The 56,181-nt window shown below is 41.9% G+C and carries 52 protein-coding genes; 29 read left to right on the forward strand and 23 right to left on the reverse strand.

The genetic code is table 11. The annotated features are described in order from the left end of the window. A partial coding sequence (locus JR005_RS05940) for an alpha/beta hydrolase (protein WP_228731760.1) occupies positions 1-754 on the forward strand: 754 nt, incomplete at its 5' end. Here the strand turns inward: JR005_RS05940 and JR005_RS05945 are convergent. Continuing rightward, entirely contained in the window at positions 751-1,620 is an 870-nt protein-coding gene (locus JR005_RS05945) for an IS982 family transposase (protein WP_151831476.1), read from the reverse strand. The two genes, JR005_RS05940 and JR005_RS05945, sit on opposite strands and share 4 nt — an antisense overlap. Before the next feature lie 281 nt (positions 1,621-1,901). Between JR005_RS05945 and JR005_RS05950 the strand changes: the two genes are divergently transcribed. Next, positions 1,902-4,295, forward strand: a complete 2,394-nt coding sequence (locus JR005_RS05950; protein WP_218665714.1) for a YgiQ family radical SAM protein — start codon at positions 1,902-1,904, stop codon at positions 4,293-4,295. Between the two features lie 463 nt (positions 4,296-4,758). Continuing rightward, on the forward strand, positions 4,759-5,289 hold the full coding sequence (locus JR005_RS05955; RefSeq protein ID WP_218665715.1) for a DUF2726 domain-containing protein: 531 nt from the start codon (positions 4,759-4,761) through the stop codon (positions 5,287-5,289). On the opposite strand, the gene JR005_RS05960 is transcribed toward JR005_RS05955, so the two are convergent. From JR005_RS05960 to JR005_RS05985, 6 genes are all read right to left on the reverse strand, one after another. Beyond that, positions 5,279-5,632: a RidA family protein gene (locus JR005_RS05960; protein WP_010588827.1), complete on the reverse strand. Its 354-nt coding sequence runs from the start codon at positions 5,630-5,632 to the stop codon at positions 5,279-5,281. The two genes, JR005_RS05955 and JR005_RS05960, sit on opposite strands and share 11 nt — an antisense overlap. Then, the gene (gene shiA, locus JR005_RS05965) at positions 5,633-6,961 is read right to left on the reverse strand and encodes a shikimate transporter (protein WP_218665716.1); all 1,329 of its coding nucleotides are present in this window, start codon (positions 6,959-6,961) and stop codon (positions 5,633-5,635) included. A 221-nt stretch (positions 6,962-7,182) separates the two neighbouring features. Beyond that, on the reverse strand, positions 7,183-8,238 hold the full coding sequence (dinB, locus tag JR005_RS05970) for a DNA polymerase IV (RefSeq protein ID WP_035271762.1): 1,056 nt from the start codon (positions 8,236-8,238) through the stop codon (positions 7,183-7,185). 2 nt (positions 8,239-8,240) lie between these two features. After that, a complete protein-coding gene (locus tag JR005_RS05975; RefSeq protein ID WP_026039947.1) occupies positions 8,241-8,999 on the reverse strand; it encodes a GH25 family lysozyme in 759 nt (252 codons plus the stop codon). A 75-nt stretch (positions 9,000-9,074) separates the two neighbouring features. Beyond that, positions 9,075-10,466, reverse strand: a complete 1,392-nt coding sequence (gene mdtD / locus JR005_RS05980; protein ID WP_218665717.1) for a multidrug transporter subunit MdtD — start codon at positions 10,464-10,466, stop codon at positions 9,075-9,077. 167 nt (positions 10,467-10,633) lie between these two features. Beyond that, positions 10,634-11,251: a TIGR00730 family Rossman fold protein gene (locus tag JR005_RS05985; protein ID WP_005001740.1), complete on the reverse strand. Its 618-nt coding sequence runs from the start codon at positions 11,249-11,251 to the stop codon at positions 10,634-10,636. Between the two features lie 334 nt (positions 11,252-11,585). Between JR005_RS05985 and JR005_RS05990 the strand changes: the two genes are divergently transcribed. The 7 genes from JR005_RS05990 to JR005_RS06020 all read left to right on the forward strand — a co-directional run bounded on the left by JR005_RS05990 (position 11,586) and on the right by JR005_RS06020 (position 20,673). Then, positions 11,586-13,181, forward strand: a complete 1,596-nt coding sequence (locus JR005_RS05990) for a TerC family protein (RefSeq protein ID WP_005001741.1) — start codon at positions 11,586-11,588, stop codon at positions 13,179-13,181. 91 nt (positions 13,182-13,272) lie between these two features. After that, positions 13,273-13,743, forward strand: coding sequence for a YchJ family protein (locus JR005_RS05995; RefSeq protein ID WP_005001743.1), 471 nt, complete (start codon positions 13,273-13,275; stop codon positions 13,741-13,743). A gap of 49 nt (positions 13,744-13,792) precedes the next feature. Then, on the forward strand, positions 13,793-14,437 hold the full coding sequence (locus tag JR005_RS06000) for a trimeric intracellular cation channel family protein (RefSeq protein ID WP_004995394.1): 645 nt from the start codon (positions 13,793-13,795) through the stop codon (positions 14,435-14,437). A gap of 319 nt (positions 14,438-14,756) precedes the next feature. After that, positions 14,757-14,918, forward strand: coding sequence for a hypothetical protein (locus JR005_RS14625; protein ID WP_228128593.1), 162 nt, complete (start codon positions 14,757-14,759; stop codon positions 14,916-14,918). 235 nt (positions 14,919-15,153) lie between these two features. Then, positions 15,154-16,473: an MFS transporter gene (locus JR005_RS06010; protein ID WP_005001749.1), complete on the forward strand. Its 1,320-nt coding sequence runs from the start codon at positions 15,154-15,156 to the stop codon at positions 16,471-16,473. Positions 16,474-16,627: 154 nt separating this feature from the next. Then, complete coding sequence (gene parC / locus JR005_RS06015) at positions 16,628-18,847, forward strand: DNA topoisomerase IV subunit A (protein ID WP_218665718.1); 2,220 nt, start codon at positions 16,628-16,630, stop codon at positions 18,845-18,847. Positions 18,848-18,993: 146 nt separating this feature from the next. Beyond that, positions 18,994-20,673, forward strand: coding sequence for a long-chain-fatty-acid--CoA ligase (locus tag JR005_RS06020; RefSeq protein WP_005001752.1), 1,680 nt, complete (start codon positions 18,994-18,996; stop codon positions 20,671-20,673). A gap of 53 nt (positions 20,674-20,726) precedes the next feature. Here JR005_RS06020 and JR005_RS06025 read toward each other — a convergent pair whose 3' ends face one another. After that, the gene (locus tag JR005_RS06025) at positions 20,727-21,113 is read right to left on the reverse strand and encodes a hypothetical protein (RefSeq protein WP_005001754.1); all 387 of its coding nucleotides are present in this window, start codon (positions 21,111-21,113) and stop codon (positions 20,727-20,729) included. Between the two features lie 115 nt (positions 21,114-21,228). Here JR005_RS06025 and JR005_RS06030 point away from each other — a divergent pair, with 115 nt between their 5' ends. Both JR005_RS06030 and ppa read left to right on the forward strand, forming a co-directional pair. After that, positions 21,229-21,627: an MAPEG family protein gene (locus JR005_RS06030; RefSeq protein WP_005001756.1), complete on the forward strand. Its 399-nt coding sequence runs from the start codon at positions 21,229-21,231 to the stop codon at positions 21,625-21,627. A 155-nt stretch (positions 21,628-21,782) separates the two neighbouring features. Beyond that, a complete protein-coding gene (ppa, locus tag JR005_RS06035; RefSeq protein ID WP_004995387.1) occupies positions 21,783-22,310 on the forward strand; it encodes an inorganic diphosphatase in 528 nt (175 codons plus the stop codon). 76 nt (positions 22,311-22,386) lie between these two features. On the opposite strand, the gene JR005_RS06040 is transcribed toward ppa, so the two are convergent. After that, positions 22,387-23,682 (reverse strand): OprD family outer membrane porin, encoded by a 1,296-nt coding sequence (locus JR005_RS06040; RefSeq protein WP_005001763.1) that lies wholly within the window; start codon positions 23,680-23,682, stop codon positions 22,387-22,389. A gap of 608 nt (positions 23,683-24,290) precedes the next feature. On the opposite strand from JR005_RS06040, the gene JR005_RS06045 reads away from it, so the two are divergent. Then, complete coding sequence (locus JR005_RS06045; RefSeq protein ID WP_010588817.1) at positions 24,291-25,103, forward strand: TorF family putative porin; 813 nt, start codon at positions 24,291-24,293, stop codon at positions 25,101-25,103. Between the two features lie 51 nt (positions 25,104-25,154). Here JR005_RS06045 and JR005_RS06050 read toward each other — a convergent pair whose 3' ends face one another. Next, a complete protein-coding gene (locus JR005_RS06050; protein WP_005001768.1) occupies positions 25,155-26,639 on the reverse strand; it encodes a YifB family Mg chelatase-like AAA ATPase in 1,485 nt (494 codons plus the stop codon). A 68-nt stretch (positions 26,640-26,707) separates the two neighbouring features. Next, on the reverse strand, positions 26,708-26,935 hold the full coding sequence (locus JR005_RS06055; RefSeq protein WP_005001770.1) for an accessory factor UbiK family protein: 228 nt from the start codon (positions 26,933-26,935) through the stop codon (positions 26,708-26,710). A 275-nt stretch (positions 26,936-27,210) separates the two neighbouring features. Here JR005_RS06055 and glnK point away from each other — a divergent pair, with 275 nt between their 5' ends. The 6 genes from glnK (at position 27,211) to JR005_RS06085 (ending at position 32,683) form a co-directional block, all read left to right on the forward strand. Next, complete coding sequence (gene glnK, locus JR005_RS06060) at positions 27,211-27,549, forward strand: P-II family nitrogen regulator (protein WP_004656379.1); 339 nt, start codon at positions 27,211-27,213, stop codon at positions 27,547-27,549. A gap of 62 nt (positions 27,550-27,611) precedes the next feature. Continuing rightward, positions 27,612-29,015, forward strand: a complete 1,404-nt coding sequence (locus JR005_RS06065; RefSeq protein WP_005001773.1) for an ammonium transporter — start codon at positions 27,612-27,614, stop codon at positions 29,013-29,015. A 116-nt stretch (positions 29,016-29,131) separates the two neighbouring features. After that, positions 29,132-29,599: a transcriptional regulator NrdR gene (gene nrdR, locus JR005_RS06070; protein WP_005001774.1), complete on the forward strand. Its 468-nt coding sequence runs from the start codon at positions 29,132-29,134 to the stop codon at positions 29,597-29,599. After that, entirely contained in the window at positions 29,592-30,692 is a 1,101-nt protein-coding gene (gene ribD, locus JR005_RS06075; protein WP_010588816.1) for a bifunctional diaminohydroxyphosphoribosylaminopyrimidine deaminase/5-amino-6-(5-phosphoribosylamino)uracil reductase RibD, read from the forward strand. The genes nrdR and ribD overlap by 8 nt, the downstream gene beginning before the upstream one ends. Beyond that, positions 30,689-31,981, forward strand: coding sequence for a DNA adenine methylase (locus JR005_RS06080; protein WP_218665719.1), 1,293 nt, complete (start codon positions 30,689-30,691; stop codon positions 31,979-31,981). Before ribD ends, JR005_RS06080 begins: the two co-directional genes overlap by 4 nt. A gap of 39 nt (positions 31,982-32,020) precedes the next feature. Beyond that, the gene (locus JR005_RS06085) at positions 32,021-32,683 is read left to right on the forward strand and encodes a riboflavin synthase (protein WP_005001779.1); all 663 of its coding nucleotides are present in this window, start codon (positions 32,021-32,023) and stop codon (positions 32,681-32,683) included. 50 nt (positions 32,684-32,733) lie between these two features. On the opposite strand, the gene JR005_RS06090 is transcribed toward JR005_RS06085, so the two are convergent. From JR005_RS06090 to JR005_RS06105, 4 genes are all read right to left on the reverse strand, one after another. Further along, on the reverse strand, positions 32,734-32,952 hold the full coding sequence (locus tag JR005_RS06090) for a hypothetical protein (protein ID WP_218665720.1): 219 nt from the start codon (positions 32,950-32,952) through the stop codon (positions 32,734-32,736). Positions 32,953-33,089: 137 nt separating this feature from the next. Next, a complete protein-coding gene (locus tag JR005_RS06095) occupies positions 33,090-33,701 on the reverse strand; it encodes a hypothetical protein (protein ID WP_218665721.1) in 612 nt (203 codons plus the stop codon). A 29-nt stretch (positions 33,702-33,730) separates the two neighbouring features. Then, positions 33,731-34,138, reverse strand: a complete 408-nt coding sequence (locus JR005_RS06100) for a DNA polymerase III subunit chi (protein WP_218665722.1) — start codon at positions 34,136-34,138, stop codon at positions 33,731-33,733. Beyond that, the gene (locus JR005_RS06105; protein ID WP_218665723.1) at positions 34,131-35,579 is read right to left on the reverse strand and encodes a leucyl aminopeptidase; all 1,449 of its coding nucleotides are present in this window, start codon (positions 35,577-35,579) and stop codon (positions 34,131-34,133) included. Before JR005_RS06105 ends, JR005_RS06100 begins: the two co-directional genes overlap by 8 nt. Positions 35,580-35,738: 159 nt before the next feature. Between JR005_RS06105 and lptF the strand changes: the two genes are divergently transcribed. From lptF to JR005_RS06125, 4 genes are all read left to right on the forward strand, one after another. Further along, positions 35,739-36,842: an LPS export ABC transporter permease LptF gene (lptF, locus tag JR005_RS06110; RefSeq protein WP_218665724.1), complete on the forward strand. Its 1,104-nt coding sequence runs from the start codon at positions 35,739-35,741 to the stop codon at positions 36,840-36,842. Further along, positions 36,842-37,912, forward strand: coding sequence for an LPS export ABC transporter permease LptG (lptG, locus tag JR005_RS06115; RefSeq protein WP_218665725.1), 1,071 nt, complete (start codon positions 36,842-36,844; stop codon positions 37,910-37,912). The genes lptF and lptG overlap by 1 nt, the downstream gene beginning before the upstream one ends. A 131-nt stretch (positions 37,913-38,043) precedes the next feature. Further along, a complete protein-coding gene (gene gpmI, locus JR005_RS06120; RefSeq protein WP_010588812.1) occupies positions 38,044-39,594 on the forward strand; it encodes a 2,3-bisphosphoglycerate-independent phosphoglycerate mutase in 1,551 nt (516 codons plus the stop codon). An 11-nt stretch (positions 39,595-39,605) separates the two neighbouring features. After that, on the forward strand, positions 39,606-40,787 hold the full coding sequence (locus JR005_RS06125; RefSeq protein WP_218665726.1) for a S41 family peptidase: 1,182 nt from the start codon (positions 39,606-39,608) through the stop codon (positions 40,785-40,787). A 17-nt stretch (positions 40,788-40,804) separates the two neighbouring features. Here the strand turns inward: JR005_RS06125 and JR005_RS06130 are convergent, their stop codons facing one another. Genes JR005_RS06130 through JR005_RS06140 form a run of 3 tightly spaced genes read right to left on the reverse strand, consistent with a single transcriptional unit; the run spans position 40,805 to position 44,480 of the window. Further along, positions 40,805-42,235, reverse strand: a complete 1,431-nt coding sequence (locus JR005_RS06130) for a sigma-54-dependent transcriptional regulator (RefSeq protein WP_026039946.1) — start codon at positions 42,233-42,235, stop codon at positions 40,805-40,807. 19 nt (positions 42,236-42,254) lie between these two features. Beyond that, a complete protein-coding gene (locus JR005_RS06135; protein ID WP_010588809.1) occupies positions 42,255-43,823 on the reverse strand; it encodes an ATP-binding protein in 1,569 nt (522 codons plus the stop codon). Positions 43,824-43,844: 21 nt separating this feature from the next. Beyond that, complete coding sequence (locus tag JR005_RS06140; RefSeq protein WP_004995355.1) at positions 43,845-44,480, reverse strand: response regulator; 636 nt, start codon at positions 44,478-44,480, stop codon at positions 43,845-43,847. Between the two features lie 214 nt (positions 44,481-44,694). On the opposite strand from JR005_RS06140, the gene pbpG reads away from it, so the two are divergent. Continuing rightward, positions 44,695-45,756, forward strand: a complete 1,062-nt coding sequence (pbpG, locus tag JR005_RS06145) for a D-alanyl-D-alanine endopeptidase PBP7/8 (RefSeq protein WP_104794821.1) — start codon at positions 44,695-44,697, stop codon at positions 45,754-45,756. A 102-nt stretch (positions 45,757-45,858) separates the two neighbouring features. Here the strand turns inward: pbpG and thrC are convergent, their stop codons facing one another. From thrC to xerD, 4 genes are all read right to left on the reverse strand, one after another. Beyond that, on the reverse strand, positions 45,859-46,998 hold the full coding sequence (gene thrC, locus JR005_RS06150) for a threonine synthase (protein WP_005001803.1): 1,140 nt from the start codon (positions 46,996-46,998) through the stop codon (positions 45,859-45,861). A 60-nt stretch (positions 46,999-47,058) separates the two neighbouring features. After that, positions 47,059-48,360: a homoserine dehydrogenase gene (locus JR005_RS06155; RefSeq protein WP_010588808.1), complete on the reverse strand. Its 1,302-nt coding sequence runs from the start codon at positions 48,358-48,360 to the stop codon at positions 47,059-47,061. A 136-nt stretch (positions 48,361-48,496) separates the two neighbouring features. Further along, a complete protein-coding gene (locus JR005_RS06160) occupies positions 48,497-49,312 on the reverse strand; it encodes a DsbC family protein (protein WP_010588807.1) in 816 nt (271 codons plus the stop codon). Positions 49,313-49,467: 155 nt separating this feature from the next. Continuing rightward, positions 49,468-50,388, reverse strand: coding sequence for a site-specific tyrosine recombinase XerD (gene xerD / locus JR005_RS06165; RefSeq protein WP_218665727.1), 921 nt, complete (start codon positions 50,386-50,388; stop codon positions 49,468-49,470). Between the two features lie 147 nt (positions 50,389-50,535). Between xerD and JR005_RS06170 the strand changes: the two genes are divergently transcribed. From JR005_RS06170 to ftsW, 5 genes are all read left to right on the forward strand, one after another. Beyond that, positions 50,536-50,802, forward strand: coding sequence for a FeoA family protein (locus tag JR005_RS06170; RefSeq protein ID WP_005001807.1), 267 nt, complete (start codon positions 50,536-50,538; stop codon positions 50,800-50,802). After that, complete coding sequence (feoB, locus tag JR005_RS06175; RefSeq protein ID WP_044437052.1) at positions 50,799-52,655, forward strand: ferrous iron transporter B; 1,857 nt, start codon at positions 50,799-50,801, stop codon at positions 52,653-52,655. The genes JR005_RS06170 and feoB overlap by 4 nt, the downstream gene beginning before the upstream one ends. Positions 52,656-52,686: 31 nt before the next feature. After that, positions 52,687-52,938, forward strand: a complete 252-nt coding sequence (locus JR005_RS06180; RefSeq protein ID WP_218665728.1) for a DUF6587 family protein — start codon at positions 52,687-52,689, stop codon at positions 52,936-52,938. A 159-nt stretch (positions 52,939-53,097) separates the two neighbouring features. Further along, the gene (murD, locus tag JR005_RS06185) at positions 53,098-54,444 is read left to right on the forward strand and encodes a UDP-N-acetylmuramoyl-L-alanine--D-glutamate ligase (RefSeq protein ID WP_218665729.1); all 1,347 of its coding nucleotides are present in this window, start codon (positions 53,098-53,100) and stop codon (positions 54,442-54,444) included. Between the two features lie 26 nt (positions 54,445-54,470). Continuing rightward, entirely contained in the window at positions 54,471-55,667 is a 1,197-nt protein-coding gene (gene ftsW, locus JR005_RS06190) for a putative lipid II flippase FtsW (protein WP_218665730.1), read from the forward strand. A 53-nt stretch (positions 55,668-55,720) separates the two neighbouring features. Here the strand turns inward: ftsW and JR005_RS14630 are convergent. After that, positions 55,721-56,181: glutamate--tRNA ligase family protein (locus tag JR005_RS14630; protein ID WP_228731761.1), on the reverse strand; the 461-nt coding region annotated here is incomplete at its 5' end.

Here is a 56,181-nt window from a genome sequence, read left to right on the forward strand (position 1 = left end):
CACCAACTTGGCCTTATCGATGATTATCATTTTACTCAGTTCGGCCTGTCATTTAGGGCATAGTGAATCATCAGTAAATAGATTAAGTTATATTTTATTGCTCTGGTTGATTCAAAAAATGTCTAAACAAAATTTAAAGATTTTTTTATTTCATGGGTTTATGGCACGTGAACACATGCAACGTCATTGGTTGCATTATTTAGCTGAATTGGGTTATCCGAATGTAGAATTATATGGACATTTACCGTCAGCTAAAAAAATTACCAAACAAATTATTGACTTAAATCAGAGTAAAAAACAAAAAATAGTTTTAATTGGATATAGTCAAGGCGGTTTTCAGGCGGTCAAAGTGGCTCAGGCACTTAAACGTCTACAATATCCCGTGGATTTACTGGTTACCATTGCAGCAGGGGGTAAAGGACGATTATTACCCAAACAATGGGGGTATAATCCACGCCAAATTCCCGAGAATGTATTGAAAAGTCTAAATTTCTTTTCATTAAGTGATCCTTTGGGGGCTGATCGTTGCTATCGAGATAATTTAATTCAATCTTCAAGGGATCATCAGAGTATTGAAAATATTATTTTTGATCGAAGTATTCAGGTTGGACATATCGAATTAAGTCGTTGTTATCCAAAACAGCGTATTCATCATTTGGTTAAACAACATCTGATTTCCCGTATAGAAAAGGAGTTGTTTAGTCTTGAATCATCTAGCAACTTTAACTCTGTAAATAACCCGAATCCTGCTTAAGCTAATGATTCCATAACTTGAATTGTTGGCTTATTCCGATGAGTTAATTGATATGCACATAACGATGCATAAATTCCACTAAGAAATCCATGAATACTACGTGCTTTACTCGTCACTAAATTGTATTGTCCTTTCAATAAGCTGAATAACGTCTCTATCTTATTGCGTTGTTTTAAATGATATTTATCTGATAAACAGAGTTGAATAGCCTGCATGTTCTTTCTATGGTAAGTAATCAAATCAACACCTTGATTTTTTAACCTGCTTTTTAAATTTTGACTGATATAGCCACGATCTGCATAAAGCTTTGCGTCTAGGCCTTCAACCAATTGTTCAACCATTTTTATGTCAGCAACATGCCCATTAGATAAGCCTGAGCTAACGATCTCACCGAATTGATTCATCACGATATGTAACTTACAGCCATAAAACCATCCCATTGAACTTTTACCGCGAGATGCAATCTTGGCTAATGATTTATGACGCTGAATACGCTGATTTTTACAGACAGGCAGAGTCGTTGAATCAATCCATAAATATTGTTTGTATTCACCTTTCATCAAAGCGACATGTAAAGCATGTAAAGCTAATTGATGCATATTGATCAGGTGAATCATCCTTTGGTAACAGGGTAAGCGTTTAAATAAATGATTTTTATCCTGCTTCAACCATGAAAAGAAAGCTTTGAAATTGTTGAAATGAGAACACTTATACCAAATAGCGATAAAATGTATTTCTGAGAGACTCAGCTGGGCTGGTCGAATTCTTACAGAGCGACGACTTTGTTTGAGAAACTTCCAGTAAGTTGCTTCAAATTTAAGAAAGAAATCATCAATGATGCAGAATAATTCGGTACTATTAAACATCAGGGCTAGAGCTTTAGGTTTGGTGTGGTAACTTAACTGATGGCTCTAGTCCCCTTATTTTTCAAGTCAATTACTTATCCGCGATTCGGGTTAAATAGAATCGCTACTGATCGCGAGCTTATGTAAATTAGGTTTTAGTTTAAAAAATAAGCAAATTAATTGTTATCTCCTTGTTTATTCAATTTTTATAATTCTCTAAACTGAATGAAATTCATGTTAAAATGATCGGCTTTCATCTTTGATGTCACCCCTCCTTTTCAGCAAGCCGAGAATCGCAAGCTATGTCTACTGCCTATACTATGCAGACCGCGCCAAAAGCGCTGTTTGATTACGACAAATATTGGGCGTCGTGTTTTGAACCTGCGCCATTTTTGCCGATGTCACGTGAAGAAATGGATCAGCTGGGTTGGGATGCTTGCGATTTTATTTTAGTGTGTGGTGATGCTTATATTGATCATCCATCTTTTGTTTCTGGCATCATCGGTCGTGTATTGGAAGCGCAAGGTTATCGTGTTGGGATTATTGCACAGCCTGACTGGACCAATGTCGAGAGCTTTCGGGTGTTAGGAAAACCTACTATTGCTTGGGGGGTGACCGCAGGCAATATGGATTCGATGATTAATCGTTATACCGCAGATCGTAAAATTCGTTCGGATGATGCTTATTCTCCAAACAATGAAGCGAATAAGCGTCCCGACCGTGCGGCAACTGTTTATTGCCAGCGTTGCCGTGAAGCTTTTCCTGATGTGCCTGTTTTACTGGGGGGAATTGAAGGCAGCTTGCGTCGTATTGCGCATTATGATTATTGGTCAGACAAAGTCCGTCGTTCAATTTTGATGGATTCGAAGGCTGATTTATTGATGTATGGCAATGGTGAACGTGCCATTATCGAGGTGATGTATCGTTTGGCCAAAGGTGAAAAAGTTCACGAGATTACTGATGTCCGTGGTACGGCTTTTATTATCAATAAACACAATAAAGCATCCAAAGCGCAATTTGTCGAAATTGCCAGTAATGATGTGGATAGTATTGGTCGGGTTGATCCCATTATTAATCCTTATGTGATGACTGAGGATATTGATGGTTGCGAAGTTGAAAAAGAAAAAGGCAACTCTTTAGCGCAATATCAAAATTTCCAAAAGGAATTTGTGGCTAATCCAGTGGTAAGAGAAGGCGATCAACTGGATGAAAATACACAAATCGTGCAATTAAAACCTGCACCATCCAAAGCCATTAAGCATAAATTACCACAGCGTGAATTAGCGGTGATTCGTTTGCCGTCATTTGAAGAAGTTGCAAATGATCAAGTCCTCTATGCACATGCCAACCGTATTCTTCATCTTGAAACCAATCCAGGAAATGCGCGGGCTCTGGTACAGCGTCATGGTGAACGTGATGTTTGGATTAATCCACCTCCAATTCCTCTAACCACAGAGGAAATGGATTATGTGTTTGATCTACCGTATGCGCGATTGCCACATCCAGCTTATGGGGATGCGCGTTTCCCTGCCTTTGATATGATCAAGTTTTCAGTCAATATTATGCGCGGCTGTTTTGGCGGTTGTACCTTCTGTTCGATCACAGAGCATGAAGGGCGGATTATTCAAAATCGTTCAGAAGACTCGATTTTGCGTGAAATTGAAAAAATTCGAGATACTGCGCCGCAATTTACAGGCATTATTTCTGATTTAGGTGGTCCAACCGCCAACATGTATCGCTTGGCCTGTAAAGATCCAGAAATTGAGAAGAATTGCCGTAAACCTTCTTGTGTGTATCCGGGTGTCTGTCAAAATCTACATACTGACCACACACCTTTGGTACAGCTTTATCGTAAAGCGCGCGCTATTAAAGGGGTCAAAAAGATCCTGATTGGCTCTGGTTTACGTTATGACTTGGCTGTATTGAATCCAGAATATGTCAAAGAATTGGTGCAGCATCATGTCGGTGGTTATTTAAAAATTGCGCCTGAACATACTGAGCAAGGCCCGCTTTCAAAAATGATGAAACCGGGGATTGGAACCTATGATCGCTTTAAACAAATGTTTGAACGGTTTAGTAAGGAAGTCGGTAAAGAGCAATATTTGATCCCTTATTTCATCGCAGCGCATCCGGGTACGACCGATTATGACATGATGAATCTGGCTGTTTGGCTCAAGAAAAATGGTTTCCGTGCCGATCAGGTACAAACCTTTTATCCGTCACCGATGGCCACCGCGACAACTATGTATTATTCAGGAAAAAACCCGCTGTCCAAAGTGGCGCGTTATACTGAAAATGTAGATATTGTCAAAGGTGAGAAACGTCGTCGTTTGCATAAAGCTTTTTTACGTTATCATGATCCAAACAACTGGCCTTTATTACGTGAAGCTTTAAAGGAAATGGGACGTGCTGATTTAATTGGTAACTCCAAACAGCATTTGATTCCGACCTACCAACCGCAAGGCACGGCAGAAGGTGAATATAAATCTGCACGTAAGAAGAATTCAAGTAATGCGGGCGATTCGGTTAAACGTAGCGCTCAATCACAGCCACAATCACATCAGTCAGCGAAACGTCCACAAAAAGGTCAAATTTTGACACAGCACACAGGTTTACCTCCGCGTGAAACAGGTCAAAAAAAGCCTTTTGATGCATCCAAATCTAGATCAAAATCAAAAAATAAGACGCGCGCTTAAATTTATCCATTTTGAAAAAAGCACTTCATGATCTGAAGTGCTTTTTTTTTATTCATAGAGTTTTTAATGTTATATGAGATAGACTTTTATGATCCATATTATTTTATAAGGCCGCGTTTAATTCGGTTTAGATGATAATCCAAGCAGACATATACAAAACTTTACTCATCAGATTGATGTCGGGTCATTTAAGAAAAAATAAAATGAATACATCAGGATATCTAGGATATGACATCCTTTGATATAGAGAATATCCGATATACAACACTTGCATCTCGAGTTTAATTTATTATGATGATAGGAACCATGGAATGGTGTTCTAGGCTTTGGTCTAACTTGATTAAAAGAATATAAACTTTTAATTTAGAGGAAATGGAAACCTGTAAGATGAAAAACAAACAGGTGAAGTAGAACAAATCGGTCTTGAAACCGAACTATAAAAAATATTAAAGGATTGATTCTCATGTATTATTTTTTAGCAATTAGCATATTATTGCTGATTTCAGTGATGGCCTATAAAGGGCTTAAGCGTGAACAAATTTATGACAGTGCCTTAAAACGTCGCGCTGTGATGAGCAGTCATGAACAACTATTTTTTTCACGTTTAAAACAAATATTTCCAGAGTTCACGGTATTGGCGCGAGTTTCATTTGATGCCTTACTCACGACAAAGTTTTTAAGAACGCGGAGTAAGTATCAATCTATGGTGGCTGACTTTGTGTTATTAGATAAAAATTATCAGGTCTTTGCAATAGTGGCTTTTGCTGATTTAAGCCATGCCAGACGCATTCATGCTGATTATTATCAGGACCGATTATTGGAATTAGCAGGCTATCGGGTCATTCGTTATGACACTGTGCCAGAATTAAATGAGCTGCGTGAGCAATTTGAATGTGAACTGCTCACACGCTATTCACAACCTCATTCGCTGACTACATTGCCTGTTCAACAGCGCAATTTTAAGCTTGATACCGTCAGCAATCTTAAGGTTTAACGGCAACCACGGTCATTTCAACTAGAACATCTGGGCGATACATTTTTGCTTCGACACAGGTACGTGGAAGCGCTTGGATATCTGCGCACCATGCATCCCAGATCTCGTTCATGCCTGCGTAGTCATTTTCGATGTCTTTCAGAAAGATCATTACAGATAGGATATGACTTTTATCTGTGCCTGCATCTGCCAGAAATTGATCGATCAAGTCAAGTGTTTGTTGGGTTTGACCTCGAACATCCAAACTCAAATCTTCCGCAAGTTGACCCGCTAGATGCACAAGATTGCCTGAAATTGCAATTTCAGAAAAACGTTTGCTCACATGTAAACGTTGAACGCTCATTTATTTTGCCTGTATATATTCAGAAGATACGTCTGATTGTACGTGGGCTTTCATTCGGGCTGCAACCAAAGTCGTGAGTAAACAACCTACTGTTAAATAAACAGCAACATAGTGCCATTGTCCATGTGCCAGTGTTACCAGTGCTGCGGCAATAAAAGGCGTGAAACCTCCACCGACAATACTGGCCACCTGATAACCGACACCTGCACCGCTATAGCGATAAGCTGTACCAAATAATTCTGTAAAAATAGGCTGATGTACACTGACCACCATATCGTGAGAAAGGTTGGCCAACAAAATTGCAAAGAGTACAATCCAGAGTGTTGAGCCACTTTCCAAGGCAAAGAAAAATGGAAATGCACACGCTGCTCCGATTAACCCACCCATCACGCACATACGACGACGACCAAATCGATCAGAAATATGGGCAAAGAAGGGAATGGTAAAACAGCTAATCGCGCCGACCATCAGACCAATATTTAAAAATAAACTGGAGGACATGCCTAAATTTTTAGTGGAATAGTTTAAGGCAAAGGTGGTGACCAGATACATGGTCAGTAGTTCAGCCAAACGCAAAGCGATAATATAAAAAAAGCCTTTGGGGTTTTGACGCACCGCTTCAAACAATGGAATTTTCACAGGCTGTTGTTTCGCTTTGACGACATTTTCTACAAATTCTTGTGACTCTTCTTGCCCACCTCGTACCCATAACGCAAATAAAACCAGAATTATGCTGGCTAGAAAAGGAATACGCCATGCCCAGTCTGCAAAAGCATCTTGACCAAACAGATAGATGACCAATGAGACACTGCCTGTAGCTAGCATGAGCCCAACCCCATAACCGATCTGTACACCGCTGCTATATAAAGCCTTACGGCCTTTGGGCGCGCTTTCAACAGCCATGAGCGCAGCTCCACCCCATTCACCGCCAACAGCAAATCCTTGAATAGCACGAAGTAAAACCAGCAATACAGGCGCCCACCAGCCAATACTTGCAAAGTTAGGCAGTAAACCGATCAAAACGGTTGCAGTACCCATCAAAAACACTGTGAGAAACAGCATTTTTTTACGACCTAGACGGTCACCATAATGACCAAAAACGATTCCACCGAGTGGACGAAATAAGAAACCGACACCAAAAGTCGCAAATGCAGCCAATGTGCCAATTGCAGGACTGACGTTGGGAAAAAATTGATGATTAAAAACCAGTGCAGCAACAATACCGTAAAGAAGAAAATCGTACCAATCGACCACAGCACCAATGAAACTACTAAATGCGGCTTTACGAGCGCGTTGCGCTTGCGAGGGAGGAGAATAAGATGCGGGCATGCAAGAGGAATCCCATGTTTTTTAAAACCAGTTGCCCTGTAATATTCGGATTTTTTCGTCGCGCTCACTACAGGACAGCATGCTAAAAATAAAGGTAAGGTTTTAGCATAACCGCAGATACATGGGTAAATGCATTTGCGAGGCTAGATTACTCTAAAATAAAACAGAAGTGAAAGGGATAAAGGTTGATTTTTTGCACATTTGAATAAAAAAACGGCAGATCACCAAAGTGATAATTGATTTTCATCAGCTTGAGGGGCGAGTTGATAGACGCCCATACCGATCAGACGGTATTGAAATTCGGCAGGTAAATGCATTTCATAAAGCAGAACCTGTAAAATATCCAAAAGTTCTGCAAATGACTGAATGGGGCGTTTAAAGCTTTTACTGTGCTGATAGATTTGAAAGTTTTTGAGTTTAAGTTTAATACTGACACCACGTGCAGTCAGTTGTTTGTGTTGTAGATTATTCCAGACTTTTTCAGCCAGTGGAGGCCAATAGGCCAGACATTCATTCAGATATAAATCGCCATCAAAAGTGGTTTCTTTGGATATTTGCTGACGTTCCCGTTCAGCCTGCACTGTCCGATGATCAATGCCTTGCGCATAGAGAAACAATTGTTTTCCATATTTACCAAAATGGTGGATCAGTACATTTTCCTCAATTTGTTGCAAATCGCCCAATGTTTCAAGCTGAAGCTGTTGTAATTTTTCCTGTGTGACCCGACCAACTCCCGGAATTTTTTTTAAGGGTAAGTCCTGAATAAAAGCCTGCACCTGACTTGGTTTAATCACACATAAACCATCAGGTTTATTCCAGTCAGAGGCAATTTTGGCTAAAAACTTATTTGGGGCGACACCCGCCGAAGCCGTAAGTCCTGTGACTTTCAAAATATCTTGACGAATTTGAATCGCAACATCGGTGGCGCTGGGTAGATTTTTAAAATTTTCAGTGACATCCAGATAAGCTTCATCTAAAGATAACGGTTCAATGATTGCTGTATATTGCTGAAAGATCTGATGAATTTGTGCTGAAACAGCGCGATATTTTTCAAAATTAGGCTCAATCACGATGACATCAGGACAAAGTTTACGGGCTTGTCCCATTGACATAGCCGAACGTAAACCAAATTCACGTGCAGGATATGAGGCTGCTGCAATCACCGCTCGTGGATGGTGTGATGAAATCACCACAGGCAAATGCTTTAGCTCTGGGCGTTCCCGTAACTCGACTGAGGCATAGAACGCATCCATATCGATATGAATGATTTTACGCATACTCATGGTTTTGGCGCTTGTTTATTTTGCTCGATAAAATATTGCCATTGGCGCTGCGAGCCTGAGAACACATTTAAATCTACTGGTTTGGTAATGCCTTGAATCTTCCCCTGATTGGTGTGTTGCCAAAACATCCAGTCGCGTTGATCTTTCAGTTGCGGTTTTTCCTGATAATCACGAATCCAGAGCGGTGTATCTTTAAAACTTCCAAGCAATACAATGTGATAGAAGCTTTTTGAAACATAAAAAATCGGTTGTTTAGCATAATGCTTTTTTAAAAGATCATGCATCACTTTGATTTCTTCGAGTAACTGCTCTTTGGTATAGGTATTAATACAGTTACTGTCATATTCCAGATCAATGACAGGAGGAAGTGCATCGAGTTTTTTTGGCACAGTTTCAATAAAATTTTGCGCCTGAATTTGTCCATCCCGACAGAGGCGATAAAAATGATACGCACCGACATGAAAGCCACGTTCCCGCGCTTTAAGCCAATTTTCCTGAAATTTAGAATCCTTAAAGTCACCACCTTCAGTTGCCTTTAAATACACAAACTGAAATTTTTCAGGAGAAATTTTTGACCATTGAATATCCCCCTGATGATGCGATAAATCAAACCCTTGTACTGGATAATCCTGCGCAGATGCCTGACGATGATAAAACACCCCGACATATAGCAAGGCTGCCATGACAACAGCGGCCAGTCCTCCACCCAAATAGGGGATATATGCAGATGTTCGAGAGCTGATCGTTTTTGGCATAGCAATAAGATTAATCATTGAATTTACATCTTAGCTTGAACTCAAAAGATATACCATGATGAAAATGCAATCTATTTAAACGGACGTGTTAGATGGAATACGTGAGAACACCAGCGCAGTAATAATATTGATACATCCCAAACAAATCAGAGACGCATGGAATGCTGTGGTGAGATGCTGAGTTCCAAAAGATTGAGTAAAAAAGTTAATCAATGTACCTGCCAGTGCCACCCCGATACTCATCGACAACATCATGATCATCGATAAAAAACTATTACCACTACTGGCATCATGCTGAGATAAGTCCTTTAGGGTTAAGGTGTTCATCGATACAAATTGGATGGAATTTAAAGTGCCAAAAATAAAGAAATGAATGGCACGTAGCCAGATAGGTGTCTCTGCTGTCATCAGGGCAAAACTGGCAATACAGGCACCGACCAAAATAGTATTGGTAAGCAATACATGACGATAGCCAAATTTTTGAATAATGGGGCGAATAATAGGCTTTGAAAATAAAGACCCAAGCACCAAAGGGATCATGAGTAAACCTGTATAAAAAGGTTCAAAGCCAAAAGCGACCTGTAGCATCAAAGGCAAAATAAAAGGCACGGCATTGCCACCAAAACGCGCAAAAAAATTGCCTAATACGCCAATCGCATAAATTTTGTTTTTAAATAAATCACTACGAAACAGCGCATTTTGATGGGTATGTGCATGATGGGCGTAAATTAAAGCCGCAATGAATCCTGTACTTAGTAAACCAATACTGAACCATTTGGAATATTCACGGCTGGCCAAATGCTCAATGCCTAAAGAGAGGCCGACCATTGCGAACACTAACAAGACAAAACCACTGAAATCAAATGCTTTGACTGTAGGTTCAGTGGCATTGGGCATGGCTTTGAAAGTGACCAGAATACCTAAGATGCCCATTGGGATATTGATTAGGAACACCCAGTGCCATGTGGCAACCTCCACTAACCAACCGCCGAGTGTAGGACCAATGAGTGGGCCAATCAGTCCAGCAAGACTCATTAAACTCATCGCCGCCAAAAACTGGGTACGTGGAATCAGTTTCAGCATGGCCAGTCGCCCGACGGGCAGCAATAATGCACCTCCAACCCCTTGCAGGATTCGAAATAAAATTAATTGATTGAGTGTTTGCGAAAGCCCACAGCCGAGCGATGCCATCGTAAAGATAATAATTGCAGCAAAATAAGTATTTCTTACACCAAAACGATCTGCCAGCCAGCCACTCAAAGGAATACACGCTGCAACGGTTAATACATAGGCAACCACCACAGCATGCATTCGTAGCGGATCTTCATTGAGATGGTGCGCCATTGAAGGAATAGCCGTGTTGACGATGGTGGTATCCAGCGCCTGCATAAAAAAACCGATGGAAACCAGAAATACCAATAATCGAAATTCAGGCTGTAATTTTTGATACGTAGGTGCAGCATTCATTGACGTGAAGACAAATCCAGAGGGCTTTGCCTAAAAGTAGCATAAAATCAGATAAAAGGTTGTTGGACTGCTGTTGAAGCATTAGGTTTTTATTTTTATTGGGTTCTTTTAAATAACATGCGGATTTTTAAAAATCCGCATGTATCATTTCGATCAAATGAGCAACCTTAAACTACAAAACGACTTGGTTGGTTTAAGTTTTTAATGGTAGTGTAAATTTCTTCGATACAGTGACAGACGATCAGCTTGGCACGATGTTGAGGAGGTAAAAAACCTTCCTGAACGGCATGGTCAAGTTGAGCGATCAAGGCATTATAGAAACCATTCACGTTATATAAAATCATGGGTTTTTGATGCTGGTTCAATTGGCCCCACGTGGCAATTTCCAGAATTTCTTCAAACGTGCCTAAACCACCTGGGAGTGCAACAAAAGCGCTAGCACGATCGGCCATCATGGACTTACGTTCATGCATGGTGTGTACTACATGCAATTCGGTTAATTGCGCATGTGCTACTTCATAATCCAGCATAAACTCTGGAATGACACCGACCACTTCACCATGATGTTCCAGTACTGTATCGGCGACTTGTCCCATGAGCCCAATACTGGCACCGCCATACACAATGCCAAAGCCCTGTTCAGCAATACCCTGCGCCAGCTCAATGGCTTTTTCTCGATAAATCGGTTTGTTTCCGCTACGTGATCCACAATATAAAGCAATTAAAGGTTGAGTTGTTTTTACAGTTACATTCAGATCTGCTGTCATTTCTACTACGCTATTCATCTCGTTTTCGTTTTACCTTATCACGTTCATTTCTACTTCACTACATTAAGCAAGAAATATGACAACTTTATGCGTGTGGTGCATAAACTTTGCAAGGCTTTGTATCGGGTTGGTGACGGACATCTAATGATGATTTAAAAAAAGATGAATTTTTAAAAAATCTTGCCTATACTGAAAACCTGTTTAACAACAAATTTATGCCCATGGGTAGTGGTTGTCGTCACTTCGTTTTTTCTTTGTCTATACAACAAAATTTTAGCCTTATTTTTAGCGAGAAAAATATCGCGCTGCCTCAGAATAAGAACAATCTCACATCGCAGTCGGAGACTTGTCTATGATTTTTGAATGGATGTCTGATCCTTCTGCGTGGGTGGGTCTTGCCACACTGGTGATTCTGGAAATTGTTCTGGGTATCGATAATCTGGTGTTTATTGCCATTTTGGCTGAAAAATTACCTCCTGAGCAGCGTAATACCGCACGTATTGTCGGTTTGATTCTGGCGCTTGGCATGCGTCTGATTTTATTGGCCTCAATTGCTTGGGTGGTGACCTTAACCAGTCCTTTATTTTATATTTTTGATCATCCTTTTTCTGGGCGTGACCTGATTCTACTGTTCGGTGGTGTGTTTTTATTATTTAAAGGCACCATGGAATTGCATGAACGTTTGGAAGGTAAACAATTTCAGAAAGAAGAAAATCCAGTACATGCCACTTTCTGGATGGTGATCGTACAGATTGTAGTGTTGGATGCGGTATTCTCACTGGATAGTGTGATTACTGCGGTAGGGATGGTCAAACATCTTTCCGTGATGATGATTGCAGTCATTATCGCGGTCGGAATCATGCTGTGGGCTTCCAAGCCACTGATGGAATTTGTCAATAAACACCCGACCGTGGTTATTCTGTGTCTGGCATTTTTGATGATGATCGGTTTCTCGCTAGTAGTGGAAGGTTTTGGTTTCCATATTCCAAAAGGTTATTTATACGCCGCCATTGGTTTTGCCGTGTTGATCGAAATGGCGAATCAAGCCATGCGTCATAATCAGGAAAAAGCAGTCACCACGACTGACTTGCGTTATCGGACAGCCTCTGCGGTTTTAAAAATGCTGGGTGGTAAAAATAGCGCAGGCAGTAGTGACAATTCGCAAAACGAAAAAGAAGATGTACTGGCGACCCAAGCCTTTGCCGATGAGATGTTTGATGAAGAGAATGGCGCTTACCACAGTGTGATGGTACAGGGCGTGTTAGGGCTTTCGGAGCGACCTGCTAAATCTGTGATGACCCCGCGGCCTGAACTGGAATGGATTGATCTGGAAGAAGAACCCGAAGCCTTAAAACAGCGCTTGTTATCTATGACTCATTCGCGTTTGATTGTGGCCAGAGGTGAACTGGATAATATCGAAGGCATTGCGCTTACCCATAAAGTCTTAAACGAATATATCGAAACAGGGGCCATTAATTTTAGTCACCATTTACGTGAACCTGTGATTGTGCATGAAAATGCGCAGGTATTGATGGTGATGGAGCAATTACGTCAAGCGCCACTACAAATGGCGATTGTGCTTAACGAATATGGTTCGATTGAAGGTATTGTGACCCCAATCGATGTACTCGAAGCAATTGCAGGTGAGTTCCCAGATGAAGATGAACTTGAAGCCATTGCTGAAAGTCTGGAAGATGGTTCGCTTATGCTGGAAGGCTCAACCGACATTCGTCATGTCTCATTATTGCTGAATCGTGATCTGGTCAATGAAACCGAAGAATATTCGACTCTATCTGGCTATATCCTATTTCACTTGGGGCGTTTGCCTGAAAATGGTCAAAAGGTTCATGCGGATGGCTATATTTTTGAAGTGGTCACCATGGATGGACATAAAATTGAGAAAGTCCATGTGATTGTAGATGAAACATCGTCGCAGAAAAATGATTGATGTTTCAGCTAGGTATTGTTAAGTAGTGATTATTGAAATAGCCCTTAAGTGGGCTATTTTTCATACTGAATTTTTTATAATCGAGAGCGCTATGAGTTCAGCAATTCAATGCCCTTGTGGTCAGGGTGATTATGCAAACTGTTGTGAGCCTTTGCACTTAAAACAAGCAGTGGCACAGTCGGCTGAACAGCTTATGCGCTCACGCTACAGTGCTTTTGCACAGCAACAGATTGATTATTTGATCGAAACGACAGCACTCGGTCAACAGGCTAGTCTGGATCGAGCCGCTATTGCCGATTGGAGCCGTCAAAATCAATGGCTCAAACTGGAAGTGATACAGCATCAGCCAAAGTTAGACAAAACCCATGCATCCGTTGAGTTTAAGGCACATTATCATGATGGGACACAACAGCAGATTCATCATGAACTTTCATATTTTGTTCAATATAAAGAGCAATGGTATTTCCTTGATCCGACTACAGATCAGCACATCACCATGAAACAACCGTGTATTTGTGGTTCAGCTAAAAAATTTAAACAGTGTTGTGCACAATTCTTATAAGTTTACCGTAGAATATCTGCCATCTTTTCCCCGACGTGGATGAAGGGCAATGTTACTCACCATTATTTATATTATTGCAATCACGGCTGAAGCGATGACAGGTGCGTTATCTGCTGGTCGGCGCAGTATGGATTGGTTTGGGGTGATGTTGATTGCCTGTGTGACGGCACTTGGCGGTGGTTCAGTACGTGATGTACTGTTGGGACATTATCCGCTGACTTGGGTCAAGCATCCTGAGTATCTGATGTTGACTTGTGCGGCAGCGTTTATCACCATTTTAATCGCCAAATGGATGCGCCATTTACGCAATATCTTTTTATTACTCGATGCATTAGGGCTGATTGGATTTACCATTATTGGTTGTCAGATTGCATTGCAAATGGGACATGGTTTTATTGTCTCGGCAGTTGCAGGGGTATTGACGGGAGTGTCTGGCGGTATTTTGCGCGATATCTTGTGTAATGATGTACCTTTGGTGTTTCGCCGTGAATTGTATGCCAGTATTTCTTTTGTCGCGGTGATCTGTTATTGGGTCTGTCTTGAAATTGGCATGTCACTTGAGCTCACGGTGATTTTCACACTGGTTTTTGGCTTTGCATTACGTTGTATTGCGATTTATTTCGGTCTGGAAATGCCGAAATTTATTTATCAGGATGATGACAGTGATTCTGCGTCTTCTACAGATCGACATTAATAAATATAAGATTCAACAAAGCTTTTTTATCTTTAGGCAACAATTTAACCTTCGGTTTTGCCTACTTTTGTTTTGGCAAAAGTAGGCAAAACCATTGTCATCTGCAAAACTCGCCATATAGCATTTTCTATCCAATGTATCGCAGAAACGGATTTTTTTAGATGGTTCTTGGCTCGGACAGTTGCAGATGACGTTTTCGCGTATCATATGTCAGAAAATAGCTTATATATGTGAATGTTTAAATCAAAAGATCGGTAAACAATTACTTCAGGCTGTGGAATACTATTTAATCGAAAAATATTCAGTTCATTGCTTTAAGATGTCTGTACTTTCAGCACGGAAAGAATTGTTGGCTTTTTATCAAAGGCGTGGTTATCAGCTCACGATGCAAGTCGAGGATTATCCGATTCATGCCAATGTCGGTCAGCCCTTGTTGAAAGATTTAAAGGTGTTAAATTTAACCAAAGCAGCGCTAAAATAATTGAAAATAGCTTAGAAATGATCGCTGACTTAAACCGAAACATAACATTTAACTTAAATGCTGAAAATTAAAAATATAATTTGAACTTTGATGTAAAAATACGTTTATATTAGATTTTTTTATCAGTCTCTTTTTTATTTCTTCATGAAAAAAGAGGATCTACCTAATGATGAAAAAAACCTATTATTCTACCGATCAATAAAAATTAAGCTCAAGATTCAAGGTTGCTCAGTCTATGGATTTAGTCTCTCGTGTACAAAACTTACCTATTGGCAAGTTCCACTATACCTTGCTTTGCGTGGTGGGATTGGGATGGATGTTTGATGCGATGGATACGGGCATCATTGCTTTTATTATGACGACATTGGTGAAAGATTGGGCGCTGAGCCCTGCGGAAAGCGGTTGGATCGTGAGTATCGGATTTGTTGGCATGGCGATCGGAGCCGTATTTTCAGGTGGATTGGCAGATCGTTTTGGACGCAAGACCATTTTTGCCTGCACGTTGATGCTGTATAGCCTTGCGACCGCCGCCTGTGCCTTTGCGCCCAACCTGACGTCATTATTGATTTGCCGTTTTATCGTTGGGCTTGGTTTGGGTGGACAACTCCCTGTTGCTGTAACACTGGTCAGTGAATATGTACCTGCACAGGTACGTGGTCGTTTTATCGTCTTGTTGGAAAGTTTTTGGGGATTAGGTTGGCTGGTGGCTGCACTGATTTCTTATTTTGTCATTCCAAAATTCGGTTGGCATATGGCATTTTTGCTCGGTGGTTTACCTGCACTATATGTCTTTGTGATTATAAAAAAAGTACCCGAATCGATTCCTTATTTGATCAACCGTGGGCGCATTGATGAAGCCCATGAACTGGTGCAACAGCTTGAGCAACAAGCTGGGATTGCTGTGGTTGAAAAAATTGAAGTAAAACCTGTTGCACAGCAGCGCAAAGTTTCTTTTATCCAATTATGGTCGTCACCGTTTGCACGACGCACCTTGATGTTATGGTTGATCTGGTTTGGTATCGTTTATTCTTATTACGGGATTTTTACGTGGCTACCAAGTTTGTTGGTGAAACAAGGTTATAGCATCGTTCAGTCATTTGAATATGTTTTATTTATGATTTTGGCGCAGCTTCCTGGTTATATCGCAGCGGCATGGTTGGTAGAACGTTTGGGGCGTAAGATAACTCTTGCAGGCTTTATTGGTGGTTGTGCGATTTCAGCCTACTTTTTTGGTCAGGCGCAGAGCGTCAATATGATTATGTTCTGGGGTTGCTTAATGTCCTTTTTCAACCTCGGCGCGTGGGGCGTACTTTATACGTATACGCCAGAGCAATATCCCGCCAATATTCGTGCTTTTGGTTCTGGTTGGGCATCCGCGATTGGGCGTATAGGTGGAATCGCAGCACCTTTGGTGGTCACACAGATGATGGTGGCACAAAATGGTTTTCATCACGTTTTTATGATGTTTACTGTGGTTTTGTTGGCTGTGGCAGCAGTAGTGCTTATTCTCGGTGAAGAAACTCAAGGAAAAACATTAGAGTCGATTGGCTTATAACAATAAAAAGAGGTTGAACATACTGCATAAAATGGATAGTTTTAGTCCATAAGACATGATTTGACGCAGTGCATGATTACAGGGTCTTGTATCCTCAAGCACTGCCACTTAGCATATCCATGAATAGAAAAATTGATTAGGATCATTTCCGAATATGTCCAGCCTTGCGCACCATGCGACAGAAAACCGTTCCGTTGCTGAATTTACTGAACAAGCCTATCTGAATTACGCCATGTACGTGATCATGGATCGTGCCTTGCCACATATTAGTGATGGTTTAAAACCTGTGCAGCGACGTATTGTCTTTGCCATGAGTGAGCTGGGGCTAAAACATAGTGGTAAACCGAAAAAATCTGCACGTACAGTCGGTGATGTACTCGGTAAATATCATCCGCATGGTGACTCTGCTTGCTATGAAGCGATGGTACTCATGGCACAACCGTTTAGTTATCGTTATCCTTTGATTGAGGGGCAAGGTAACTGGGGTTCCCCTGATGATCCAAAATCGTTTGCTGCCATGCGTTATACCGAAGCTAAGCTTTCAGCGTTTAGCGAATTATTATTAAGTGAACTTGGGCAAGGCACCTGTGACTGGCAGGATAACTTTGATGGTTCCATGAAAGAGCCTGTCAATTTGCCTGCGCGTGTTCCTAATATTTTATTAAATGGCACGACGGGCATTGCAGTCGGCATGGCAACGGATATTCCACCGCATAATTTGCGAGAGGTGGTCAAAGGCACCATTGCCCTGATTCGTAACCCTGAAACATCGGATGAAAAACTGGCTGAATATATTCCAGCACCAGATTTACCGACTAAAGCTGAGATTATTACCCCGCGCGATGAATTGCTCAAGATACAGACAACAGGTCGGGGCAGTTATCGAGTAAGAGCCATTTACCACATTGAAAAGGGTGAAATCGTCATTACCGATTTGCCTTATCAAGTGTCAGGTTCCAAAGTGATTACCCAGATTGCCGATCAAATGCAGGCCAAAAAACTGCCTTTGGTGAGTGATATTCGTGATGAGTCGGATCATACTAATCCAACCCGTTTAGTGATTGTATTGCGTTCCAATCGGGTCGATGCAGAAGCGGTGATGAGTCATTTGTTTGCGACCACGGATCTTGAATCCAGTTATCGTGTCAATTTAAATATGATTGGCGCAGATGGTCGTCCGCAAGTCAAATCGATTCGTCGTATTTTGCTGGAATGGATTGACATCCGTAAGGCAACCGTCACTCGCCGCTTACAATATCATCTTAATAAAATTGAAAAACGCTTACATATCTTGGCAGGTTTATTGATTGCTTATCTGGATATTGATACCGTCATTCGCATTATCCGTGAAGAAGATCAGCCTAAACAAGAGTTAATGGCACACTTTGGCATTGATGAAATACAGGCAGAAGCGATTTTAGAGTTAAAGCTAAGACATTTGGCTAAACTTGAAGAAATGGAAATTCGCCGTGAACAAGAAGAACTTGAAGCCAGAGCCGCTGTGATTCGTGAACAATTGGATAATCCAGAGTCGCTGAAAAATCTGATTATTAAAGAACTCAAAGAAGATGCGAAAAAGTTTGGTGATGATCGCCGTTCTCCAATTGTTCAACGTGAAGATGCGGTACAAATTCGTGAGCAGGATCTCATGCCTGCTGAAACCGTGACCGTGGTTTTATCTGAAGCGGGCTGGATTCGCTGTGCCAAAGGCGCAGACGTGGATGCAGAAAATCTGAACTATCGAGCAGGTGATCAATACTTAAGTCATGCCGTTGGTAAATCAAATCAGCGCGCTTATATTCTGGATGAAACGGGGAGAAGCTATGCATTACCAATTGCGAATTTACCTTCTGCTAGAGGCTCGGGTGAACCTTTAAGCTCCAAGTTGTCGCCAGCCAATGGTGTGTCGTTTATACAGGTTTATATTGGCGATGATGAACAGGAGTTGATTGCGGCGAGTAGCGCAGGTTACGGCTTTAAGAGTCAGGTCAAACAACTGGATACCAGTGCCAAAGCAGGTAAAGCGTTCTTGAGCGTCTCTGAACAAGCACATGCTTTACCACTCATTCCTGTGCAGGATGCAACCCATGTTGCAATTCTTAGCTCCGCAGGACGTTTATTGATTGTTGAAATGTCAGAATTGCCAATACTCAATAAAGGCAAGGGTAACAAGTTGATACAACTTGATAGCAAAGAACAGATTTTGTCCATGACAGCTATGAATTTAAATGAAATAATTCAGGTGGTTGCAGGACAGCAACAATTAAAATTAAAAGGTGATGATCTCCTCAAGTATGCTGGTAAACGTGCGACGAAGGGGCAACTCTTACCACGAGGATATCAAAAAGCAAATAGACTGTTGATTCAGAGATAGTTCTGGCATCTGCTGCGATATTTAGGCTATATATAGCCCATATTCGCGGAAATGAATGCAATGTGTAGGCGCAGATCAGCTAAAAAAAGCTTACACGTTGATAAACAGTTGTGATTTAAGGATTACTGATTGGAGATAATGGCGTTATGGAAAAAATATGGTTTGCTGAGTACCACAGAACAGGGATTCCAGAAACAGTAGAATTACCCCCAGAAAATACTTCATTAAATGATGTATTTGAACGTAATTTTCAAAAGTTTGGTTCACGTGATGCCTTTATCTTTATGGATAAAGTCCTAACTTTCAGTGAATTGGAAGAAGCAAGCCGTAAATTTGCTGCCTATTTACAAAGTTTGGGTTTGGCAAAAGGTTCGCGTGTCGCGGTGATGATGCCAAACGTATTGCAATATCCTGTGGTGGCTTTAGGTATATTCCGTGCAGGTTTGGTGTTGGTTAATGTCAATCCATTGTATACAGCACGTGAGCTTGAACATCAGTTGAATGATTCGGGTACAGAAGTGCTGGTCATTGTGGAAAACTTTGCGAGCGTTTATCAAAGTATTATTGGTAAAACACCTGTTAAGCATGTGGTCGTCGCTTCAGTTGGCGATATGCTGGGTACATTGAAAGGGACTTTGGTTAATTTTGTACTGCGCAAAGTACGTAAACAAATTCCTGACTGGAATATTCCAGGACATATCAAATTCAATACAGCATTGAATAAAATCAGTCCAAACAGTTATAAGCGTCCAAGTTTAACTTTAAGTGATACGGCTGTCCTCCAATATACAGGTGGAACAACGGGTGTCTCTAAAGGCGCTGAGCTGACCCATCGTAATCTTGTTGCAAATATGCTGCAATGCGACGGTATCTTCCAAAGTAAATTTGGTGACAAAGATGGCGATAAAAATGATCGTATTTTTTGTGCATTGCCGCTTTATCACATTTTTGCATTTATGGTGTGTGCCATGTATGGCATGTACAAAGGACAGGCCAATGTTCTGATTCCTAACCCACGTGATTTGCCAGCCGTGATTAAAGAATTACGTAAATATCAGCCTTCATTCTTCCCTGCGGTTAATACTTTGTTCAATGCATTGGTTCATAATGAAGAATTCAAACAGTTGGATCACAGCAAATTGAAAATGGCGATGGGTGGTGGTATGGCGGTACTTCCGTCAACGGCTGAAGCTTGGAAAAAAATTACAGGCACTAACATCATTGAAGGTTATGGCTTGTCTGAAACTTCTCCAGTGGCAACAGCGAATCCACCTGCATCAGAAGAATTCAGCGGTACGATTGGTATTCCATTACCATTAACTGAAGTTGCGATTTTAGATGATGATGGCAATGAAGTTGCTTTGGGTGAACAAGGTGAAATCTCGATTCGTGGTCCACAAGTCATGAAAGGCTATTGGAATCGTCCAGATGAAACCGCAAAAGTCATGACTGTTGATGGTTTCTTCCGTACGGGTGATATTGGTATCATGGACAGCCGTGGTTATGTTAAAATTGTAGACCGTAAAAAAGATATGATTTTGGTGTCTGGCTTTAACGTTTATCCTAGCGAAATTGAAGAAGTTGTCGCAAAACATCCAAAAGTTTTGGAAGTCGCCGCAATTGGTGTGCCTGATGAAAAATCTGGTGAAGTACCAAAACTATTTGTGGTGAAAAAAGATCCTTCACTTACGACTGAAGAAGTTTTGAGCTTTGCTAAAGAAAATCTAACAGGTTATAAACGTCCGCGTTATGTGGAGTTTATGGATGAATTGCCAAAATCGAATGTAGGTAAAATCCTGCGTAAAGATTTGCGTAAAAGTGCCTGATCTGAGCATTAAAAAAAACGCCTGAATGTTCAGGCGTTTTTTTATGAGTAAAATTAAACTGAGGATTTCATGAACCAGCGATCGATATAAGGTCGCCCAATCCCAATAATCAATGTAAACAGCAGCATTGAACCCAGCTGTAAGCGCAGCGCAATTAAGTTAAATTGACCAAAACTGAGATAATTATCTAGTCCACAATATACCACCAAAACCAATAACCAGATCCATAGGTTTTGACGTTGGATCCCCACTGCTAAAAAAGCAAGGGTTAAAATCACAAACGTCCCTAAGGTCGATTGCCAGTTAAGATTGGCACAAATCACACTGAGTAAAAAAGCAGTCAGCGGCAGAACAATCTTCAAGATGCGATCAACCTTTAATTGGTTTTTGCGCTGTTTGTCCAGTATGTTGAACATGTGATCCTGATCAGAATTGCTCATGTAGGGTCTCGCTTGATCATCTTATTTATAAAAACACACTATTTAAGCGAATTTCCATACAAAACACCATGCTATGATAAGGCATTTTCCATAAATACATCTTGAGAATGAGATTATGCAGGGCATTAACGGCATTATTTATCTAATTTTGGCAGCATGTTTATTGCCTTATGTATTTACCATAATTGCCAAGTTTAATGCGGGGTTTAAGGCGAAAGATAATCAAAATCCGCGTGAATTTCTTGCAAAAAGCACCGGCATTGCTGCACGTGCCAATGCTGCACAGCAAAATAGTTTTGAAAGTTTACCGTTATTTATTGCGGCGATACTCATGGCGGAGTATATGGTTTTACCGCAAAGTATTATCATGACCTTCGGAATTGCTTATCTGATTTTACGCATCCTTTACGGGATTTGCTATTTGATTAATTGGGCAACCTTGCGCTCAATTATCTGGTTATTGTCGATGTTATGTCCTATTTCACTGTTACTTTTGATTATTCGCTTGCTATAAAATCATAAATATCTAGGCGTTTAGAGATGGTTTTAAAATTGGTCAGGAATATGAAAAAATCCTTTGCCAAATTGTATAAACGACGCAGTTTGACTCAGAAAACCGTTATAATCGTCGCGATTTAAATCTGGTTTAACCGTTAAAAGAGTGTTGCTATGAGCTACAACAATATCCCTGCGGGCAAAGATGCACCTAATGATATTTACGTTATCATTGAAATTCCAGCCAATGCTGCGCCAATCAAATATGAAATTGATAAAGATTCAGATGCATTATTTGTAGATCGTTTTATGGGTACAGCAATGTTCTACCCAGCGAACTATGGTTATGTGCCAAATACATTGTCAGAAGATGGTGATCCATTAGATGTCTTAGTCGTGACACCTTATCCAGTTGCAGCGGGTTCTGTGATTCGTTGCCGTCCAGTGGGTAAATTGAACATGGAAGATGATGGCGGAATCGATGCAAAATTGATTGCTGTTCCACATGAAAAATTGTCGCCATTGTATAAAGATGTCAAAGAATATACGGATCTTCCACAGCTTTTGATTAACCAAGTTGAACATTTCTTTGCTCATTACAAAGATTTAGAACCTGGCAAATGGGTAAAAATCAGTGGTTGGGAAGGTGCTGATGTCGCTAAAGCAGAAGTGATCAAAGCGATCGAAGCGGCTAAAAAATAAGTTTTATTCTGAGCGATAAAACTAAAAACCCTACATTTCAATGTAGGGTTTTTTGTATCAGATTGGTTTTAACTGATTAGAAGAATTTAATCGGGAAATCAACAAAGATACGCCATTCGTTGGTATCACCAATATAGGCATTGGTTTGATATTCATCACTGGCACGATAAATTGAATTACGTACACGGATATTTAAATCTTTGGCAGGGCCCGTTTGGACTTTATAAGACACCTGATTGAAGAACTCGCGCTCTTTGGCATCATCAGTCAAGTTATTTACACGGATGTCCCAGCCATAAACGTAAGCGGTTGTCCATGACAGACCTGGAACAGCTAAATCCGCAAAGTCATAAGTGTATTGCAGTTGTACCGACTTTTCATGATTACCAATAAAGTCAGACAGGTATGAGTTTGGCAGATAAATACTTTGACCACCATCGCCATTTTGACCATAGTCATAGCCAACATTGCCTGTATTTTGTTGATACGCCAACATAGCTGTATGTGGGCCAGTATTATACGTTGCAGATACTGCCCAGATATTATTTTTCTTGTCTTCATTGGCTGGACCAGTCGCAGAGTAGGTTGTACCTGGCTCAAACTTGGTGTGGTAGCCACTGAAGTCATAAGTCAATGAATCTTTATTGGCAAGGGTTTGCTTATAATTGACATTGGCATAATGACGTTCAAGTTTGTCTTTCAGATCAGCACCATAATAAGCAGCTTTTAACTGATCATTAAACTGGTATTTTGCGCCCCAGACATAAGCACGATCCAAATGGTTTTGGTCAGATGCAATATGTTCAGGTAATTGGTTTTTTGTAAATTTACCCGCAACCACTTCCAAGTTTTTAATTTCGTGGCTGGTGATCAGTGTCCCTTCAAAATATTCAGGCACGTTACGTGTCGTCATACTGGCAAGGACAGGTAAATCAAGAATCTGTGTACCATAGGTTAAGGTTGTGTTTGATGCGCGGGCTTTGACATAACCACCACCGCGTGTCCATTGGTCGTATGGATCTACACGGCCATTGGCATCTTTTTGCCCATCATTTTTTAGCGCAATCATGCTGTTACCTGCATGATAGTTATCGCCTAATTTAAAAGAAAAATCACCCACGACACCCGCTGCAAAACCGACCGGGCCTTGGGTAAAGCCAGACTCAAGATTTAGCATGACCGATTGAAGCCATGAATTAGTATCATGAACGCCATCTTTTTTATCGCGTTGAATAAAACCGTTGCGTAATAGAACCGATGCGCTAGCACCTTCAACAAAACCTTTTGCTTCACTTTGTTCACTTGCATACGCTGAGGAAATAAGGGCAGCGTTAACCAAAACTGCTAAAGTAAGCTTTTGTGCTTTTAGCATTGAATACCTCAAAAATAAATCTAAATGGGTTTCTAAGCAGGACTCAGAAAATGAACAAATTGTATAGATAATCTATAGAAAAGATATCATTTTCATTAAATTATTTTACTAATGTATATATGCAATTTAGAAATAGCAGGTTTTTAGTTAACTTTATTTGATCAATTTTTTGGAATTTTTTAGTTTATTTAAACAAAACAAAGATGCACTTAAAAAATGCACAATTATTATGCAAAGTTGGAAAAAGACCCAAAACTGCGCTATCTCACATTTTTTGTTACATAGTTGGCTGAACTTGATTCATCATGAATGACATGTTTTAACGTTATTAAAGCCTTTATACAAAAATGATGACAGTCGTATTAAAACGAATGGAAATTTTACAGTCTAATTTTTCACACTACATCTCGATTGTAGCAGTGCTTAAAGCAAATTTTGGAGGGGTTAAAGTCGATAGCTTGAACTTCAAAATTTTCGCTCTTTTTGCAGCGTTAATTTAATAAAAGAGATGAGCTGTCTAAAAGTTGGCATAGCATTTGCTAAATCTAAATCGATGCAATTTAAAACACAATATCCGTCGGAGTGATCCGATCATGGGGGAGATCAGAATGAAAAAATTTGCATGTAAAGCGGTTGCATTAGGCGTATTGGTCGCAGGTTCAACGGCTGCAATGGCTGAAGATAAACCATCTGTCGCAGGTTTTTCTGTTGCGGGTAGTGTGGCTGCAACTACAGACTATCGTTTCCGTGGTGTGACTCAAAGTTCAAATAATCCAGCAATTCAGGGCGGCTTTACCTTGAATCATGAATCAGGTGCCTATCTGGCACTATGGGGTTCGAGTGTAGACTTTAATATACATGGGGTATCTGCTGAGACTGATGCAACTTTAGGTTATTCTAACAAAATTGCATTTAATCCAAACTATAGCGCGACCTATGACGTGGGCGTAACCTATTATGGTTATGTTGGTTCAAAAACCAATGCCGTCAATCCATACAATGGTAAATCGGGTTTGAATTTCACAGAAGTTTATGCGAAGTTAATTTTCCCAGAAGCTCTGTTAAAAGGCGATAGCGTTACAGTAGGCGTTAACTATTCACCTGATTACTGGGGGCGTACTGATGATTTCTGGTATTTTAATTTAGGTTATAGTGCTCCAATTGCAGATACAGGATTTACTGGTATTGCATCTATTGGATATAACAAGTTGAAAGATAAAGATTCTTTAAGTGTGGTTGCAGGTGGGCCGGGCGAAGATGATAGCTATCTAGATTATAAATTTGGTGTGCAATACAGCATTTTAGGCGTTACGGCTGAACTTGCTGGTGTAGGCACTGACATTAGTACATCGGGTATGACCGATGCAGGTAAAAAACCATATGATTTAGGTGCAGTACTCACCTTATCTAAAACTTTTTAATTGATCTAAATCAAAAAAATGCCTCGTTGTTGAGGCATTTTTTTATGTAAATCAAATCTTTTGTCGATATGACAACGCTTCTGATAAATGTGTAATTTCAATATTAGGACTGTGTGATAAATCTGCAATAGTACGTGCAACACGTAAAATACGATGATAAGAGCGCGCCGATAAATTCATACGTTGTTGCGCAACTTCCATCATTTTTTCAGCATGCGCATCCAGTACCGCATATTGTTCTAATTCTTGGGGTGAAAGTGCAAAATTTGCTTTTTGTTGACGCTGAATTTGAGAGTCATAAGCACTCATCACACGTTTACGTACAGTCATAGAATCTTCTACAGGTACATTATTTTGCAATTCATTGGCTTGTAATGGAGGAACATCAATATGTAAATCGATTCGATCCAGCAAAGGTCCTGAAATTCGATTTTGATAACGTTGAATTGATTCAGGCGAACACTGGCAGCGACTATCCTGATTAAATGCATAGCCACATGGACATGGATTCATTGCTGCAATCAACTGAAAATTAGCAGGAAAGGTAATTTGTCGAGATGCACGTGAAATCACGATTTCTTTAGATTCAAGTGGTTGTCGTAATACTTCAAGCACTTTGCGATCAAATTCTGGTAACTCATCTAAAAATAAAACGCCTAAATGAGCCAGTGTAATTTCTCCGGGTTTAGGATGTGAGCCTCCACCTACCAATGCAATCGCAGAAGCCGTGTGATGCGGTGCTCGAAAAGGACGTAAACCAAAATGATGCTGATTATTGGCAATCGAGTAGATACTGGCGACTTCAAGATTTTCCTGTGTTGATAACGGCGGCAAAATGCTAGGTAGACGCGAAGCTAACAAAGTTTTACCAGTACCCGGTGGCCCCTTAAATAATAAAGAGTGTCCTCCAGCTGCGGCAATTTCAAGTGCACGACGTGGCCGTAATTGTCCTTTTACATCAATCAGATCATATTTATAAGCTTGAGTATGATTGTTATTTTGAGTGATATGAGCAGGAATAGGCTGTACTCCCAGAAAATGTTCACAGACCTGTTTTAAGTGGTTGGCTGAATAAAGTTGAAATTCAGAAAGCTGTTCCACCTGTTCAAGATTCGCCTTAGGAATAAAAAGCTGACGTTGCGCTTGTTGACACGCCATCGCTATGCTTAGAGCGCTGGTGACGGGTCTTAAATGCCCATCCAAAGCCAATTCTCCAATAAATTCAAATCCATCTGTACAGGCTTCAGGCAATTGTCCAGAGGCAATCAGAATCCCTAAAGCAATGGCGAGATCAAGACGGGATCCATCTTTCGGCAGATCCGCTGGTGCCAGATTAATGGTCAGGCGTTTGGTTGGAAACTGAAAACCACTGTTAATAATCGCAGAGCGTACTCGATCCTTACTTTCACGTACCGCTGCTTCTGCTAGCCCAACGATCGTGAGTGAGGGAAGCCCCTGACTTAAATGAACTTCGACCTCAATTAAAGGAGCATGTAACCCTAATACCCCGCGAGTTAAAATCTTTGCAAAAGACATTTTGATATTGTTCCATTATGGTGCTTTATTTTTAATCGTTTTCAAATGTTTATGCACTGAGTTGGTGCTTATTTTTTGTTTTGAATGATGCTCTCTAAAATATTCATTTGTTCCTGTAATTGGCTAAGGCGCTGATTGGCGTGTTGAAGTGCAATACGTTGACGGTCAATTTCTTGTTTTGAAACTAAATCCAGTTTCTCTACAGCTTCATTGAGCAAAGCTCTTAAATTATTTTCAAGGTCTTTTTTTGGTTGGTCGACTTGTTCAAGTATCGCCTGTAATAGTGTTTCAATCATGAGATATCCGCGTAAATAATATGATCCGCGTGCAGTTTACCACTGCTTTTATATTGACCCTAGTGCTCTCCGATTAATCAACCTATTTTTATAGCTAAACTGCAAAACAAAGTAGAAAAATGTTTAAATTAAAGGGAGATGCTACATCTTGTAGCGCAAATAGGTTATAAAGACAAAATCACGCTGATCATTTCTGATTCCCTCAACCTAAGAAATATTGGCATGAAAATTGAACATAAAACCTTACTGGTGAAATAAGCCGAAGGAAAACAAACATGAAGCTCGTAACTGCTATTGTAAAACCATTTAAATTGGACGATGTGCGTGAAGCACTTTCTGAAATTGGTGTTCAGGGGATTACTGTCACTGAAGTGAAAGGTTTTGGTCGTCAAAAAGGTCATACTGAACTGTATCGTGGTGCAGAGTATGTCGTTGACTTTCTTCCTAAAGTCAAAATTGAAATTGCGATTAGCGATGAAATGGTCGATGCGGTCATCGAATCAATTACACGTGTTGCTAGCACAGGAAAAATTGGTGACGGAAAAATCTTTGTGACAAATCTGGAACAAGTGATCCGTATTCGTACAGGCGAAACTGGTCCAGACGCTGTTTAAGTGTTGGCACAAAGTTTGCTGAATACGGCATAACTCACAAAATTTTAGGTTGGGGGATACAAATGAAAAAAATGCTCTTGGCACTTGGTTTATCCAGTGCGCTTTTAGGTGGTTCGGCTGCGTGGGCTGAAGAAGCTGCATCAACACCTACACCAACAGAACAAACGACCACTGTTGTGACAACAGAAGCTCCTGCTGCAACCGCCACTGTCGTTGCTCCAGCAGAACCCGTGGCTCCAGCTGCTGCGACGCCAAAACTTGATACAGGCGATACCTCTTGGATCCTGATCTCGACAGCATTGGTTTTACTCATGACCATTCCTGGCTTGGCATTGTTCTACGGCGGTATGGTGCGTAAGAAAAACGTACTAAGCACCATGATGTTCAGTCTTTCAGCTGCCATTCTTGTGAGCTTAATCTGGGTGATTGCAGGTTATTCACTGGCTTTCTCTGGAACAGGGGCTTATTTTGGTGACTTGTCCAAAGCCATGTTAAATGGTGTGGCTTTCGATGCTTTAAGCGGTACGATTCCAGAAACACTGTTTGTAATTTTCCAGATGACTTTTGCGATTATTACGGTTGCCATTATTAGTGGTTCAATCGCAGATCGTATGAAGTATTCAGCATTTATGTTGTTTATTGCAGTTTGGGTTCTGGTGGTTTATACCCCAATTACTCACTGGGTATGGGCAACGGATGGCTGGTTATTTAAAGCAGGCGCTTTAGACTTTGCTGGTGGTACGGTGGTTCATATTAACTCAGGTGTGGCCGGTTTGGTGGCTGCTTATATGCTCGGTAAGCGTATTGGCTTAGGCAAAGAATCTATGGCTCCGCACAATTTGACACTGACTGTGATCGGTGCAAGTTTGATCTGGGTAGGTTGGTTCGGCTTTAATGGTGGTAGTGCATTAGGTGCAGGCGCACGTGCAAGTATGGCAATCCTGGTGACTCAAGTTGCTGCTGCCGCTGCTGCTTTCTCATGGCTTGTGGTAGAACGAATCATTCGTGGTAAAGCCTCTGTATTAGGTGGTGCATCTGGTGCGGTTGCTGGTCTGGTTGTGATTACTCCTGCGGCTGGTTTTGTCGGTGTAGGTGGTGCGTTGATCATGGGTCTGATCGGTGGTGTAGTCTGCTTCTGGGGGATTACTGCATTGAAACGCATGTTAAAAGCGGATGATGCCTTGGATGCATTTGGTTTACATGCAGTTGGTGGTATCGTCGGTGCAATTTTAACTGGCGTATTCTATAGCGATGAAATTATTAAAGCAGCGGGTGTTACTCTTGCTCCAACCTTTGCTGGTCAGTTATGGGTACAGCTTGAAGGTGTTCTTGCGACCATCATTTATAGTGGTGTAATGACCTTTATTATTCTAAAAGTGATCGATCTAATCATTGGTATCCGTGTGTCGGCTGATGATGAACGTATGGGTCTGGATTTAAGCCAACATGGCGAACGTATCGAGTAATTAGAATTAAATTAAAAACAGCCCTCGTGGCTGTTTTTTTGTTTATAGAGAGATGATTTAGTCTTTGTCCAATCTTTGCTACACTAGCTCTAAGAATGAATTCATTTTGAGCTGCTATGCATTGTCCTTTCTGCAACGCCGCAGACAGTAAAGTCATCGATTCACGTCTTGCTGCTGAAGGCTGTCAAATTCGTCGCAGACGTGAATGTCTCCATTGTGGTGAACGCTTTACAACTTTTGAAAGTTATGAAGTCGTGATGCCTCGTGTGATTAAATCAAACGGCAAAAACGAGCCTTTTGACGAGGCTAAATTACGCCGTTCACTGATGCATGCTCTGCAAAAACGTCCTGTTACCCAAGAGCAAATTGAAACGGTTTTGAGTGATATTCAATTGCAAATCAGACGTTTGGGTGAGCGTGATGTTAAGTCTCGTAAGATTGGCGAGGTTGTGATGCAGGCATTGTTTGCACTGGATCATGTCGCGTATGTCCGTTTCGCTTCTGTCTATCAGGACTTTCAGGATGTCGAAGCATTCCGTCGTCAAATTGAACAAATGCAGCAACGTGAACACGAACATGACTAAAGTAAGTCACTTAGATCAACAAGATCATTATTGGATGGCGCAAGCATTGGCTGAGGCGAAAACTGCCTTGTATCGAACCCGTCCAAATCCTGCTGTAGGTTGCGTCATTGTCAAAGATGATCAGATCATTGGTCGTGGCGCGACGGCACCTGTTGGTGGTTCACATGCCGAAGTCTTTGCCTTACGTGAAGCGGGTGATCGTGCTGAAGGTGCAACCGCTTATGTGACCCTAGAACCTTGTGCACATTTTGGTCGAACGCCACCGTGTGCTGAAGCGCTAGTCCGTGCCAAAGTCACCCGCGTGGTGATTGCAACACTCGATCCAAATCCCTTAGTCGCTGGCAAAGGTCAAAAAATATTAAACAATGCAGGGATTACCACACAGGTGGGAGTGCTTGAGCAGGATGCCATTGAACTTAATCGTGGTTTTTTAAAAGTCATGGCGGGAGGTTTGCCCTATGTCCGCCTGAAAGTCGCTTCGAGTTTAGATGGGCGAACCGCAATGGCATCAGGTGAATCCAAATGGATTACAGGTGTAGATGCGCGTCTGGATGTACAATATTGGCGGGCACGTTCAGCTGTAGTGATCACGGGCATACAAACTGTACTTGCAGATGATTGCCAGCTCAATGTACGAGTACTTGCGGATGTCGAGGATATCTCTGCCATTGCTCAACCCAAACGTTTAATCTTGGATCGGCAGGGGCGTTTACCCTTAACGGCTAAAATTCTACATGCACCTGAAAGCTTAATGGTGATGGGGCCATTTCGTCAGGAACTTGCAGATTTAGGTGTGCTACAATTGCCTGTTCAATCCCTACGCGAACTTCTTGCGACCTTGTCCAAAGAATATCATTTGTATGATGTGATGGTGGAGGCAGGAACGACTTTAGCGACGGCATTTTTACAGGAAAAACTGGTCGATGAAATGATCAGCTATATTGCTCCCACATTATTGGGGCAATCGGCACGTGCCATGTTTAGCGCTGATTTGCACAAAATGTCAGAGCAACTTCGATTTAAGCTGTTTGATGTGACGCAAATTGGTCAGGACATCCGCTTAAGACTTATCCCGATTCAAGAGACAGTATGAATTCAGAGGCTTCGGTTTATCATAAACGCCGTCATGCGGCACGAACCACAGATGAATATCTATTTCACCAGTTGGTGCCATATTTAGGCAACAAACGCAGATTATTGCATCTGATTTTAGAAGCACTGGAAATTACGGGAACGCTGAACAGTAAAAAGAAGAATCCCCCGATTTTTGCCGATTTTTTTGCAGGCAGTGGTGTCGTATCGCGTCTGGCACGACAAAACGGTTATCGTGTGATTGCCAATGATTGGGAACCTTATAGCCATGCTTTAAATCATGCGATATTGGCCTGTGTCGATGCGCCTGCATTTAAAGAGTTAGGTGGTTATCAAAAAGCCATTGATTATTTGAACCGTTTGCCTGAAGTCAAAGGCTGGGTAACGCATAATCTGTGTCCACGTAATGATGATGTGTATGATCCGAGTCGCGACCGTTTATTTTTTAAACGTCGTAATGGCATGCGGATTGATGCGATTCGTCAGCAGATTGCGACATGGCAAGCGCAGGGTGCGATTAATGATGTAGAAATGAGTGCACTGTTGGCACCTTTACTCTATTCTGCCAGTTTTGTCAGTAATACCAGTGGTGTATTTAAAAGCTTTCATCAAGGCTGGGGTGGTAAAACCCAGACCGCATTAGAACGGATTGAATCTTTGCTTTGGCTGACCCCAAGCCGTTTTTGTGAAATTGGTGATGCTAAACGTCCTGCGGCTGAAATGTGGTGTGTCGATGCACAGCATCTCTCCAATCAAATGAGTGGTTTTGAAGTGGATGTCGCTTATCTGGATCCACCTTACAATCAACACGCCTACAGTAGTAATTACCATGTTTTGAATGCCTTAACCCTGTGGGATCAAGTGGATTTGCCTCCACCCGATACGAAGGGCTACAAGAGCGGGATTGATCGGGCATGGCGTAAAGAACGTCCAAGTCCCTATAACTCATCCAGACATGCCAAAGATGCTTATGAAAAATTACTGGCGACAATTAACGCACGTTATATTTTGACCAGCTATTCGACTGATGGGAATATCGATCCGAAAGATTTACTCACGGCCAATTTGAAACGCGGCAAAGTGACCTTATTAACACAAGATGTGCCACGTTATCGAGTCAGTAAGCAACGTCAGTCTGAACGTGCTCGGGTACTTGAGTTTATCGTGATTACCGATACGCATGCCAAATCAGGGCCACCGCTGCGTCAGCTTTTAGGTCAACTTTATCACTTTGCTGAATTGGGTGGTGTTGATACGTCTGGGCCAAATACCCAGCTTGCACTTTGGTAAGCAACACATTTATGCAGAATCAATATTTGGAGCAGCAGCATGTTTACAGGCATTATTGAAAGTTTAGGCAAAGTTGAAAGCCTGCAAAATGTAGGTGGTGATGTGCGCTTACGCATTCAAACTGATCTGGATATGTCCGATGTGCATTTGGGAGATTCGATTGCGACCAATGGGATCTGTCTAACTGTAATCGAGTGGGGTAGTGACTGGTATGCCGCAGATGTATCACGTGAAAGCCTTAATCGGACGACACTTGGACAATGGCGAGTCGGTCAGCCTGTCAATGTGGAAAAGGCGATGCTACCGACCACACGCTTTGGTGGGCATATTGTTAGCGGCCATGTCGATGCGGTGGGTGAAATTACATTGGTGCGCGAAGATGCCCGTTCGATTTATTATGAAGTCACCGCTCCTGTTGAAATTGCCAAATATTTGGCAGAAAAAGGTTCAATCACCGTGGATGGCATTAGCCTGACCATTAATCATTTACGGGGCAATATTTTAAGTTTGAATCTGATTCCGCATACGGCTGAACGCACCAATATTTCTACATGGAAAACTGGAGCAAAAGTAAACTTAGAAGTGGATGTATTGGCGCGTTATATTGAGCGTCTTCTACTAGGTGATAAAGCCGCAGAGCAAGGTCAACAATCTGCTGATATTAGTATGGCTTTTTTGGCTGAAAATGGTTTCTTAAAATAAAACGTTGTTGAAAATTAGAATGTGCCCAGTTTTTAAACTGGGCATTTTTATTAGTGTTTGGTGACAGTTAATGACGTTGAACCTAACCACGATTTAAGAGTTTCTGGTACCGCGACGGAAAATGTACCATTTTGCGATTCCTGTTTCAGGAAAATGGAAAGAGAGCTGAAATCGTCGCGACTCATGTATAAATCCTGAGCAGATAAAGTCCAAGTCTCGCCTGTGGTTAACTGGGCAATCTGTGCGGAGATATTGCTAAGTATGTTCATGAATTTTTCCAGAAATGGGTCAAATGTTTAACAGTATTATAAAGTTAATCGCAACCGCGATATGACTATCATGTGACAAGGATGTGTCAGTTTGATGACAATCTGGAAAAAATAAAGAATTGAATTCAATATAGATTCTAAAAATTTGAGTTTTTTAGGATGTATTCGATTTCTTCTTGCGCTGCGGTATGCAGTTTGGCTCTAAATACGGTCACTGCCTGCTCAATCAAGCTATCTGCTTCAAGTTCCAGCCGTAAACGTAAGCTTTCCAGTTCAGACGGAATTTGATCATCCGATATCTGATGGCGAGCATGAGAATAATCAATCGCGACTTGATCTGGGTTTTGATGATAACGAGCAGTCTGAGTTTCAGTCTCTTGCTGAATATGTCGATGTAAAGCCATTAACTCATGAGTTTGTTGTTGAAACTTATGTGCTTCATCCGCTTGTAATGAGGCTGCATATTGAGCTTGTTGTTCGCGTTTTTCTGCAAGCGATTGTTCGAGTGCTTGCTGTTTACGAATACGCGCTTGTTCAATCAATTCTGCTTTTAAATCAGCATAGGCTTGATCAATTTTATCCAAAGAGATCTGTTGTGATTTTTGATCTTGCGTTGTCCATGTTTCAATAACCGTCTGTGGCAGTAATAAATCACAAATTCGGGCAAGATCATCCTGATAGGTTTGACGAACCGTTTCTGGCGCGTTTAACCAACGTTTTTTAAAATCCTGACCGACATTGAGTGCCACTCGCCATCTCCTTACATTTTAATGGACTTTTACAGTTTAAAGGTGCGGGGTTCGACCCCTAAGCGACGATAAAATTTAAATTTTTCTCGCCCAAGCTGTTTGGCAGTTTCATTATTTTCAATAATCTCAATAATGTGACCAAACTGCTCAATTTGTTCAAGTGCCTGATTGTTAAAATTAAACACAAACCAGTCAGATTGATCGGGTAATTGCGCGGAAATACAAACAGGTGCATGAACTTGATCAATCCCATGTGCAATAAAGCTTTGCGGATCAAATGACCACAAAGCCTCATCTAATTCACCCTGTAAAGTTTGATCTGGACAATACCACCAAATCTTAGGATGTTTTTTCAATAACTTACGGCATAAACGGCAAGCACTGTCGACTTGCCGTTCCTGACTGGTTTCAAATAAATAAAAGCTGATATTAGCCATGCGCTTTAACGCGATTTGCCAAGAACTGGACTAAAAGTGGTACAGGGCGACCCGTTGCGCCTTTGTTTGGACCAGATAGCCAAGCTGTGCCTGCGACATCCAGATGTGCCCAACGGTAGTCTCGGGTAAAACGCTGTAGGAAGCAGGCTGCGGTAATTGCACCCCCATAAGGCCCGCCAATATTGGCGATATCGGCAAATGGTGAATCGAGTAATTCCTGATAGTCATCACTCACAGGCATACGCCAAACGCGATCAAAGGACTGTTCGCCTGCCTGTAAGAGTTCATTGGCAAGCTCATCATCAGGAGAGAATAAACCACTTAACACTTTGCCCAATGCCACCACACAAGCACCTGTTAACGTTGCTATATCAATGACCAGTGCTGGGTTAAAACGCTGAATATAGGTGAGCGTATCGCACAGCACCAAACGACCTTCGGCATCGGTATTTAAGATTTCTACAGTTTGTCCACTCATGGTGGTGACAATATCGCCCGGGCGAGTTGCTTGTGCAGACGGCATATTTTCTGCCGCAGCAATCGCGCCGACGACATGAATCGGTAAACGTGCTTCGCATAAGCTTCGAATCGTACCTAATACTGACGCAGCACCACACATGTCAAATTTCATCTCATCCATGGTTTGTGCAGGTTTGATCGAAATCCCGCCTGTATCAAAGGTCACGCCTTTACCAACTAAAACTACTGGCGCTTGATCGAGTTTGGCATTGTATTCGAGAGTGATCACACGTCCCGGACGCGCAGAACCTTTGCTGACTGCAAGAAAGGCATTCATGCCCAAGTCCGCCATTTGCTGTTCATCCAGTACCGTGACTTTGAGCAAATCTGGAAACTCATTGGCAAGGGCTTTGGCTTGATCTGCCAGATATTCTGGGAAGCAAATATTGCCTGGCCGATTACCCAAATCACGCGCAAGGGCTTGGCCAGATTGTAAGGCTTCAATCAGTTGCAACTGGTCGGAATTTAAACTGCTATTGGTGCTGATCAAGTTGATGGTTTCGAGAACAAACTCATTCTTTTTCGATTTAAACTCATCAAAACCATAAGCCGCTTGTGACAGGCTTAAAGCAAAGAGATAATGCAAATCAGCAGGAAGTGCTGAAAGATCGATATGAATTTGTTTGAATTTGGTTTGTGTGGCTTTAATGATGCTCTGTGCCAGTTTCGCTATTTTTGCGGCTTTAATATCGGCAGTATCGCCTAAACCCAATAAAGTGACATTAGGAATGGTTGCTAATTTTCCGATAAGAGGCAAGCTTTCATTGAAACTGGCTTTATAATGTACTTGTTCAAATAATTTTTTTAATTCATTGATTTGATATGTTTTTTCAATGCTTTCAAGCTTGTTGTTATCGACCAGAATCAGCAACGATTCAGCAGATGAGTTTTGTGGCAATGCGGAATTAATCGTATATTTCATATGCGGTCTGGATGCCTATTTAAATATGTTCATTGATGCCTACCATTGAAACACTTTCCTGACATCAGTTTCAATTGGCAAGCGTAGGATAGGTTTTATATTTTTAACATTCGGGTAAACTATGCTGTATTGCGTTTGTCCATTTTGGAAGTATTCACTTTGATTATTCGGCGTTATCTCGTCAAGCAAGTCGTGTCAACCAGTCTGGTGGTGGTCAGTATTTTGACGCTGATCGTGCTAGGCGCAAGACTGATCAAATATTTTGGTGTTGCCGCACAGGGACGTCTGGATGTCAGTGTCCTGTTCAGTATCATTGGTTATCGCTTACCTGAGTTTTTAATCTTATTACTGCCGCTCAGTTTCTTTATTGGGTTGATGTTGGTGTTTGGTCGCTTATATGTCGAACATGAAATGGCGGTACTCAATAGTAGTGGAGTCAGTAAACACAAACTTGCGCGTTTATTGCTGCCGATGACCTTGGTCTTTGTGATCGTTGAAATGGTACTCATGATGTGGGTATCACCGTGGGGATTACGCCAGTTTAATGAGTTGTCATCGACCCAAGCGTTGCGAACAGGTTTCGATTTGGTACGTCCTAAGGAATTTATCTCTTCTGGACCCTATACCATTTATGCAGGTTCATTATCTGAAGATCGAAAAAACTTAAAGGATATCTTTGTTTATATTAAAGCGGAAAAAGTAGGCAAACCTGATCAGTTGGTTGTCGCTAAAGAAGCGACGCGTGTCGAAATGGCCGATCAGACGGCCAGTGTCGTCGATCTGACTCAAGGACGGCGTTACGAGATTTATCCTGACACTGCCAAATATGTACAGGCCGAGTTTCAGACTTGGCGCTTTCGCATCGAAAATAATAAAGAAGCCACTTATGATTCTAATGATGTTTCGGCTTTACAGATGTCAAAACTTTGGGAAAATCGAAATGATCCTGTGATTGCCAGTCAGTTGGGATGGCGTATTTTTGCACCATTTTCAATGTTTGTTGCGTTGGCACTGGCGGTGGCTTTATCAGAAGTTACTCCGCGTCAGGGACGTTATCTGAAACTGTTTCCTGCATTGATGATTTTTGCCAGTATGATCGTGTTGCTGATTGCGGCTCAAACTCGGATTAGCCGTGGTGAATTTGGGATCTGGGTTTATCCTGCGATATTAATGAATTATTTTGTTGCTGCCTTGCTCTTTGCCAGAAAACAAAGCCTTGCACCGAAGATCAAACGTAAGATCAAACAAGTGAGATCATCATAATGTTAGCTCAAAAGATATTGTCCAGATACGTGACCAAAACAACCACATTGATGATGTTAGGAACGCTTCTGGTGCTGGTGTTCTTATTTATCTTGTTTTCTTATATTGGCGAATTAGGTTCACTCAAAGAAGGGTATGGTGCGTGGGATGCCTTTAAATATGTGATGTGGGATTCCCCCCATAATGTCATCAAGCTGATCCCGATTGCGGCTTTGATTGGAGCCGTGCTGGGCTTGGGTTCTATGGCATCTAACAGTGAATTGATCGTGATGCGCGGTTCAGGCGTCAGTCTCTGGCGAATTGTCGGTTGGGTGATGCGTCCTGCATTTTTGTTGGTCATTTTGTCATTTTGTATTAGTGAATGGGTGATTCCATATACCACTGAACAGGCAAAGGGTGTCAAAACTCAAAGCACTGTCGCTGCTTTAGGTGAAGTGCGAGGTTATTGGACCAAAGAAGGTAATCATTTTTACTATATCGATTATGCCAATTCCAAAGGCAATCTCAATGGCATTCAGGTCGCGTCTTTTGATGACGACTATCGCTTAGATACAGTCATCAACGCGAAAACAGGTCAGTTTATTCGTGACGGTGAGTGGGTTTTAAAAAATAATCACCAGCTTAATATTTTGGCCAATGGTGATGCCAGCTTTCAGAAGATTCCAACGAAAGATTTATCTTTAGCCTTGCAGCCTAAGTTTGTACATATGGTGACACTTGATCCCGAAGAATTGGCGCCAAGCGAGTTGGTCGGTTTCATGCGCTATATGCATGAATATAGCCAGATTCCTAAAACCTATCAGCTCGCATTTTGGAAAAAAGTAGGCTCGCCTTTTTCATTGATTGCCCTGACGCTGATTGCCTGTTCTTTTATTTTTGGACCATTACGCCAACAATCAATGGGTTTTCGTTTGGTGATTGCCTTGTTTGTAGGTTTAAGTATTTTCTATTTACAGGACTTTTTAGGCTATGCCAGTTTGGTGTATTCGCCATCTCCAGCATGGTTTATTTTTATTCCAATTCTGTTCATGTTTGGGGCGGGCAGTTATTTGTTATATCGGGCGCGTTAATGTTCAAATGACTACCAGATCGTCTGAATCAATCATGCTAAATGAGTAAAGTTATCATCTGTGCATAGAGTCTTGGACTAAAATTCGGTAAGATAGTGCGACGAAATTGTAGACAAAAAAGAGTATCAATCATGACGGATGCAACTGCTGGCAAAATCCCTCACGTTCTTGTGATTATGGATGGTGTGGGTCATCGTGAAGCGGTCGAAGACAATGCTTTCTTGGCAGCAAAAACCCCTAATCTTACGATGATGAAACAAAAGCATCCGCATGGTTTAATTTCTGGTTCTGGTGAGGATGTCGGTTTACCTGACGGCCAAATGGGTAACTCGGAAGTCGGACATATGAATCTGGGTGCAGGTCGTATTCTATATCAGGACTTTACCCGTATTACCAAAGAAATACGCGATGGCGCATTTTTTGAACATGAAGTGCTGGTCGATGCGGTTGAAAAAGCCAAAGCCGCAAATGGTGCAGTGCATATTATCGGTTTGTTGTCTGAAGGTGGCGTGCATTCGCATCAGGATCATATTGTTGCCATGTGTGAGTTGGCGCTAAAACGTGGTGCTCAAGTCTATTTACATGCCTTTTTGGATGGACGTGATACACCGCCAAAAAGCGCGCAGCCATCTTTAGAAAAGCTAGATCAGGTCTTTGCGCAATATCCAGATCAAGGTCGTATAGCCACTCTGATTGGTCGTTATTTTGCAATGGATCGCGACAATCGCTGGGATCGGGTTGAGCAAGCGTATCGTTTACTCACTGAAGGTGAAGCCGTTCGTGTCGTGAATAGCGCTGTTGAAGGTTTAGAACAAGCCTATGCGGCAGGTGAGAGTGACGAGTTTGTCAAAGCCACTCGGATTGGCGAGCTTGCCAAAGTTGAAGATGGTGATAGCATCGTATTTATGAACTTCCGCGCAGACCGTGCGCGTGAGTTAACACGAGCCTTTGTTGAAAAAGATTTCGCAGGATTTGAGCGTAAAGTTGTTCCTGTATTATCTAAATTTGTGATGCTAACCCGTTATCAAGCGACGATCGATGCGCCTGTAGCGTATATGCCAGAAGATTTGAAAAACTCAATTGGCGAATACTTGTCTGATTTAGGCAAAACCCAATTGCGCATTGCTGAAACTGAAAAGTATGCCCATGTAACGTTTTTCTTTAGTGGCGGGCGTGAAGATGAATATCCGGGTGAAAAACGCATTTTGATCCCATCTCCAAATGTCGCGACTTATGATTTAAAGCCTGAAATGAGTGCGAATGAAGTCACAGATGAATTAGTGAATGCAATTAATTCAGGTGAATATGATTTATTGGTCGTGAATTATGCCAATGGCGATATGGTGGGGCATACTGGCGTTTTTGATGCCGCGGTGAAAGCGGTGGAAGCGGTAGATCGCTGTTTAGGTCGTGTCTATGAAGCGGTCATGGCAAACCACGGTCACATGTTGATTACAGCAGATCATGGTAATGTAGAACAAATGCAGGATTACCATAGTGGTCAGGTGCATACTCAACATACCACTGAAGCAGTTCCATTTATTTATGTTGGACCAACTCAGGCTGTGATTGCTGAGGGCGGGATTCTAGCTGATGTAGCACCAACCCTACTGCATTTGATGCATATTCCGGTACCTGCTGATATGCAGGGACGTAACTTATTGACCCTGACCCACGAATAAAAGGTGACTGAATGACGCAACACATGAAATTGGGTGCAATCTTTGCAGGCATTTTAATGTGTTGCAGCGCAGTCTCAACATCATTTGCAGCGCCAATTGAGGCAGCAAGTGGGCTGGACTTTGATGAAGATACCGAACAGCATTATGTAGAAATTCCAGTCGATTCTATTCAGCAATTTGTTCAAATTTATGGCATCGTCAAAGATAACTATGTCGATGTCAAACCTGATGAGGTTTTATTTCAGCAAGCAATAAAAGGCTTAGTGGGTGGGCTGGATCGTTATTCACGCTATTTATCTGCGGAAGATTATAAACAATTAATGCAATATACCGAAGGCGATTTGGCATCGGTTGATTTTGCGCTTGTATTTGAACAACACACCAAACAATGGCAGATTCGGGATCTAAAAGAAGGCTCAGATTCTTATAAATTAGGTTTAAGAAATGGTCAAAAAGTGATTAAGATTGATGACCAAATCATTCAAAATCTTAATCATGAACAAGTGCATGCACTTTTATATGGATCAATTGGTTCGACCTTACAAATTCAAACTTCATTGATGAATACGCCTCAAACCTTGGTGCGTAATAAAAAAATGGAAGCTGATATTCAGCCAGTACTCTTACACAATCAGGTTCTGGTTTTAAAAGTTAAAGTTTTTCAGCAAGATACTGCCAATGAAATTAAACGATTATTAGAAGAATACGATATATCCAAACTGAAAGCAGTACTGATCGATTTGCGTAATAATCCTGGTGGTTTGCTTTCAGCAGCCGTTGAAACAGCCGATTTATTTTTAAATCAGGGAGTTATTGTTTCGACCAAAAGTCGTTCGGAAGGCAATCAACAATTTCAGGCGCTACCCAGCAGCGAATTTCAAAAAGTAAAATTAGGAATCCTCATTAATCATCGTTCGGCATCAGCGGCTGAAGTATTTACTGCTGCCATGAAAGACCATAAACGTGCTTGGGTGATTGGTGAAAAGAGCTATGGTAAAGGTGTTGTGCAAAAACTGTTTCCCTTGCCAGATGGTGCAGCTTTACAGATGACGGTGTCGCATTATTACACGCCAAATGGCTCAATGATTGATGGTAAAGGCATACAGCCGAATATTCTGTATCCTTTACCAAATGAAATGCGTGATGAAAATTATCTGGATAATGTCGCTGAGGTTTTGCTCAAGCAAAAATAATCATCAACAAAAATAATTTAAATCTCTTCAGTATCTAAACCAAATTTTTTCAGGCGATAGCGCAAAGATCGAAAAGTCATGCCTAGTTTTTTGGCCGCCAAAGTACGATTCCAATGCGTCAAATTGAGTGCATTTAAGAGAATCTCTTTTTCAACGTTTTCTAAATATTGTTCTAACCCTTCGTGTGGCAGTTTGTTGTTTGCCAATGTCGTAGGAACTGAGTGATTTGAATTTGCGCTAGAAAGATAATCAGAATGATGTTGAATCGGTGCCGTTGCTTGGCTATAACGAAAAGGTGCGGTTTGTAAGTGAGGTAAATCAATTTGATGGTCATCACTTAAAGTAATGGCACGTTCCATCATATTACGTAATTCACGAACATTACCGGGGAAATATTGTTCTAATAAAAAAGTCTGAGCGCGTTCAGACAGAATTTTGACTGGAATTTCCCATTCAGCACACACTTTTTGAATAAAATGATGGGCGAGGAGTAAAATGTCCTGTCCACGTTCACGTAATGGAGGGAGTTCAAGGTCCATCACATGAATGCGGAAAAATAAATCCTGACGGAATTTGCCTTGTTGTACCAATGTTTCAAGATCCTGATGACTGGCACTAATCACGCGGAAATCCACATCAATTTCGTGTTCAGAACCCACTGGACGAACTTTTTTCTCTTGTACAGCCCGTAACAGTTTAACCTGCATATTCAACGGTAATTCAGCAATTTCATCCAGAAATAAACTACCGCCATGTGCCGATAAGATCAGACCTTGTTTGTCTTGAGTTGCACCGCTAAAACTTCCTTTTTTGTGACCAAATAGCTCACTCTCTAAAAGTTCACTGGGAATTGCGCCACAGTTAATGGCAATAAATGGGCCTTCGCTGCGATTACTTAAACGGTGCACCAGATTGGCGATCACTTCCTTGCCTGTGCCAGATTCTCCTGTGACAAAGACGGGTGCTTGTGAGCGTGCAATTTTCTTAAGAGTGGTGCGTAGTTGCTGGATCGGTGCAGAACGGCCAATGAGCAGTCTGTTTTCCAGACTATCTTCATCATTGATGACCTGTTTTTGTGGTCGATTAAAAGCTTTTTGTAATAATTGTTCTAAATGGATTTGGTTGACAGGTTTACTGACAAAATCAAAAGCACCTGCTTTAAGTGCTGCAATTGCAATATCCATGTTGCCATAGGCGGTTAATACTGCGATCGGCAAGTGACTCCAATGCTGTGTAACATAATGCACTAGATCTAGCCCATTGCCATCAGGCAGATTTAAATCAGTCAAACAGGCATCATAATTATTGTTTTGCAGAAGTTCTTTCGCCTGCGCAATACGATAAGCACAATGTGTTGCTATCCCCATACGCGCTAGCGTCATTTGCATTAACGCACAGAGATCTTCTTCATCATCAACCAGTAAAACCAGCGGTTGTTTATTCACTATAACCCCATGAAACCTAATATTATTTATCTTTTGTTGAGCATTGAATTCTAAAACATGCTCCTTTTTGTTGTTCCACATAACTGAGCTTGGCGTGATTGGCTTCACACAGACTATGGGACAAATATAATCCTAAACCAGTTCCCTTGATTTCGGTACTAAAAAATGGCTTAAATAGTTGCGATATATCACGTTTTTCGATGCCATTGCCAAAATCAATCACATCAATGAATACTTCAGCTTGAACCATACGTACGGATAATACAATCTGATCAACATCTGGATCATTATGGCGTAATGCATTGCGAATCAGGTTGATTAAAACTTGGGTTAACTGTTTTGGATCAAATTGAACGATTACCTTCTCGGTCATCTCCAAGCGGATTTGATGTTGAACATCGGATAAATCTTCAGTCAGTAAATGAGACAAAAAGCTATCTAACTCAATCAGCATCGGATGCGTGGTGTCATTGCGCGCCATACGCAATGTATCTTCAATAATATCATTGATACGTTTTGATTGTTTACTGATCATTTTTTGCAGTAAATGTTGCTGTTCAGATTCGCTGCCAATATACAGTTCATTGGCCTGTACAATCGCTGCCAATGGGTTACGAATTTCGTGGGCAATACTGGCGGAAAGTTGTCCTAAAGCGGCAAGTTTAAGCTGTTGAACCTGTTGATTGAGCTGCTGCACATCCTGCAAGCGCAATAAAATTAAAGCCTGATGTGGCACGATCAAGCGTTGTACCTTGATATGCACGTTATAAGTAGACAGTTGTGATTCAAAAATAAATTGTTCGCCGTCTTCTAAGGGATCAAATCTTAAAAGCTCAAATAAATCGGGCTGGGTTTTGGCCAACGGAAGTTGTTCATGCGCAAATAATGGCGGAATGCCCAACAGCGTACAGGCGGCTGGATTGCTGAGCACCACATGGTAGTTTTCATCTAATACCAGATAGCCATCATCAATTTGTTCTAAAATATAACGATTAATATTTTGAAGTTGATATAGCGCTTGGGATTGACGAAAGCTAATATTTTCCAGAATTTTAAAATGTTTTACAGCAACTTGACCAATGCCATACATGACAAAAAACAAAAAAGCCAGTAAAGCACTATTTCCAATGGTGCTTAAATTATTATAATCAAAAAAACTTGAAAAAAACTGTTGATAGATCAGTGAAATAACAGCAAGAAGCGTGATCACCAAAGAGACTTTTCTGGGCAGTAAAATCGCGGCAGAAAACACCGTAATAACATACAGCAAACTAATATTTAAATTTGGTGCGCCCAGAGAAAATGTCAGCAATCCCAATGCAATGACATCAACCACAAACACTATAATCAGTTGACGATCAATCTGTCGTGGATAAAACTTAAACAATAAAAACTGAATCAGACTGGCTACGCAATAAGCGATAAGCGTATAAAAATACAATACAGGTTGATTATAGTCGGCATTTAACTGCTCAGAAATGAGCTGAAAAATAATGATTAAACCTGTGACAATAAGCAGGCGGTAAAGGGTGTACCACAAACCTAAACGGTAAATCGTATAAGAAAGTGGCGTAGAAGATTGCGCCTGCATGATTGTATCTAACTCGAATACTTAAGGTTTGATGAGTCCGTAACGAATAGCAAGATGAGTGAGTTTGACATCACTATCAAGATCCAGTTTTTCAAAAATACGATAACGGTAAGTATTGACTGTTTTCACACTCACAAAAAGCTTATCAGCAATTTCCTGAGCGCTGATACAATTGACGACCATCATCGCAACTTGCATTTCACGTTCTGAAAGTGCATCAAAAGGCGATTGCTGAGTATCTGATAGATAAGAACTGGCTAGTTGTTCAGCAATATCAGCACTGAAATATTTACCGCCTTGCATGACTTTATTAATCGCTCTGACCATCTCGGTAATCGGAGCGCCTTTAGTAATATAGCCTTTGGCACCTGCCTTTAAGAGCAATGAGGGATAGGGTTCTTCTGCCAGTCCACTCACCGCGATAACTTTGGTTTCAGGTGCGGTTTGCAACAAGCGACGTGTAGTCTCGACCCCGCCAATGCCGGGCATATTCACATCGAGTAATACCACTTGAGGGTGTTGTTGACGCACTATGGCAATCGCTTCTTCGCCAGATTCTGCCTGTCCAATCACCTCAACACCAGTTTGATCTTCAAGCATACGACAGATCCCTGTACGTACTAATTCATGATCATCAACCACCAAAACTGTGATCACGCTGGCCTCCTTGGACTAAAAAAGATGTTTTTTTGTTACATAAAGCAAAATTTACTTGCAATGTAATGACAAAATTAGCAATCCTATTCACACAAGTTTGAGAGAATAGTTGTACACACTGCTGCCGTCATTATTTGCATGTCGTGCCTTCAAATGTAAGGCATAATGTAGGTAATAAGCAAATCTGTGTGTACCCTGAGTTGAGTAATTGATCGTGAAAAATTCTAAAAAGTCATTAATGCATGTCTTGAGCATGTCTGTTTTGTTTGCACTAAGCTCGGCAAGTTATGCGGAGATTATTGTTAATCCTTCATCGGGGAACGGATCTGCGTCATTAAATTGGTCTTCAGATCAAGCCAGTCAGCTTTTAAATGATGATGGCGAGCTCGAAGCAAGTCCACAAGGTTCAACTAGTATTAGTACAACGGTGCGCAGTAATGGCGCTGCACCAGCCGCGAATACGAATGTTTCAATTTCATCCAACCCGAAAGTCGTGATTCGTGACACGAGTGGCTATGGCTCTCAGCCTTCTGTCAATGCCCGTGCAGCATTGGTGATGGATGCTCAGACGGGTGAAGTACTGTATAGCAAAAATACCAATACAGTCTTTCCTATAGCATCTCTGACTAAACTAATGACGGCTGTTGTGACGTCGGATGCACGTCTCGATATGTCTGAAGAAATCACCTTACAGCAAATCGATTTTGCGGGTGCAGGCGGCAAAAACTCTAGCTCAACGCTACGTGCGGGCGATACTATGAATCGTGCCGAAGTATTGCTGTTTGCTTTAATGAAGTCTGAAAACCCTGCGGCAGCGGCTTTAGCGAGAACTTATCCTGGTGGACGTAGTGCCTTTGTGGCGGCGATGAATGCTAAAGCACGTCAGTTAGGTATGACCTCAACGCATTATGTCGAGTCTACAGGTCTAGATCCTCACAATGTGGCTTCTGCACGTGATCTGGGGATTTTAGCCAGTGCAGCATCTCAATACGGTTTGATTCGTCAGTTTTCAACGACCCCGACCTATGACTTTAATCTGGGCTATCGCGTACTGAAGTCTAACAACACTAACGCATTAGTGCGTAATGGTGGCTGGAATATCAATCTTTCTAAAACAGGTTATATTAATGAAGCAGGGCGTTGTGTGGTGATGCATACCACTGTGAATTCGCGACCAGCAGTGGTGGTGTTATTAGGAGCTTCAAGCTCGCAGGCACGTACCAATGATGCAACTAATTTATTGACTTGGTTATCTCAACAACCAAAACGTCTTTAGCAGATTTTAAAAAAATTTGATGTCATTTTAAATTTACGATCAATATGTCCATTATAAAAAAACCAGTTGCAAGCAACTGGTTTTTTCATGTCAAATCTAAACTTACATATTGGACAAAATAGAGTCTTTCACTTGAGTCATGGTGGCATCAATCGATAGCATGACGGCATCTGCACATTGTTTGATTGCAGTATCAGGGTCTTTTAAGCCGTTGCCTGTCACTGTACAAACGATCACAGAACCTTCTGCAATTTTACCCGCTTTGATGTCACGAATCGCTCCACCAATCGATGCCGCAGAAGCAGGTTCTACAAACACACCTTCATACATAGACAGTAAGCGTTGTGCTTCAAGAATTTCGCTATCCTGAAGTTCATCAAACCAGCCTTTAGAATCACGAACCACAGCTTTAGCATGATTCCAGCTTTGTGGATTACCAATACGAATCGCTGTTGCGACCGTTTCAGGTTGTTCTACAGGTGCGCCACGTAAGAAAGGAGCTGCGCCCGAAGCCTGATAACCCACCATGGTTGGTAAGCCTTCTGGTTTAGGACCTGTGAACTGATCTGTTGCAGCATCATAGATGACTTGTTCAAATTGATCCGCAGGCTGATTCGCCACTGCTTCGGTATAACCCATCCAGTGTGCCGTGATATTACCTGCGTTACCCACTGGTAAGCAGTGATAATCAGGCGCACGACCCAATGCTTCTACGATTTCATAGGCAATGGTTTTTTGACCTTGTAAGCGATAAGGGTTAATTGAGTTAACAATGGTGACAGGAGCCTGATCAGCCACTTCTTTCACCAGACGCATACCATCGTCAAAGTTACCACGGATTTGCATGGTGATTGCACCATACATCATGGCTTGTGCCATTTTACCCATTGCGATTTTGCCTTCTGGAATTAAGACAAATGCTTTGATGCCTGCACGTGCAGCATACGCCGCTGCCGCCGCAGAAGTGTTACCTGTAGATGCACAGATAATCGCTTTAGAGCCTTCTTCAACCGCTTTGGTGACAGCCATAGTCATACCACGGTCTTTGAATGAACCTGTTGGGTTTAAACCTTCATATTTCACATAGATTTCAACATCTTTACCAATCAGACGTGGAATGTTCTCTAGTTTAATCAGTGGGGTATTTCCCTCTCCTAAAGAAATAGCACGGGTCGTTGCTGAAACTGGCAAACGGTCACGATAACGATCAACAAGACCGGTATAACGATTGGCATTAGACATGAGATGATGTTCCAAATGTGAGGTAGAGCTGGTGAGAGGGGAGTGACCCTCTCCACCTGTTTAACTATCCAGCGATTCTAAACGAATTCGTACGATTTCGCCATGAATTGCAGGCAAAGCCTGAATTTTGGCAATCGCGTCATCCATTTTTGACTCAACGACGGGGTCAGTTAAGATCACGATCGGGATTAAATCTTTTAAACGAGATTGTTGCATGATGGCATCAATGCTGATGCCAGCACGACTGAGAATCGTCGTGATATCTGCAAGTACGCCTGTCTGGTCTTCGGCATCGACACGTAGATAATATCCAGTGGTCATTTCTTCGCGTTTGAGGATAGGTAAATCTGTCAAAGCTTCAAAAGCCAGTTGAGGAATCGTTCCAGCACCATCTTCGGTATAAGAAATATCGCGTACAATATCCACAATATCCGCAACTACAGCAGAAGCGGTTGGGCCTGCGCCTGCGCCTGCGCCATAATATAATGTTGGGCCAACTGCATGAGCTTGTACGAGCACCGCATTTTTGACTCCATTGACATTTGCAATCAGTTGTTCTTCTGGAATTAGGGTTGGGTGGACACGTAGTTCAATACCATGTTCTGCACGGCGCGCAATACCGAGGTGTTTAATCCGGAAGCCAAGATCTTCTGCGTATTTGACATCCTGCGCGGTAATTTTACTAATCCCTTCGGTATAGACTTTGTCAAACTGTAGCGGAATACCAAATGCACAAGACGCCAGAATCGTAAGCTTATGTGCAGCATCAATCCCTTCAACGTCAAAAGTTGGATCAGCTTCGGCATAACCGAGTTGTTGAGCTTCTGCGAGCACGTCGGTAAAGGCACGACCTTTATCGCGCATTTCAGTCAGGATAAAGTTGCCTGTACCGTTAATAATGCCTGCAAGCCATTCAATACGGTTGGCAGCCAAACCTTCACGAATAACTTTGATAATCGGGATACCGCCTGCAACGGCTGCTTCATAGGCGATCTGAACTGCATTATCTTCAGCAGCTTTAAAGAGTTCATTGCCATGTTCTGCAAGCAGGGCTTTATTGGCAGTCACGACCTGTTTGCCATGCTTGATGGCTTCCATAATCACTTCATATGCAGGATGGATACCGCCCATGACTTCAACAACTACATCAACGTTGGGTTGACGTACGATTTCCATTAAATCTGCACTTTGCTGAATGCCTTCGAGTTCAAGATCGGGACGAGGACGGCGAGTGCCAACATGGGTAATTTGAATTTCACGGCCGGTGCGACGTTTAATTTCAGCGGCGTTTTCTTGTAATAGTTTAAGGGCTCCACCACCCACGGTTCCAAGACCGAGTATTGCCAGACGAACTGGTTTCACGTCACACTCCATACATGCATTAAAAAATAAACAAGGCTAGATCATAGCTAAAAAAAGCGCCAGACTCTAGGGCGAAGTGTGTTTTATCTTCGCCCAGTGTCAAATTTTTATAAGTGATGGGGATTGTTGTGAATATTTATTTTTCCAGTCGTTTTACCAACTCATCTGGTGTGAGATATCCACCCAGATATTGTCCATCACTGTTGTAAATCGCAGGCGTTCCATTGACCCCAATATTTAGACCCAGTTGATATTGTTCATGCACAGGGTTTTTACATTGTGGAGCTTGTACCGGTAAGCCTTGAATAGATTGATCAAATGCAGCTTTACGGTCTTCACTACACCAGATCGCTTGCATGGTTGGCATAAATTGTTCACCACGAGGCCACGCGATATAGCGAACTTCAATCCCTTTGCTGGTGATCTCACTGAGATGTTCATGTAATTTATGGCAATACGGGCAGCTTGAATCGGTAAACACGTAAATCACATGTTTGGCTTTACCATTTGTAGCTGGGTAAACAATTAAATCTTCAGTTTTGAGTGCTGCAAATAATTTTTTATTTTCTGAAGATTGCAGTGCATCACCGACATTGGTCAGTTCTTTGTCACCTAAACGGATAACTTCCCCTTGAATAATATATTTGCCGTCACTGGTGGCATACACAGAACTCATACCTTCCAGATTCACCCAATATAAATTGGGAACTTCGGTCGGTTTGATATCAATGACTTTAGCCTGAATATTGGCTTTTTTAAATTGTTGTTGTAGCGTGCTGATTAAACGTTGCTGGGCATTACGTTCACTGAGCGTTGAGGCTTCACCTGTTGCGGGCGCACTGGCTGTTAAAGTATCTTGTTTTTGTGCTGAGTTTTCTTTAGAGCAAGCTGAAAGGGCAAGAGCTGTTGCCACTGTACATGCTAAAAAAAGACGAGATCGGGTAAACAACATAGACGACCCTTTTATCAAAATTCTAAATCGGAAAGGGCTAAGAATAGCAAAAAAAACAAACAGCCATGTGGTTTATTGCACATCAACTGTAAAAAATAATAGCTAAATTTGTAGAATTGGTCACATTATTTTGAGGGTTAATTAATCATTTTATTTTAACCACGTGGATGATGCTGAGCGTGAAGTTGTTGCATACGAACCTGCGCGACATGAGTGTAGATTTGAGTTGTCGATAAATCATTATGCCCCAACAGCATTTGTACTACACGTAAGTCAGCGCCATGATTAAGCAAATGCGTGGCAAAGGCATGACGCAAGGTATGTGGCGATAAATCAGCTTGAATATTGGCCTGTAAGGCATAACGCTTAATGGCATACCAAAAATTTTGTCGGCTCATAATGCCGCCATGTTGCGTAAGAAATAAATAGTCCGTGCTGCTTTTATATAAATGAGGGCGAGATTGCGCCAGATAATGCTCGACCCACTGTGTTGCAAATTGTCCCATGGGAACAAGTCGTTCTTTATTGCCTTTGCCTGTAATGCGTAAATAACCCTGTTTTAAATTAATTAAATCCAGTCGTAGATTTAAGAGTTCCGTGACACGTAACCCACAGGCATATAAAACCTCTAGCATAGCGCGGTCACGAAGTCCTAACGCAGTTTCGGTGTCTGGTGTTTGTATCAGCGCTTCGACATCCTGTTCGGATAAGTCTTTAGGTAAGGCGCGTCCCAGTTTAGGACTTTTATGATTGGCCATCGGATTGTCTGTACGTAATTTCTGCTCACGTAAAAATTTATAAAATTGACGTAATGCGGACAGACAGCGTGCAATGGAACGCGGGCTTTTACCGAGTTTGGTCAGTTCAATCATGACCTCCGAGACATCATGACTTGACCAATTGGTCAAATTAACAGCAGATAAACTACCGCACTGGATTAAATCACTTAAATACGCATTGCGCGTATGTGGGCTGACGCTCTGAGCGACCAGATAATCACGAAAACCCTGTAAAAAACTAAATTGTTCAGGGATATTTACAGCCGCAGGAATACGAGGTTTTTTGCTGATGGTCATCTTTTTATCTCTTGCATGATCAGCACTTTAGGTGAAAAGTCACGCGCTGTCGAGTCTCTGTTCGGGATGAGAATTGTAATTCTTCCTTATTTGTTAATTATTCTCATTTGACGTTATACTATATAAAAGAGTTCAGGATCAGATGCGGTGCGTTTATCAGAGTTAAAAGTTAAGCAAACTGCCATCATCACCAAGGTCAATCGTACCGTAGATGGCAATGCAGATCAGCAAGACCTTGTCGCAAGTCGCTTGGAAACACTTGGTTTTGTTCCGGGTGAGAAAGTTGAAGTCATCACCAAAGGTGTATTTGGAGGAGATCCGATTCTTGTCCAGTTAGGTTTTACGCGCTTTGCGCTGCGTAAAATTGAAGCTGAAAAGATTGAAATTAGCCAGAACGATGGAGTTCCAGCATGAGTGAAGTGCTTCGTGTCGCCCTTGTTGGAAATCCAAACTGCGGTAAAACTTCTCTGTTTAACCAATTGACTGGAACTCGTCAAAAAGTAGCGAACTATGCGGGTGTGACAGTTGAACGCAAAATTGGTTTTTTTGAATTACCTTCAAAAAGAACAGTACGGGTATTGGATTTGCCGGGTACCTATAGTTTGACTGCCACCAGTCCTGATGAAGCCATTACCCGTGATGTTTGTTTGGGTAAAATTGAAGGTGAAGAGCAACAGGATGCATTTTTATGTGTGGTCGATGCGACCAACTTGAAGCTGCATTTGGGCTTGGTGCTTGAAGTTTTGGAGCTGGGTCGTCCTGTTCTGGTTGTACTGAACATGATGGATGAAGCGCGTCGCCGTGGAATTCAAGTCAATGCTCAAAAACTTTCCGAGCGTTTGGGTGTTCCAGTCGTTGAAACTGTGGCTGTGCGAAATGCAGGGGTTGAAACCCTTAAAACTGCGCTAGACCAAAATAAGTTTAGTGTGCCGCATACTGAACTCAGTGGTCTCAAAGGTACTCATCACCAGAAAATTGAAACCATTCTGAACGATGTCGTACATTATGTTGATCAGGAAGATAAGCGTTCTGACTTTCTAGATAAAATCTTTTTGCATCCTGTTTTAGGTCTGCTTAGTCTTGCGATCTTGATGTTTGTGGTGTTTCAGGCGGTATTTGCTTGGGCAGCGCCGTTTATGGATGGCATTGAAGCCTTTTTTGGTTGGTTGGGTGAAGTAGTCGGTGGTTTTATTACTCAACCTTTGCTGCACAGTCTAGTCGTCGATGGGATTATTGCAGGCGCAGGCGCAGTGGCTGTGTTTCTGCCCCAGATTTTGATTTTGTTCTTTTTTATTTTGGTTCTGGAAGAATCGGGTTATTTACCACGTGCGGCTTTTTTACTCGATAAACTGATGTTTAAAGCTGGCTTGAGTGGTCGGGCGTTTATTCCGCTATTGTCCAGTTTTGCCTGTGCGATTCCTGGCATTATGGCAACGCGGAGTATCAGTGACCCGCGTGATCGTTTTACCACGATCATGGTTGCACCACTGATGACCTGTTCGGCTCGCTTACCTGTCTATGCTTTGCTGATTGGTGCATTTATTCCAAATCAAACGGTCTGGGGTATTTTTAATCTGCAAGGATTGGTGCTGTTTGGTCTATACATGGCGGGAATTTTAAGCGCACTACTGGTTTCATTTGTGATGAAATTCTTTCAAAAGGATAAATCACAGCACGCTTTGTTGATGGAATTGCCTAGTTATCGTTTTCCAAACCTGAAAAGTGTGGGAATTGGTTTATTGGATCGTGCCAAGATTTTCTTGAAGCGTGTGGGTGGCATTATCTTCGCGTTATCAGTGTTGTTGTGGTTCTTATGTACATTTCCACAACCGCCAGAAGGTGCGACCTTGCCTGCGATTGATTACAGTTTCGCAGGCATGCTAGGGCACTTGATTCAGCCTTTGTTTGCGCCTCTTGGTTTTAGTTGGCAAATCTGTATTGCGTTGATTCCTGCGATGGCGGCACGTGAAGTCGTGGTTGCGGCACTGGGAACCGTCTACGCACTTTCAGCGACGGGTGGCGATGATGCGGTTGCGCAAAGTCTCAGTCAGTTAATTAGTGCGCCAGATACAGGATGGTCACTGGCAACAGGCCTGTCATTATTGGTGTGGTTTATCTATGCGCCTCACTGTCTGGCAACTTTGGCGACGGTGCGTCGTGAAACAGGTTCGTGGAAATTTGTGGCGATTATGACGGGTTATTTATTTGGTTTGGCTTATCTGATGTCATTCCTGACCTATCAAATTGCATCACGGTTTTTTATTTAAGGCGTATGTTCTGCGCTCAACGGAGGCTGAAATGATTGAATATTTGATTATTGCGGTGTTGGTGATTTGGAGTGCCTTGGTGGTATTTAAAAAGGTCTTTCCGAAAACATCCAGTGCAACATTTTCTGCGTTGTCGGTCTTTTGTGAACAGCGCGGTTGGCATGTGCTGGCCAAGTGGCTAAAACCTAAAATGTCAGTAGGTTGTGCAGGCGGCTGTGGTTGTTCGAGTGATGAAAAGCCGATGATTAAGAATAATGAAGTTAAACCCGTAAAATGGCATTAACGATTGAATGAAGATATTGTGCAAAAAGCCATCAACTTGATGGCTTTTTTTACGCGCTGACACAAAAAACGATGAATAAAATGAAAACTGAAAAAGTATTCAAAACTTAGAAATGCTAACATTTTGCATTCAATTCTGGCATCGATATGCGGAGCAAACATGCTAATACAACGGGGTGGATTAAAAGTCGTAGCAGGACTTGGTATTTCAGGGGTGTCTGCTGTGAATTTTCTACATGAACAAGGTTATCGGGTTGCGGTAACTGACTCACGTGAAACGCCACCCGGTCATGATCAGATTCCTGCTGAAGTCAAAACCAGTTTTGGTCAACTGGATCTGGAATTGCTCCTACAAGCCGAAGAAATTATTTTAAGTCCAGGGCTTGCGCCGCAGCTTCCTGAAATTCAACAGGCCATTGCGAAAGGCATTCCAGTGGTTAGTGATATTCAATTATTACGTCGCGCTACAGATGTGCCGATTATTGCAATTACGGGTTCAAATGCAAAAAGTACCGTCACCACCCTGATAGGACAAATGGCACAGGATGCAGGGCGTAAGGTTGCAGTAGGGGGGAATCTGGGGCGTCCTGCGCTTGATTTACTCAAAGACCAGCCTGAATTAATTGTACTGGAATTATCCAGTTTTCAACTGGAAACCACGTCGAACTTGAATGCGGCTGTGGCAGTTGTGTTGAATATGAGTGAAGATCATTTAGACCGTCATGGTGATATGTTCGGTTACCATAAAGCCAAACATCGTATTTTTCAGGGCGTCAAAAAAGTTGTTTATAACCGCGATGACAGTCTGACTCGACCTTTAGTGCCTGATCAAACGCCGATGCAAAGTTTTGGCTTAAATGCGCCTGATCTTAATCAATACGGCATTTTACGTGAAGATAATGGTACGTTGTGGTTAGCACGAGGTCGTGAACGTTTGATCAAAAGCTCCGAACTGTATATTCAGGGAACGCATAATGTTGCCAATGCACTGGCCTGTCTGGCTCTAGGGGAAGCGATTGGCTTACCACGAGATTCGATGCTAGAGACCTTAAAGCAATTTAAAGGCTTGGAGCATCGCTGTGAATATGTCAAAACCGTGCATGGCGTACGTTATTATAATGACTCCAAAGGAACCAATGTCGGTGCGACACTTGCTGCGATTGATGGTTTGGGTGCCGCGATTGAACCGCAACAAGGCAAAGTGGTGGTGATTTTAGGTGGGCAGGGCAAAAGTCAGGATTTCAGCTTACTTAAAGCTTCGGTGGCTAAATATGTCAAAGCAGCGATCCTGATCGGTGAAGATGCGCCAATACTGCAAACTGCCTTACAGGGTAGTACAGAATTGATTCAGGCACAAAGTTTGAAGCAAGCGGTCGAATTGGCTCAAGCGAAAACAACTGAACATGATGTTGTATTATTATCGCCTGCATGTGCAAGTTTTGATATGTTTACAGGCTATCCAGACCGTGGGTATCAGTTTGTCGCTTGTGTAAATACACTGGTTTAATCAGAACAAAAAATAAGGAAGATGCGATGGCTGGCTTTGCTCAGACAACCATAACCAAACTTAATCAGCTCTATGATCGCTGGATCCCCAAATTTCCTGCGGAAATGACTGCTAGAAATTTGCTGATTTTCTGTGTGGTATGTTTGTTGTGTATCGGCTCGGTTATGGTGGCTTCTGCTTCCATGCCTTATGCTGAATATATGCATGAAAATCCATTTCATTACGTGGTTCGTCATGCAATCTCGATTGCCAGTGCAGCAGTCATTGCTTATTTGGTCTACAAGGTTCCACTCAATCTCTGGTTTAGGAATACCTTTCCATTGTGGTTGTTTACGATTGTACTGCTACTGGCGGTATTGGTGATCGGTACAGAAGTGAATGGCTCCAAGCGCTGGATTCGATTGGCAGGTTTTACTTTGCAGCCGACGGAAGTGGCGAAAGTGATGATGGCAATTTTTACCGCTGATTATGTGGTACGCCGCGCCAAAGAAGTCCGTACCCATTGGAAAGGCCTAGTGCGCTTGAGTGGAATTATGGCGATTACTGTCGGTTTGATTATTGCAGAGCCTGATTTGGGCGCGACCGTGGTCATCGTCCTGATGATGGTGGGGATCTTCTTTTTGGCAGGAGCGCCGCCTACTCAGTTTGCCATTATGCTCGGTGCGGTATTGATGGGAATTGGTTTCCTGATCGTATTTGAGCCATATCGAATGGCACGTGCACTTTCTTTCACCAATCCATGGGCAGATCCCTTAGGAACGGGTTATCAGTTATCCAATGCCTTGATGGCTTTTGGGCGTGGTGAATGGTTTGGAACAGGTCTGGGGCATAGTGTTCAAAAACTTTCATATTTACCTGAAGCGCATACAGACTTTATGCTGGCGGTATTAGGCGAAGAATTTGGTTTTGTGGGTATTTCGCTGGTCATGGTTTTGTCTTTTGGAATGTTGGCTTGTTGTATCAAAATTGGGCATCGTGCTTTAAAACACAATTTTCTGCGTGCAGGTTATCTAGCATACGGCATCAGTATTATTTTCCTGCTTCAGATTCTGGTGAATGCAGGCATGAATATGGGCTTAATGCCGACCAAAGGTTTAACGCTACCTTTTATTAGTTATGGAGGAACGTCGCTGATGATGTGTGCCGCCATGATCAGTTTGGTGCTTAAAATTGACTCTTCTACTCAGCAAGTTAACCCAAACCGAGAAGAATCCAATTTCTAATGATTGAACAGCAAGACCAATCAACCCAGATCAAATCTGGGTTTTTTTATGGGTTAAAGGAAGGTGCCGCTCAGTTCGGTCTGATGCGGAATCTGGTCAATATTCCATTGAGTCACTGCTTGTTTTAGCATATTTGAAGGGATATCTAACTCAACAGGTGATTGGTGTAATGCTTCGATTGCTTGTGCTAATAATAAGGATGCCTGTTTTGGATCGAGTGCTTGTGCCAGATTTTGTTTGGAAAGCTTTTGACCATTGGCGTTCATGGCCAATGGCAAATGCATATAGCTTAAACGTGGATAACCGAGTAGCTGACCTAACCAGATTTGACGCTCGGTATTATCGAGTAAATCTGCACCGCGAACGACGTGGGTAATACCTTGCAAATAATCATCCACGACCACAGCCAGTTGATAATTAATAATGCCATCACGGCGTTTTAGTACAAAATCACCTAAATCGTGTTGGAGGTTACTGCAATGTCGACCTTGTAAACGATCTTCAAAACAGATGT

Origin of the sequence: Acinetobacter sp. Colony158 (assembly GCF_019264745.1) — a bacterium.
GTDB classification, from domain to species: domain Bacteria; phylum Pseudomonadota; class Gammaproteobacteria; order Pseudomonadales; family Moraxellaceae; genus Acinetobacter; species Acinetobacter ursingii.

Coding starts and splice junctions, on each gene's coding strand:
- gpmI (WP_010588812.1), top strand. CDS start 38,044: ATGACGGATGCAACTGCTGGCAAAATCCCTCACGTTCTTGTGATTATG.
- parC (WP_218665718.1), top strand. CDS start 16,628: ATGTCCAGCCTTGCGCACCATGCGACAGAAAACCGTTCCGTTGCTGAA.
- feoB (WP_044437052.1), top strand. CDS start 50,799: ATGAGTGAAGTGCTTCGTGTCGCCCTTGTTGGAAATCCAAACTGCGGT.
- JR005_RS05985 (WP_005001740.1), bottom strand. CDS start 11,251: ATGAATAGCGTAGTAGAAATGACAGCAGATCTGAATGTAACTGTAAAA.
- JR005_RS06000 (WP_004995394.1), top strand. CDS start 13,793: ATGTTACTCACCATTATTTATATTATTGCAATCACGGCTGAAGCGATG.
- JR005_RS06045 (WP_010588817.1), top strand. CDS start 24,291: ATGAAAAAATTTGCATGTAAAGCGGTTGCATTAGGCGTATTGGTCGCA.
- JR005_RS06160 (WP_010588807.1), bottom strand. CDS start 49,312: ATGTTGTTTACCCGATCTCGTCTTTTTTTAGCATGTACAGTGGCAACA.
- JR005_RS06030 (WP_005001756.1), top strand. CDS start 21,229: ATGCAGGGCATTAACGGCATTATTTATCTAATTTTGGCAGCATGTTTA.
- JR005_RS06100 (WP_218665722.1), bottom strand. CDS start 34,138: ATGGCTAATATCAGCTTTTATTTATTTGAAACCAGTCAGGAACGGCAA.
- mdtD (WP_218665717.1), bottom strand. CDS start 10,466: ATGAATGCTGCACCTACGTATCAAAAATTACAGCCTGAATTTCGATTA.
- shiA (WP_218665716.1), bottom strand. CDS start 6,961: ATGCCCGCATCTTATTCTCCTCCCTCGCAAGCGCAACGCGCTCGTAAA.
- JR005_RS05945 (WP_151831476.1), bottom strand. CDS start 1,620: ATGTTTAATAGTACCGAATTATTCTGCATCATTGATGATTTCTTTCTT.
- JR005_RS06090 (WP_218665720.1), bottom strand. CDS start 32,952: ATGAACATACTTAGCAATATCTCCGCACAGATTGCCCAGTTAACCACA.
- JR005_RS05995 (WP_005001743.1), top strand. CDS start 13,273: ATGAGTTCAGCAATTCAATGCCCTTGTGGTCAGGGTGATTATGCAAAC.
- glnK (WP_004656379.1), top strand. CDS start 27,211: ATGAAGCTCGTAACTGCTATTGTAAAACCATTTAAATTGGACGATGTG.
- JR005_RS06105 (WP_218665723.1), bottom strand. CDS start 35,579: ATGAAATATACGATTAATTCCGCATTGCCACAAAACTCATCTGCTGAA.
- JR005_RS06125 (WP_218665726.1), top strand. CDS start 39,606: ATGACGCAACACATGAAATTGGGTGCAATCTTTGCAGGCATTTTAATG.
- JR005_RS05960 (WP_010588827.1), bottom strand. CDS start 5,632: ATGAGCGTTCAACGTTTACATGTGAGCAAACGTTTTTCTGAAATTGCA.
- JR005_RS06065 (WP_005001773.1), top strand. CDS start 27,612: ATGAAAAAAATGCTCTTGGCACTTGGTTTATCCAGTGCGCTTTTAGGT.
- JR005_RS06020 (WP_005001752.1), top strand. CDS start 18,994: ATGGAAAAAATATGGTTTGCTGAGTACCACAGAACAGGGATTCCAGAA.
- ftsW (WP_218665730.1), top strand. CDS start 54,471: ATGGCTGGCTTTGCTCAGACAACCATAACCAAACTTAATCAGCTCTAT.
- JR005_RS06040 (WP_005001763.1), bottom strand. CDS start 23,682: ATGCTAAAAGCACAAAAGCTTACTTTAGCAGTTTTGGTTAACGCTGCC.
- murD (WP_218665729.1), top strand. CDS start 53,098: ATGCTAATACAACGGGGTGGATTAAAAGTCGTAGCAGGACTTGGTATT.
- JR005_RS05955 (WP_218665715.1), top strand. CDS start 4,759: ATGTATTATTTTTTAGCAATTAGCATATTATTGCTGATTTCAGTGATG.
- dinB (WP_035271762.1), bottom strand. CDS start 8,238: ATGCGTAAAATCATTCATATCGATATGGATGCGTTCTATGCCTCAGTC.
- JR005_RS05975 (WP_026039947.1), bottom strand. CDS start 8,999: ATGCCAAAAACGATCAGCTCTCGAACATCTGCATATATCCCCTATTTG.
- JR005_RS05990 (WP_005001741.1), top strand. CDS start 11,586: ATGATTTTTGAATGGATGTCTGATCCTTCTGCGTGGGTGGGTCTTGCC.
- JR005_RS06180 (WP_218665728.1), top strand. CDS start 52,687: ATGATTGAATATTTGATTATTGCGGTGTTGGTGATTTGGAGTGCCTTG.
- JR005_RS06135 (WP_010588809.1), bottom strand. CDS start 43,823: ATGCAGGCGCAATCTTCTACGCCACTTTCTTATACGATTTACCGTTTA.
- JR005_RS06010 (WP_005001749.1), top strand. CDS start 15,154: ATGGATTTAGTCTCTCGTGTACAAAACTTACCTATTGGCAAGTTCCAC.
- thrC (WP_005001803.1), bottom strand. CDS start 46,998: ATGTCTAATGCCAATCGTTATACCGGTCTTGTTGATCGTTATCGTGAC.
- ribD (WP_010588816.1), top strand. CDS start 29,592: ATGACTAAAGTAAGTCACTTAGATCAACAAGATCATTATTGGATGGCG.
- ppa (WP_004995387.1), top strand. CDS start 21,783: ATGAGCTACAACAATATCCCTGCGGGCAAAGATGCACCTAATGATATT.
- JR005_RS06080 (WP_218665719.1), top strand. CDS start 30,689: ATGAATTCAGAGGCTTCGGTTTATCATAAACGCCGTCATGCGGCACGA.
- JR005_RS06025 (WP_005001754.1), bottom strand. CDS start 21,113: ATGAGCAATTCTGATCAGGATCACATGTTCAACATACTGGACAAACAG.
- JR005_RS14625 (WP_228128593.1), top strand. CDS start 14,757: ATGTCTGTACTTTCAGCACGGAAAGAATTGTTGGCTTTTTATCAAAGG.
- lptG (WP_218665725.1), top strand. CDS start 36,842: ATGTTAGCTCAAAAGATATTGTCCAGATACGTGACCAAAACAACCACA.
- JR005_RS05950 (WP_218665714.1), top strand. CDS start 1,902: ATGTCTACTGCCTATACTATGCAGACCGCGCCAAAAGCGCTGTTTGAT.
- xerD (WP_218665727.1), bottom strand. CDS start 50,388: ATGACCATCAGCAAAAAACCTCGTATTCCTGCGGCTGTAAATATCCCT.
- JR005_RS06055 (WP_005001770.1), bottom strand. CDS start 26,935: ATGATTGAAACACTATTACAGGCGATACTTGAACAAGTCGACCAACCA.
- nrdR (WP_005001774.1), top strand. CDS start 29,132: ATGCATTGTCCTTTCTGCAACGCCGCAGACAGTAAAGTCATCGATTCA.
- JR005_RS06050 (WP_005001768.1), bottom strand. CDS start 26,639: ATGTCTTTTGCAAAGATTTTAACTCGCGGGGTATTAGGGTTACATGCT.
- JR005_RS06085 (WP_005001779.1), top strand. CDS start 32,021: ATGTTTACAGGCATTATTGAAAGTTTAGGCAAAGTTGAAAGCCTGCAA.